Here is a 56,167-nt window from a genome sequence, read left to right as displayed (position 1 = left end):
CGCTTCGCATAAGACCGAAATTAGGCGACCGGTCGCCCCGCCTCAATCGAAACGTTGACGAAATTTCGCCATCGCTTTAGCGTTCCCGACAACGCCACGCGGTCGATGGCGACCCTCACGATGGAGACGACCATGGCAGGTGAATCGGAGCCGCGCTGGCGCAAGCGCACCGCACGCTTCGACGAGATCGCGGCGCTCGCCGGCGTCAGCACGACGACCGTCGATCGCGTGCTGAACGAGCGCGGCAGCGTCTCCGCGCAGGCGCGCGAACGCGTGGTGGCGGCCGCTCGCCAGCTCGGCGTGCCGCGCCAGCTGCCCGACACGCGGCACGGGCTGATCCACGTCGACGTGCTGCTGCCCGACACCGACGCGCCGTTCTTCCGACGATTGCAGCAGGCGCTGCAGCGTTCGCTGCAGATGCTCGACCGGCGCGTGGTCGTGCACCGGACGATCCTGCCCGCCGCGGATGACGAGCGTGCCGCGACGCTGATCGAACGGCCCGCGTACCGGCGCGCGGCGCTGATCGTCACCGCGCACGACACGGCCCGCATGCGAGATGCGCTGGCCGGCGCGATCGCGCGTGGCGAGACCGTCGTCACGATGGTCACCGATATCGGCGGCATCGAACGCGCACACTTCGCCGGCATCGACAACTACCGCGCGGGGCGCACGGCCGGCTACTACATCGGCCGCCTCGCGGCACGCCCCGGCCGCGTGCTGCTGCTCGGCGGGCGCATGGGCTACCGCGCGCACGCCGACCGGATGGCCGGCTGCCGCGATCAGCTCGCCGACGCGTTCGCCGCCGTGCGCTGCGACGACGCGCCGGTCGAGACGCTCGACCAGGACGACCGCTGCTATCGCGCGGTGACGAGGGCGCTGCAGGCGCACGACGACGTGGTCGCGATCTACAACAGTGGCGCCGGTTCGGCCGGCATCGAAGCGGCGCTGCGCAAGGCCGGCGCGCTCGGGCGCGTGGTGTGGATCGGCCACGAGATGATCGACCTGCACCGCACCTTCATCGAAGCCGGCGCGATGGATCTCGCGATCGACCAGGATCCGGACGGACAGGCGATTTCCGCGCTGCAGCACGTGCTGCATGCGTGCGGCATCGTCGAACAGTCGCCGCCGGACGACCCCGTCGAATTCCGCGTGTTCTGCCTGGCGAACGTAAGGACGAGCGCATACCTGCAGGCATGAATCGCGCCGTGCGACGCACCGTCTGCGCACGGCGAAAAAATCGACCGCGGCATTGGCGATTTTTCGTCAACGTTTGTCATGCGGCCCGCGCCGCGCATCCGTACATTGGACAGCCATCGATAGACGACAACGGACAGGAGACGATGGCTGAACCGATCCTCATCGGCGTGAACCTCGACGGCGTGCTCGAACACGACGGGCTGCCGCCGCCCACGCCCGCCGAGCGCTTCCGGAAGGTCGCCGCTGCCGGCGTGTTCGATTACATCGAAAAGAATCCGGCGCGCGGCGAGGACCTGTCGCCGTATTTCGCGCTGGTCGACCGCCACGCGCTGCCGATTCGCGTGATCGGCGGCATCTGGTGCGCGGGTCGCGACGAAGCGCATGTCGCCGAGATCGTCGCGGCGGGCGCACGCTTCGGCAGCACGGTGCTCAACGGCCAGCTGTTCGCGCATCACGCGGACGGCCATCGGCTGTCGGATCGCGAAGTCGCCGATTTCTACCTGCGCGCCTATGCATGGGGCGAGCCGGTCGGCTGCCTGCCGAGCCTCGAAGTGCACGTCGACATGTGGAGCGAGGATTTCGCGCGCGTGGCGCGCGTCGCGCGGCACGTCGAGCAGGCCGGCGCGCCGTTCCGGATCACGCTCGATCATTCGCATCTGCTGTTCAAGCTCGGCAACCGCGCCGAGCTCGACGCAGCGGGGCTGCGCGAACCGGTCGACGGCGGCCGCGCGATGCTCGACCCGGCGTCGCCCACCGCGATCTACGCGGACTGGATCGCGCGCGGCTGGGTCCGGCATGCGCATGCGCGCAGCGTGAGCCCGAACAACCCCGACAACCGCTGGATGCGCCGCGCGGATGGCAAGCCCGGCCGCGGCATCCAGTACCCGTTCGTCGCACCCGCGCCGGGCGCGTATCACGGCGAATGGCGCGTGGACGCGCTCGACACGTGGAAGGCCGCGCTGCGCCAATTGCTGCAGGCGCAGATGCAGGTTCACGCTCACGTGCAGCCGGCACGGCTCGAACAGATCAGTTGCGAGTTCATCCCGTTTCCCGACTACGGCGGCGGCGCACGCTATTCGATCTTCGACAACAACGTCGCGTGTGCGCAATGGCTGCGCGATACGTGGCACACACTCGCCGCGCGAGCCGGCACCGAATCCGAACCCTGCCCCACTCACGCCTCAAGGACAGAACGATGAAGCACGCCCTCCACTTTTCGCTGAACCGGATGAGCGCGCCGCGCTTGCCGCTCGACCGCTACGTCGCGCTGTGCCGGCGCCTCGGCGTCGACACGATCGAGATCCGCAACGATCTCGACGGCGTCGAGCTCGCCGACGGCACGCCGGCCGCCGCCGTCCGCGCGACGGCCGAAGCCGGCGGCGTGACGATCCTGACGATCAACGCGCTGCAGCGCTTCGATCAATGGAACGCCGAGCGCGCGGACGAGGCGACCGTGCTGGCCGACTACGCGGCGCGATGCGGCGCGCGTGCGCTGGTGCTGTGCCCGACCAACAGCCGCGCCGACACGCGCGGCGCGGACGCCCGCCACGCGGATCTCGTGACGGCGCTGCAGGCGTTGAAGCCGATCCTCGACACCCGCGGCCTGCTCGGCTTCATCGAGCCGCTCGGCTTCGAGGAATGCGCGCTGCGCCGCAAGTCGGACGCGGTGAAGGGCATCTACGCGGCAGCGGGCGAGCCGGTGTTCCGGCTCGTGCACGACACGTTCCACCATCACCTCGCCGGCGAGGACATCGTCTTCCCGAACCTGACGGGCCTCGTGCACATCTCGGGCGTCGAGGAGGCCGAGCTGCCGGTCGACCGGATGCGCGACGGCCACCGCGTGCTGGTCGGCGGCGCGGACCGGCTCGGCAACATCCGGCAACTGCGCGAACTGCTCGCGCGCGGCTACAGCGGTGCGCTGTCGTTCGAGCCGTTCGCGAGCGAGATCGCCGAAGCCGACGACATCGAAGACCGGTTGCGGGCGAGCATCGACTACGTGCGCGGCGAACTGGCGGATCGCTGAGCGCATCGGCAAGACGACACAATCCACGGGAGAACGGAATGATCGAATTCGCTTTGTTCGGCGCGGGCCGCATCGGCAAGATCCACGCGGCGAATCTCGCGCGCCAGCCGGGCGCGAAACTGAAATACGTGATCGACCGGCACGCGCCGTCGGCGCAAGCGCTCGCCGGCACGCACGGCGCGCAAGTCGCCGACATCGAGCGCGCGCTCGGCGACGCGTCGGTAAAGGCGGTCGTGATCGCGTCGAGCACCGACACGCACGCGGACCTCATCGTCGCCGCCGCGAACGCCGGCAAGGCGGTGTTCTGCGAGAAGCCGGTCGACCTCACCGTCGAACGCGCGCGTGCGTGCGCGAATGTCGTGCGGCGCGCCGGCGTGACCTGCATGATCGGCTTCCAGCGCCGCTTCGACCCGACCTTCGCGGCGCTGAAGGCGCGCGTCGAGCGCGGCGAGATCGGCGCGCCGGAAATGCTGGTCGTCACGAGCCGCGATCCGGGCGCGCCGCCGGTCGACTACATTCGCCGCTCGGGCGGCATTTTCAAGGACATGCTGATCCACGACTTCGACGTGTTCCGCTGGATCCTCGGCGACGAAGCGCAGACGCTGCATGCGACCGGCAGCTGCCTGACCGATCCGGCCGTGCACGACGCGGGCGACATCGATTCGACCGCGGTGACGATCCGCACGCGGCGCGGGTTGCTGTGCCAGATCAACACGTCGCGGCGTGCGGCCTACGGCTACGACCAGCGCTTCGAGCTGCTCGGCAGCCACGGAATGCTGCAGGCCGGCAACGTGCGGCCGACCGAGGTGAGCGCATGGCTCGCGGGCGGCATCGCGACGGACGTGCCGGAGCCGTTCTTCCTCGAACGCTACCGGCATGCGTACGCGGCCGAGATCGCGCACTTCGTCGACGCGTTGCGCGACGGCGCGCCGGTCAGGACGACGATCGACGACGGACTCGCCGCGCTCGAACTGGCCGAAGCCGCGATGGCGTCGTGGAAAACGGGGCGCGTGATCGCGCTGTGACGCCGTGAACGGCGGCGACCCGCGCAAACGGGTTGCCGCTGCCGCATGGCCGGCGGCACTCCGGCACGACCGGCCGCAACGGCACGGCCGCATCGGGCAAATGTGCCGCCACGTCGCGCGGCCGGCGCGTGAAAGCACGTATGATGGCGAATCGATCGGCGTCGCCGATATTCCGCGTTTTCATCACCATGCTCGATCACCTCATCTGCGACTGCGACGGCGTGCTCGTCGACAGCGAAGTCATCGCCGACCGCGTGCTGCTCGACACGCTGTCCGCCACGTTCCCGAACCTCGATTTCGAAGCCGCCGCGAAGTCGGCATTCGGCCAGCAGACGTCGCGTTTCCTCACCGGCATCGAAGCCCGCTTCGGGGTCGAAATGCCCGCCAACTTCATCGAGACCATCGAGCACAACATCGAAATCGCGCTCGCGCAATCGCTCGCGCCGATCAGCGGCGTGCGCGACGCGCTGCTGAAGGTCACGCTGCCGGCCGCCGTCGTGTCGAACAGCCGGCTCGTGCGCGTGCGCAGCTCGCTGAAGCGCGCGTCGCTCACCGAGATCTTCGGCGAGCGGGTATTCAGTTCCGAACAGGTCGCGCGGCCGAAGCCCTACCCCGACGTCTACCTGCACGCGGCGCAATCACTCGGCGTCGCGCCGGCGCGCTGCGTCGTCGTCGAGGACAGCATCTCGGGATTGAATGCCGCGCGGGCGGCCGGGATGAAGACGATCGCGTTCGTCGGCGCGAGCCACATCCCCGACAACTACGCGGACGCGCTGCGCGCGATGGGCATCACGCGGATCATGCGCAGGATGGACGAACTGCCGGCGCTCGTCGAAGCCGGCATGCGCGGCGAATTCGGCGACGTGCAGTCCTGATCGTCAGTCGGGCCGGATCGGGTCGATCCGGCCGCGCCACGGGCGCGCGAACGCGCCCGCCTTTCCTTCCACTCAGGCCGGCTCGCAGCAGCGTTCGCGCGCCGCCGCCAGCGCCTCGCGAAACGCGACGAGTTCCGCGATCGTCAGCATCGGCAGCCCGTGCCGTTGCGCGAAGCGCTCGACATCGTCGCCGCGCGTCATCGTACCGTCCGGATTCATCAGCTCGCACAGCACGCCGGCCGGCTTCAGGCCCGCGAGGATCGACAGGTCGACCGTGCCTTCGGTGTGACCGCGGCGCGCCAGCACGCCGCCCGGTTGCGCACGCAACGGAAACACGTGGCCGGGGCGCACGATGTCGTGCGGCTTCGCGCCGTCGGCGATCGCCGCGCGGATCGTCGTCACGCGATCGGCGGCCGACACGCCGGTATGCACGCCTTCGCGCGCCTCGATCGATACGGTGAACGCGGTGCCGTTGCGGCTTTCGTTGGTCTGCACCATCGGCGGCAGTTCGAGCGCGCGCACCGTGTCGTCGGTCAGGCACAGGCACACGATGCCGCTGCACTCGCGGATCAGCAGCGCCATCGTTTCGGGCGTGATGCGCTCGGCGGCGACGATCAGGTCGGCTTCGTTTTCGCGGTCGTGGTCGTCCTGCAGCACGACCGCGCGACCTGCGCGCATCGCGTCGAGCGCGGCGGCAATGCGCGGCGGCACCGGTTCGGCATCCAGCAACGGGAGATCGGCAAAGGCGTCGGCAGGCGCCGACGAAACGGACATCAAGGACATGTGAAACGCTCCTCGCAAATACGATTTGGGCGAAAAACGTTTCAGGGCATTGCAAACAGACAGAACGACAACCCGCTTCGCGTGCAGCGCGAAGCGGCCCTGACGGACATGACTATCTGCACATCTTCTCTCATCCGGACTGTGACCGTCGGCTCTGGCATTCGACCAGATCTGCTGACCCCGCGCGCATGCGCGGGCGCTCGCGGGCTCGCCGGCTTACGCCAGCCTACCGCCGGTGGGGAATTTCGCCCCGCCCTGAAGACGCACTGATTGCCGGACGGGAACACCCCGTCATCGGCGGGCCAAGCATACAACAGCCGCGCGCGACGCGCAGCGTAAAACCTTACTGACGACCCCGTCTAACGGCATCGTCCGAACGGCCGGCGGACGGAGCCACGATCCTGCGAAAAGCGCGGAGCGCAGCCGCGCCGCGCCGCCTGCGCGATCAGTTGACCGCCGCGTGCGCCGCGTCGGGCACGAGCCAGCGCGGCGGCACCTCCGGGCTCACCGTCACGCGGAACGCTCGCGCTTCGCTGTCGCCCGGGTTGCGCAGGCTGTACGGCTGGTCGGCATCGAACACGATCGCGTCGCCGGTCGCGAGCAACTGGCGGCGGTCGTGCACGCTCACTTCGAGCGTGCCTTCGCTGACGACGAGGTTGACCGTCGTGCCGGGCGCGCGGCGCGCGCCGGGCTCGGTATGCAGCGGCGCGATCCGCAGCTCGTGGAATTCGGCCGCGGCCGGCTCGCCTTCCGGATACAGCGCACGTGCCGAGAAACGGCCGTTCGAGCTGACGACGCGCGACGCGCGCTCGGCCGCCAGATGCTCGAAACCGTTCACCGCATGGCGCCGCAGGAACGCGGCGACCGACACCTTCAGCGCCGCGGCGATCTTGCACAGCACCTTGATCGACGGCACGCTGCGCGCGGATTCGATCTGCGCGAGCATCGCGCGCGACACGCCGGACAGCCGCGCGAGCGCATCGAGCGACAGTTGCCGCTCGGCGCGCAAGCGCGCGAGGTTCACGCCGACGACCTGTTCGAGGGCGTCGAGCGACGCGGCGCCGCGTCCGTCGGCGGCATTGCCGGACTCGAAGGAAGACACGTCGCGCACGAGCGCCAGGGATGAAGACATAGCATGGCCTCCGGGCCGCTGCGCGGCCCTGCGTAGGGGTAAGCCGGAATCGGAATCGGGTTGCGCCGGTCGTTGGCGCGTATCGAGACGCTATCACCCGGCCTGGTACGGGCAAACGAAGTTATCTTCACACCGTTATCAGCATCGCGGAGGAATGCGTTTCTCGCGAACCTTTTCCTGCCGCTATGGCGTCGCCGCGCGGCGCGCCGTGGCGACGCTCACGGTGCCGCGGGCGCCGCGCCGCGCGCCGGCCCGCGCGCATCGAGCCGCATCGCGAGCCACGTGACGACCAGCGCCGCGAACGTCACCGCGACCGCGACCCACGGCAGCGCATCGAGCGCGAAGCCGTGTTCCAGCGCGACGCCGCCGAGCCACGCCCCGCCCGCATTGCCGACGTTGAACGCGCCGATGTTCAGCGTCGACGCGAGATGCGGCGCGCTCGCGGCCTTCTCGACCACGCGCGCCTGCAGCGGCGGCACCGTCGCGAACGCGGCGATCCCCCAGACGAATACGGTGACGGCCGCCGCGACCGGCAGGTGGCTCGTCTTCGCGAACACGGCCATCACGGCCATCAGCGCGACGAGGATCGCGATCAGCGACGGCATCAGCGCGCGGTCGGCGAGCTTGCCGCCGATCGTGTTGCCGATCGTCAGCCCCGCGCCGAACAGCACGAGGATCAGCGCGACCGCGCGCGGCGAGTAGCCCGACACGGTCTCGAGAATCGGCGCGATGTACGTGAACACGACGAACACGCCGCCGAAGCCGAGCACGGTCATCAGCAGCGCGAGCCACACCTGCGGCTCCTTCAGCACGCGCACTTCGTGGCCGAGGCCGACCGGCCCGCTGTCGTGGCGGTTCGGCACCAGCGCGGCCACGCCGCCGAGCGCCAGCACGCCGAGCGCGGCGACGATCCAGAACGATGCACGCCAGCCGAGCAACTGGCCGACGAACGTGCCGAACGGCACGCCGAGCACGTTCGACAACGTGAGCCCGGTGAACATCAGCGCGATCGCGCTCGCGCGCTTGTCGGCCGGCACGAGCGACGCGGCGACCACCGCGCCGATGCCGAAGAACGACCCGTGCGCGAACGACGTGACGACGCGCGCGACCATCAGCATCGCGTAGCCGGACGCGGTCGCGCACAGCACGTTGCCGACGATGAAGATCGCCATCAGCAGTTGCAGCGCGGCCTTGCGCGGCATGCGGCTCGTCAGCACCGCGAGCAGCGGCGCGCCGACCGCGACGCCGAGCGCGTAGCCGGTGACGAGCAGGCCGGCCGACGGCAGCGACACGGCGAGGTCGTGCGCGACTTCGGGCAAGAGGCCCATGATGATGAATTCGGTGGTGCCGATGGCGAAGGCGCTGATCGCGAGCGCCAGGAGCGGAATGGGCATGACGTTCTCCGGAAGACGGCGGCTGCGGCGCCCGGTCGGTGCCGCACCGCACAAGAAAGCGGGATGTGCGCGCATTGTCCCGAAGACGCCTATATTTGATAATTGGCGTGGCATTTGAACCATTTTCAAATATTTCTGGAAAATCGCATGGACCGACTAGGCGACATCCGGCTGTTCGTCGAGGCTGCCGAACTCGGCAGCCTGTCCGCCGCCGGGCGCAAGCTGAACCTCACGCCAGCCGCCGCGAGCGCGCGGCTCGCGAAGCTCGAGGCAAAGATCGCGACGCGCCTGTTCGAACGCTCGACACGGCAATTGCGGCTCACCGACGAAGGCAAGCTGTACCTGAACTGCTGCCGCCAGGCGCTGCAGGCGCTCGACGACGCGGACGCGATGCTGCAGGAAGGCCGCAACGTCGTGAGCGGCAAGGTGCGGCTGTCGTCGACGTCCGATTTCGGCCGCCACCAGTTGCTCGACTGGCTCCACGAATTCACGACGCTGCATCCGGGCGTCACGTTCTCGCTGACGGCGTCCGATTCGTCGTCGAACCTGTGGCAGGACGAGATCGACCTCGCGATCCGCTTCGCCGCGCCGCCCGACGGCGCGCTGATCGCCCGCCGGCTCGCGACCAACCGGCGCGTGCTGTGCGCGGCGCCGTCGTTCGTCGAACGCCATGGCGTGCCGGCCGATCCGCACGATCTGGCCCGCTTTCCGTGCAACGTGATCACGATCGCGTCCGGCCCGATGAACACCTGGCACTTCACGCGCGGCGACGAAGTGCAGGTTCACACGGTGCCGGTGTCGACCGCATTCGAGACCAACGATGGCGGCCTCACCCGCGAATGGACACTGCGCGGCCACGGCATTGCGCTGAAGTCGCTGTGGGACATCGCCGACGACGTCCGCGCGGGCCGGCTGCGCGTGCTGCTGCCCGACTGGCGGCACCAGGACGCGCCGCTGCACGCGATCTATCACAGCAAGCGCTACATGGCGCCGCGCGTGCGCGTGCTGCTCGATTTTCTCGCCGAGCGCTTCGCGCGCGAGGAAGCCGCGCTCGACGACCTGCTGAACGCGTGCCGCTGACGGCCGCCGCGCCACCACTCCGGGGTCGGAACGTGAAAACCGGCGTCGCGCGCCCGCAACCGGCCGCCCGTCCGTCGTGGCATGAAAAGCTATAATGGAAGGCTTTCCCGACGGCCTTTCCTGTCCGATGCGCGCCATTCGCGTGCCGCGCACGGCCGTCCCGATTCACCCTTGACGACGCCCCCAGGTCAACCACTGCGAACGGCGAATCCCCATGACCAAGAAAGTTTACGTAAAGACCTTCGGCTGCCAGATGAACGAGTACGACTCGGACAAGATGGTGGACGTGCTCAATGCGGCCGAAGGCCTCGAAAAGACCGACACGCCGGAAGACGCGGACATCATCCTGTTCAACACCTGCTCGGTGCGCGAAAAGGCGCAGGAAAAGGTGTTTTCCGATCTCGGCCGCGTGCGCGAGCTGAAGGAAGCGAAGCCGGGCCTCTTGATCGGCGTCGGCGGCTGCGTCGCGAGCCAGGAAGGCGCGTCGATCGTGTCGCGCGCGCCGTACGTCGACCTCGTGTTCGGCCCGCAAACGCTGCACCGCCTGCCGCAGATGATCGACGCGCGCCGCGCGAGCGGCCGCGCGCAGGTCGACATCACGTTCCCCGAAATCGAGAAGTTCGATCACTTGCCGCCCGCGCGCGTCGAGGGACCGAGCGCGTTCGTGTCGATCATGGAAGGCTGCTCGAAATACTGCAGCTACTGCGTGGTGCCGTACACGCGCGGCGATGAAGTGTCGCGCCCGCTCGACGACGTGCTGACCGAAGTGGCCGGCCTCGCCGACCAGGGCGTGCGCGAAGTCACGCTGCTCGGCCAGAACGTGAACGCTTATCGTGGCGCACTGACCGCCGGCTCGTCCGACATCGCCGATTTCGCGACGCTGATCGAATACGTCGCCGACATCCCCGGCATCGAGCGGATCCGCTACACGACGTCGCACCCGAAGGAATTCACGCAGCGCCTGATCGACACGTACGCGAAGGTGCCGAAGCTCGTGAGCCACCTGCACCTGCCGGTGCAGCACGGCTCCGACCGCATCCTGATGGCGATGAAGCGCGGCTATACGGTGCTCGAATACAAGTCGGTGATCCGCAAGCTGCGCGCGATCCGCCCGGACCTGTCGCTGTCGACCGACATGATCGTCGGCTTCCCCGGCGAGACCGAGGACGATTTCGACAAGATGATGGCGCTCGTGCACGAGATGCGCTACGACACGAGCTTCTCGTTCATCTACAGCCCGCGCCCCGGCACGCCGGCCGCGAACCTCGCCGACGACACGCCGCGCGAAGTGAAGCTCAAACGCCTGCAACATCTGCAGGCGACGATCGAGGAGAACGTCGCGCGCATCAGCCAGTCGATGGTCGGGAAGGTCGAGCGGATCCTCGTCGAGGGCCCGTCGCGCAAGGACCCGAACGAGCTCGCGGGCCGCACCGAGAACAACCGTGTGGTGAATTTCCCGGCGCCGCTCGCGTCGCACCCGCGCCTGATCGGCCAGATGATCGACGTGAAGATCAACCATGCGTACCCGCACTCGCTGCGCGGCGAGCTCGTGCTCGTCAGCGACGACGCGAGCGCGGCCACCCACTGACCGACCGACGCCCGACAGGAGCCCGACGCTACTTTGAAGACCGTCCAAGCACTGGAATTCACCGCCCCGCGCGACGACAACGCGCGCCTCGCCAACCTCTGCGGCCCGCTCGACGAGAACCTGCGGCAGATCGAACAGGCGCTCGACGTCACGCTCGCGCGGCGCGGCCACCGGATCACGATCCGCGGGCGCGGCGCCAAGCTCGCGCTCGCCGCGCTCGAAAACTTCTACAACCGCGCGCGCGATCCGCTGTCGGTCGACGACATCCAGCTTGCGCTGGTCGAAGTGCGCCACACGGCCGGCAACGGCCGCCAGGACACGCTCGACGTGCGCTTTCGCGGCGACCCCGATCATCCGTTCGACGAGCCCGTCGCGCAGCTCGACGCCAGCGAACCGGAGGAAGAGCCGGGGCCGAAGCTCTACACGCGGCGCGCCGACCTGCGCGGCCGCACGCCCGCGCAGCGCGAATACCTGAAGCAGATCCTGCAGCACGACGTGACGTTCGGCATCGGGCCGGCCGGCACCGGCAAGACCTACCTCGCGGTCGCGTGCGCGGTCGACGCGCTCGAGCGCGACCAGGTCAAGCGGATCGTGCTGACGCGCCCGGCCGTCGAGGCCGGCGAGCGGCTCGGCTTCCTGCCGGGCGATCTCGCGCAGAAGGTCGACCCGTACCTGCGGCCGCTGTACGACGCGCTGTACGACCTGCTCGGCTTCGACAAGACGGCCAAGATGTTCGAGCGCCAGATGATCGAGATCGCGCCGCTCGCGTACATGCGCGGCCGCACGCTGAACCACGCGTTCATCATCCTCGACGAGGCGCAGAACACCACGCCCGAGCAGATGAAGATGTTCCTCACGCGGATCGGCTTCGGCTCGAAGGCGGTCGTGACCGGCGACACGAGCCAGGTCGACCTGCCGCGCGGCCACAAGAGCGGCCTCGTCGAGGCGCAGCAAGTGCTCGGCGGCGTGCGCGGCATCGCGCTTACGCGCTTCACGAGCGCGGACGTCGTGCGCCATCCGCTCGTCGCACGCATCGTCGAGGCGTACGACGAGTTCCACGCGCAGCACCAGGACGGCTGAGCGGCGGCGCCCGAGCGCTGCCCGGCCCGGCCCGCCAGACGGCGCGCCGGGCTTTCTTTTGCCCGGGCGCCGCCCGGTCCGAATTCGGGCGCGATCGGCCGTTTGGTGTATCCTCAACGCGTCCCAATCGCCGCACGCGTCATGAAATCCTCTCGTTCCCGCAAGTCCGGCCGCGCCCCGTCCGCCGCGTCCGAATCCCCCCGCCTTTCGCTGTTCGACGCGAAGGGCAAAGCCCGGACCGTCAACGCGCAAGGGCTGCGGATCGACTTCCCGGACGGCCGCAGCCTGATGTTCGACCTGTCGGGCAGCTCGGGCGACGCGGCCGTCGCGATCGTCGCGCAGCACAACGATCCGGCGATGCGCGCGAAGCTCGCGCTGCAGCCCGAGCACTACGACAGCGTGACGCTGCACGTCGGCGCCGAGTTCGCGCCGCGCGAGGACGACCCCGAAGACGAGCCGCGCGCGCTGGAATTCGACCTGTCCGTGCAGTACGGCGACGAGATCACGAGCGACGTGCGCAAGACGCTGCCGAAGCGCAAGCTGATCGCCGAATGGATCGAGCCGGCGCTGTTCGCGAGCGCGCAGCTCACCGTGCGCTTCGTCGGCGAGAACGAAGGCCGTACGCTGAACGCCGGCTACCGCCACAAGGACTATCCGACCAACGTGCTGACCTTCGCGTACGACGCGGCGCCCGACGGCACCGTGATCGGCGACCTCGTGCTGTGCTGCCCGGTCGTCGAGAAGGAAGCGCACGAGCAAGGCAAGCCGCTCGCGGCCCATTACGCGCACCTGCTGGTACACGGCGCGCTGCACGCGCAGGGCTACGACCACGAGACGAGCGACGAGGACGCGGCCGAAATGGAAGCGCTCGAAATCGACATCCTCGCGAAACTGGGTTTCCCGAACCCGTACCAGTAAGCCGTCCGCCCGATGCGCCACGCCGCGATGCTGCCGCCCGCCTACCCGCCGTCGATCGGCGAAGGACGCCTGCTGACGGAAGACGAGCTCGCGGCGTCGCTCGCGCAGACGATGCGCGACTGGGACGGCCGGCAGGATCTCTGGCTGTTCGGCTATGGCTCGCTGATCTGGAATCCCGGGCTGCCGACCGTCGCCGCCGTACGCGGCAAGGTGCACGGCTACCATCGCGGGCTCTACCTGTGGTCGCGCGTGAATCGCGGCACCCCCGAACGGCCGGGCCTCGTGCTCGCGCTCGATCGCGGCGGCTCGTGCTCGGGCATCGCATTCCGGCTCTCCGGCCCGACCGCGCAGCCGCATCTCGAGACATTGTGGAAGCGCGAAATGCCGATGGGCTCGTACCGGCCCGCGTGGCTGCCGTGCTCGCTCGAGACCGGCGAACGCGTGAACGCGCTCGCGTTCGTGATGCGCCGCGACGCACCGACCTATACGGGCAAGCTGACCGACCCCGTCGTCAAGGAAGTGTTCCGCTGCGCGGCCGGCCGCTACGGCACGACGCTCGACTACGTGAGCCGCACGGTGGACGCACTGCGCGCGAGCGGCATCCCCGACCGCGCGCTCGAAGGGTTGCTGGCGCGATGCCGATGATCCGGCACACCGCGCGGGCGGCCGCCATGCGACCCCGCGCCGCGCGCGCATCCACACGAGGACACGCCCGATGAAATCGTCACGCCGGTCGCGTTGCAGGATCGCCGTGCTGCTCGTCGCCGCGAGCGTCGCGCTGTCCGGCTGCGGCATACTCGGCTGCGGCGGCGCCGCGACCAACGGCGCGGCCGCCGGCGGCTGCTCGGCCGGCATGCGGTTCTGAACGGCGCGCGACGCGTGCGCCGCCTGCGACGGAATGCCGCCGTCGCCGGCCGTTGCCCGCGTCCGGCCGCGCCGCCCTGCCCGCCGCCATTTTTTTGCCGCCGCGCCCCGCCGACGCTTTCTGCGATAGGATGGACCCGACGACGACGTCGCGCCCGGCGCGGCCGTCCGCGAGCGGGGCCCGCGCGAGCCGTCCACCCTGGCCGTACGGCCGGGTGACACGGTCGCGTCGTGCCCTTGGTGTATCCTTGCCTACTCCGTGACCGCGCGCCCCGGCATGACCCGGGCGCACCACCATGAACGATTCGTATCCCAGTCGTAAGCCAACCGACAAACCGCAAGAAAAGCGCTCGCTGCTCGAGCGCCTGACCGACTTCATCTCGCCCGAGCCCGAATCCCGCGGCGAGTTGCTGGAAATCCTCCAGGACGCCCACGAACGCAACCTGATCGACGCGGATTCGCTGTCGATGATCGAAGGCGTGTTCCAGGTCTCCGATCTGTGCGCCCGCGACATCATGGTGCCGCGCGCGCAGATGGACGCGATCAACATCGCCGACAAGCCCGAGGATTTCATCCCGTTCGTCCTCGAAAAGGCGCACTCGCGCTACCCGGTGTACGAGGAGAACCGCGACAACGTGATCGGCGTGCTGCTCGCGAAGGATCTGCTGCGCTTCTATGCCGAGGAAGAATTCGACGTGCGCGGAATGCTGCGCCCGGCCGTGTTCATTCCGGAATCGAAGCGCCTGAACGTGCTGCTGCACGACTTCCGCGTGAACCGCAACCACCTGGCGATCGTCGTCGACGAATACGGCGGCGTCGCGGGCCTGATCACGATCGAGGACGTGCTCGAACAGATCGTCGGCGACATCGAGGACGAATACGACTTCGACGAGGAAGCCGGCAACATCATCTCGGGGCCGGACGGCCGCTACCGCGTGCGCGCGCTCACCGAGATCGAGCAGTTCAACGAGACGTTCGGCACCGATTTCCCCGACGACGAGGTCGACACGATCGGCGGCCTGATCACCCATCATTTCGGACGCGTGCCGCACCGCGGCGAGAAGCTGCAGCTCGGCAACCTCGTGTTCGAAATCCAGCGCGGCGATGCGCGCCAGGTTCACGTGCTGCTGGTGCGCCGCAACCCGCTCGCCAGCCGTCGCGCCGAAACCTCGCACGAAGACTGACCGCTCCGCGCCAGCCGCGCCTCCTTCAACCGCTCGCCCTCTTCCGCTTCACATGGACGATCCGATTCCGTCCCGCCCGGCTGGCGGCCTTCTCGCGCCGGCGCCCGGCCGCGCGCTGCCGCGCTGGCACTATCCGGCCGCGCTGCTCGCCGGCGCGGCCAATACGCTCAGCTTCGCGCCCACGCCGCACGGCAGCTGGCTGCAGCTCGTCGTATTCGTCTGGTTTTTCGCGCAGCTGACGCGCACGTCGAACTGGCGCGGCGCCGCGCTCACCGGCGGCGCGTTCGGCTTCGGCAACTTCATCAGCGGCGTCTGGTGGCTCTACATCAGCATGCACGTGTACGGCGAGATGGCCGCGCCGCTCGCGGGCGGCGCGCTCGTGCTGTTCGCGCTCTACCTGTCGCTGTACCCGGCGTTTTCGGCCGGGCTGTGGTCGTTCTGCGCGGGCCATGCATGGCATCGCCGCGAGGCCGACCCGCGGCCGTTCTCGCCGACCTGGCACGGCGCGTTTGCGTTCGCGAGCGCGTGGGCGCTCGGCGAATGGCTGCGCGGCACCGTGTTCACCGGCTTTCCGTGGCTCGGCAGCGGCTACCCGCAGGTCGACGGCCCGTTCGCGGGCTTCGCGCCGGTGGTGGGCGTGTACGGGATCGCGTGGGTGCTCGCGCTGTTCGCCGCACTCGTCGTGCAGGCGCTCGCCGCCGCGCGGCCGTCGCCGGTGCGTGACGGCGAAGCCGGCGCATCGGGCGGCAACGCCCGCGTGCGCATCGCCGCGCCGGCCGGCATCGCCGTCGCCCTCGTCGCGGCCGGCCTCGGGCTGTCGCAGGTCACGTGGACCGTGCCCGCGAACGCGCCGCTCACCGTGCGGCTGCTGCAGGGCAACGTGAAGCAGGACATCAAGTTCGAGCAGGAAGGCATCGACGCGGCGATCAAGATGTACACACAGATGATCGTCGAGAAACCGGCCGACCTGATCGTCACGCCCGAGACCGCGATCGCGGTGATGATCCAGGAATTGCCCGAGCCGTTCGCCGTCGCGATCCGAAAATTCAGCGACACGACCGGGTCGGCCGTGCTGTTCGGCGCGGTCGGCGCGTCGGTGACCGAGGACGGCCACTACGTCGACTACACGAACAGCCTGTACGGCGTGACGCCGAATTCGCGCGACATCTATCACTACGACAAGCACCACCTCGTGCCCTTCGGCGAATTCATTCCGTGGGGCTTCCGGTGGTTCGTCAACCTGATGAAGATGCCGCTCGGCGACTTCGCGCGCGGCGCGCCGGTGCAGAAGCCGTTCCTCGTGCACAACCAGCCGGTGATGGCCGATATCTGCTACGAGGATTTGTTCGGCGAGGAAATCGCCGCGACGATTCGCGACAACCCGCAGCCGCCCGGCGTGCTCGTCAACGTGACGAACCTCGCGTGGTTCGGCGACACGATCGCGCTCGACCAGCATCTGCAGATCGCGCGGATGCGCTCGCTCGAGACGGGCCGGCCGATGCTGCGTTCGACCAATACGGGGATGACGGCCGCGATCGACGCGCACGGGCGCGTGCTTGGCCAGCTGAAGCCGTTCACGATCGGCTCGCTCGACGTGCGGATCGAAGGGACGAGCGGCTTCACGCCGTACGTGACGAGCGGCAACAACATCGTGCTCGCGGTGTCGTTCGTGCTGCTCGCGTTCGGCTTCACGTTCGGGCCCGGGCTGCGCCGGCGCAACGGCCGGCAACCCGGCGGCGACGAAGCGGCGTGACGCGGCGGGCCGCCGTCGCGCCCGGCGGTCGCGCGTGACCGCGAACCGGCCGGCCGTTCAGGCCGGCCGGGACGATCGATCCGATTGCTCGGGCTGCGCGGCGAGGCTCCGCAGGTCGCGGCGCACCTCCTCCATCACCGGCGCCCACGCACCGAACGTCGGCTGCCGGTACAACGTCGCGGTCGGATACCACGGGCTGTCCCGGCGATCGAGCAGCCACGGCCAGTGCGGATTCACGTCGAGCAGCACCCACGTACGCGCGCCGAGTGCGCCGGCCAGGTGCGCGACCGACGTGCACACCGTGATCACGAGATCCAGCGCGCCGATGAACGCGGCCGTATCGTCGAAACTCGTCAATTCGGCCGTGTGGTCTTCGATCGTGAAACCGGCCGCGCGCGCGGCGGCGACATCCGCGTCCGCTCCCGGCTGCAGCGAATAGAACGTGACGCCGTCGATCCCGCGAAATGCATCGGTGTAGCGCTCGAGCCCGACGCGCCGGAACGGATTGCGCTGGTGGCCCGCACTGCCCGTCCACACGAGCCCGACCTTCAACCGGCCGTCGCCCGCGAGCCGCGCGCGCCATGCGTCTCGCGCGGCCGGCTCGGCCCGCAGGTACGGCACCGACGCGGCGAGCGTCGACGCCTCCATGCCGAGCATCAGCGGCAGGCCGATCAGCGGCACTTCGTAATCGAATGCCGGCAGCGCGTCGACGCCGCCGCCCGCGCCGAACACGTCCGCGTGCGCGCCGAGGCTGCGCTGCATCAGCGTGCCGAGCGCCGGAAACGTATTCCACGCGAGCCGGCCGCCCTCGCGATGCACGCGTTCGGCGAGCGGCGCGACGAAGCGACAGAACTGCAGCACGTCGCCGAGCCCCTGCTCGCCCCATACCAGCAGCGTCTTGCCGGCGAGCGGCTCGCCCTGCCAGCGCGAGCCAGGCAGCGCCGGCCGGCGGCCGCGCAATTCGCCGGCGCCGTCCCAGCGTGCCTCGTGGCCGCGCCAGCCGGCTGCGTAATTGCCGCGCACGAGCTGGATGATCGCGAGATTGAAGCGGAACGATGCGTCGTCGGGCGCCAGCTCGCACGCACGCGCCGCATGGCGCTCGGCGTCGTCCCAGCGCTGCGCCTCCTTCATCGCCATCGCGACGTTGTTCATCGCGAGCGCGTTGTCGGCCGCGAGATCGGCGAGCCGCGCGGCGCTCGCGAGCGCACCGTCGAGGTCCTGCATCGCGATTCGCGCGACGACGAGATTGATCCATGCCTGCACGTCCTGCGGATCGTGCTTCACGGCCGCGTCGAGCAGCGCGATCTCTTCCGCGCGCTCGCCGCCCGACAAGCGCAGCGCGATCGCGAGGTTGTTGCGCAGCGACGGCCAGCCGGCATCGATTGCTAGCGCCGCGCGGTACGGCGCGACCGCATCCGCGTGACGGCCGGCCATCTGCAGCGCGTAGCCGTGGTTGAAGTACGCGTCCGCGCCCGGCTGCGCGCGCGCCGCGCATTCGGCGAGCGCAATCGCGTCGTCCGTGCGCTGCCGCGCGACGAGCGTGGCCGTGAGCTGCGCGATCGCCGACGCATCGACCGCATGCAGATGCGTGGCGGCGGCAAGCCACAGTTCGTGCGCGGCATGCTCGCCGCGCGCCTGCGCGTCGGCGGCCTGTCCGAGCAGTGCGAGGAACGGCGGAAGCAGCGGAATCAGGATGTCGGTCGGTTCGTCCATGCGGTGAGCGTCGGCAAGCGGTGACGCGGCGCGCATCGCGCGCGCCGCAATACGCGCATCTTACCGCCCGCGCGAAGCGCCGCGGCATGCGCGTCGCGGCGGCCCGCACGCGGCTGCGCGACGCATGCGGGCGATGGATGCGCAGGCCGCCGGAAACAGGCCGGCGGTGCCCGCATCGGCCTTCCGGCCGCATCCGGTCGCCGATCCGGTAAAATTACGCGTTTCAGCACACTAACAAGCCGCGCCGCCGCGCGAGCCGACCCTCCGGGCCCGCCCGGAGCGCCGCCCGCAACGGAGCGCCAGCGCCACGAAGGCTCTTCATGCTTACGTTTCAGCAAATCATCCTGACGCTGCAGTCCTACTGGGACAAGCAGGGTTGCGCCCTGCTCCAGCCCATCGACATGGAAGTCGGCGCGGGCACGTCGCACGTCCACACGTTCCTGCGCGCGGTCGGCCCCGAGCCGTGGCGCGCCGCGTACGTGCAGCCGTCGCGCCGCCCGAAGGACGGCCGCTACGGCGAGAACCCGAACCGCCTGCAGCACTACTACCAGTACCAGGTCGTGCTCAAGCCGGCGCCGGAAAACATCCTCGACCTGTACCTCGGCTCGCTGGAAGCGCTCGGCTTCGACCTGAAGCAGAACGACGTGCGCTTCGTCGAGGACGACTGGGAAAACCCGACGCTCGGCGCGTGGGGCCTCGGCTGGGAGGTGTGGCTGAACGGGATGGAAGTCACGCAGTTCACGTATTTCCAGGAAGTCGGCGGCCTCGAATGCAAGCCGGTGCTCGGCGAGATCACGTACGGCCTCGAGCGCCTCGCGATGTACCTGCAGAAGGTCGAGAACGTGTACGACCTCGTGTGGACCGAGTGGGAAGAGCAAGGCCCGAACGGCCCCGAGCTGCGCCGCCTGTCGTATGGCGACGTGTACCACCAGAACGAGGTCGAGCAGTCGACCTACAACTTCGAGCACGCGAACGTCGACCTGCTGTTCACGTTCTTCAACAGCTACGAAGCGGAAGCGAAGAAGATGATCGACGCGCAGCTCGCGCTGCCCGCGTACGAGCTCGTGCTGAAGGCCGGTCACACGTTCAACCTGCTCGACGCGCGCGGCGCGATCTCGGTCACCGAGCGGGCCGCGTACATCGGCCGCATCCGCGCACTGTCGCGTCTCGTCGCGCAGGCTTACTACGACTCGCGCGAGAAGCTCGGCTTCCCGATGCTCGGCAACCCGCCGGGCGTGCCGGGCCTCACCACCGACGCCCAAGACGCCGCGCAGCCGGCGTGGGCGCCGCCGCTCAAGGTCGAACGCAAGATCGATCAGGTCTGACGAGACGAGATTTATTCCAGATATGACGCACAATCATCCCGCCCCCCTGCTCGTCGAACTGCTGACCGAAGAGCTGCCGCCGAAGGCCCTCGCGCGCCTCGGCGACGCATTCGCCGAAGGTATCGCACAACGCCTCGCCGCGCGCGACCTCATCGAAGGCGAACTCGTGTTCGAACGCTACGCGACGCCGCGCCGCCTCGCGGTCGTCGTGCAGAACGTGCGCGCCGTCGCACCCGACAGACAGGTCCGCGAAAAGGTCCTGCCCGTGTCGGTCGCGCTCGACGCCGAAGGCAAGCCGACGGCGCCGCTCGCGAAGAAGCTCGCGGCGCTCGGCCACCCGAACGCGTCGATCGCCGATCTCGAGCGCGCGCAGGACGGCAAGGCCGAAGCATTCTTCATCAACTACTCGGCGGCCGGCGCCACGCTCGCCGACGGCCTGCAGGCCGCGCTCGACGAAGCGCTCGCGAAGCTGCCGATCCCGAAATTCATGACGTACCAGCGCCCGGACGGCTCGGACGTGAAGTTCGTGCGCCCTGTGCATCGGCTGACGGTGCTGCACGACGATCGCGTCGTGCCCGTCACCGCGTTCGGCGTCGACGCCGGCGACACCACGCTCGGCCACCGCTTCCTGTCGGACGGCCTCGTCGCGATCCAGCATGCGCGCGCATACGCCGACACGCTGCGCGACAAGGGCCGCGTGATCGCGCACTTCGCCGATCGCCGCGAAACGATCCGCACGCAGCTGAACGAACATGCGAACGGCGACACGGTCGTGATGCCCGAGTCGCTGCTCGACGAAGTGACGTCGCTGGTCGAATGGCCGGTCGTCTACCCGTGCCGCTTCGAGGACGAATTCCTGCAGGTGCCGCAGGAATGCCTGATCCTCACGATGCAGACGAACCAGAAGTATTTCGCGCTGACCGACGTCGCGGGCAAGCTGCGCTCGCGCTTCCTGATCGTGTCGAACATCGACACGAAGACGCCGGGCGAGATCATCGAAGGCAACGAGCGCGTCGTGCGCCCGCGCCTCGCCGATGCGAAGTTCTTCTTCGAGCAGGACAAGAAGAAGCCGCTCGCCGAGCGCGTGCCGCAGCTCGCGAACGTCGTCTATCACAACAAGCTCGGTTCGGCGCTCGCACGCGTCGAGCGCCTCGAGGCGCTGGCGGGCGAGATCGCCCCGGCGATCGGCGCCGACACCGCGCACGCGAAGCGCGCCGCGCGCCTCGCGAAGGCCGACCTGCTGACCGACATGGTCGGCGAGTTTCCGGAGCTGCAGGGCACGATGGGCACGTACTACGCGCGCCACGACGGCGAAGCCGACGACGTCGCGCTCGCGTGCGCCGAGCACTACCAGCCGCGCTTCTCCGGCGACGCGCTGCCGACCACGCCGGTGTCGACCGCCGTCGCGCTCGCCGACAAGCTCGAAACGATCGTCGGCATCTGGGGCATCGGCCTCGCGCCGACCGGCGAGAAGGATCCGTTCGCGCTGCGCCGTCACGCGCTCGGCGTGCTGCGCCTGCTGCTCGAGAAGCAACTGCCGCTCGATCTCGTATCGCTGCTGCGCACGGCGCACGCACGCTTCGACGGCGTGCCGGGCGTCGCCGAATCGACCGACGCGATCTTCGCGTTCTTCATGGATCGCCTGCGCGGCCTGCTGCGCGAGCGCGGCTATTCGGCCGGCGAAATCGACGCGGTGCTGAGCCTGAACCCGACGCGCATCGACGACCTCGTCGCGCGCCTCGACGCGGTGCGCGAATTCACGCGCCTCGCGGAAGCCGAAGCGCTCGCGGCCGCGAACAAGCGGATCTCGAACATCCTGAAGAAATCGGAAGGCGGCGCGAACGGCGCGGTGCAGCCGACGCTGCTCGTCGAGGCGGCCGAGAAGGCGCTGCACGAACAGCTCGCGGCCGTCACGCCGCACGTGCAGTCGCAGCTCGAGGCGCGTGCGTACACGGGCGCGCTGTCGGCGCTCGCCGCGCTGCGCGTGCCGGTCGACACGTTCTTCAACGACGTGATGGTGAACGCGGAAGATCCGGCGCTGCGCGCGAACCGTCTCGCACTGCTGTCCGCGCTGCACCAGCAGATGAACTGCGTCGCCGACATCTCGAAGCTCGCCGCATAAGGGCCGCACGATGCCGACCAGCCCCAACCGAAAGCTCGTCGTCCTCGACCGGGACGGCGTGATCAACGTCGATTCGGATGCGTTCATCAAGACGCCCGACGAATGGATCGCGCTGCCCGGCAGCTTCGAGGCGATCGCCCGGCTCAACCACGCGGGCTATCGCGTGGTCGTCTCGACCAACCAGTCCGGTATCGGCCGCGGGCTGTTCGACATGGCCGCGTTGAACGAGATGCACCTGAAAATGCATCGCGCGGCGGCCGCGGTCGGCGCGCGCATCGACGCGGTATTCTTCTGCCCGCACACGGCCGAGGATCACTGCGACTGCCGCAAGCCGAAACCCGGCATGATGCAGATGATCGCCGAGCGCTTCGAGATCGATCCCGCTCACACGCCGGTCGTCGGCGATTCGCTGCGCGACCTGCAGGCCGGCGTCGCGGTCGGCTTCCAGCCGCATCTCGTGCTGACCGGCAAGGGCAAGAAAACGCTCGCCGCAGGCAATCTGCCGGACGGCACGAAAGTCCACGACGACCTGCGCGCGTTCGCGCTCGATTTTCTTTCACACGAACACGAGTGATGCGGCTGCCGCGCGCATCCTCCCCAACACCAGACTCACGCCGATGCGCTTCGTCCGCTCCCTGCTGCTGCTGATCTACTTCATCCTGTACACGGTGCCGTACGCCACCGCGTGCTTCATCGCGTTCCCGTTCATGCGCCCCGACGCGCGCTACTGGATGGCGGCCGGCTGGTGCAAGTCGACGCTGTGGGTCGTGCGCTGGCTGAACGGCATCCGCTATCGGATCGAAGGGTTCGAGAACCTGCCCGACGGCCCGGCCGTGCTGCTGTCGAAGCACCAGTCCGCGTGGGAGACGCTTGCGTTTCCGGCGCTGATGCCGAAGCCGCTGTGCTACGTGTTCAAGCGCGAGCTGCTGTACGTGCCGTTCTTCGGCTGGGCGCTCGGGCTGCTGCACATGGTCAACATCAACCGCAAGGAAGGCAAGAACGCGTTCAATTCGGTGATCCGCCAGGGCAAGAAGCGCCTGTCGGAAGGCGCATGGATGATCATGTTCCCCGAAGGCACGCGCACGCCGGTGGGCAAGCAGGGCAAGTACAAGACGGGCGGCGCGCGCTTCGCGATCGAAACCGGCACGCCGGTCGTGCCGATCGCGCACAATGCAGGTCGTGTGTGGCCGCGCAACTCGTTCACGAAATTCCCGGGCGTCGTCACGGTGTCGATCGGCAAGCCGATCCCCAGCGAAGGGCTGACGCCCGATGCATTGAACTCGCAGGTCGAAGCATGGATCGAAGCGGAAATGCGCCGCATCGATCCCGACGCGTATCGCCAGGCGGGCAACGCCGGCACGCGCGATGCCGCGCGCGCCTGACGCCCCGGATTGCAGCCGTTGCGTACGACAAAAAGAAGCGAACTGATGAAACAGCGTCCGCGGCCACGGCCTGCCGTCGTGGCCCTCGATCATCGCCAGATGGATCTGCCGCTCTTCGACGGGCCGGCCGCCGCGCCGTCGGCGCCTGCCGCCCCGCCGGCGCCGCCCGAAGCCGCCCCCGCCGCGCCGCTCGATCCGGGCCCGGCGCCCGATCGCTCGCGCGTGCGCACGTTCGCGCTCGACAGCCGCGTGCTCGAATACCGGCTGAAGCGCTCGGCGCGCCGCACGATCGGCTTCACGATCGACGGCAGCGGGCTGTCGATCACCGCGCCGCGCTGGGTCACGCTCGCCGACATCGAAGCGGCGATCGCCGAAAAGCAACGCTGGATCTTCGCGAAGCTCGCGGAATGGAAGACGCGCACCGAGCAGCGCGCGCTGCCGCAGATCGACTGGCGCGACGGCGCGCAACTGCCGTATCTCGGCAAGACTGTGACGATCGCGCTCGGCGCGGGCGCCGTCGCGTTCGATGCCGACGCGCTGCGGCTGTCGCTGCCGCTGCCCGTGCAGGCCGACATGCAGCAGATCAAGGATCGCGTGCAGGGCTGGCTGCAGGGCGAAGCGAAACGCATCTTCGGCGAACGCCTCGTGGTCTACGCGGAAAAGCTCGGCGTCACGTATTCGATGGTCGCGCTGTCGTCGGCCGCGACGCGTTGGGGCAGTTGCTCGAGCGACGGCAAGATCCGCCTGAACTGGCGGCTGATCCATTTCCCGATGTCGATCATCGACTACGTCGTCGCGCACGAGCTGTCGCACCTGCGCGAGATGAACCACAGCCCGGCCTTCTGGCAGACCGTCGAATCGATCTTCCCCGAGTTCCGCGAAGCGCGGCACACGCTCAAGCATCACCCGCCCGAGCTGCTGCCGTCGCTTTGACGCCGTCGGTCACGACGTAAACGCCAAACGGGCGATGCGGATCACGCCGCATCGCCCGTTTTCGTTGCCCGCGACGCGCCACGCGCCGCGAACCGCTCATCCGGCGTTCAGTGCGCCTTCTTCTGGATGAACTCGATCTTGTAGCCGTCCGGATCCTCGACGAACGCGATCACGGTCGTGCCGTGCTTCATCGGGCCTGCCTCGCGCGTGACCTTGCCGCCTTGCGCCTTGATCTTCTCGCAGGCCGCGTACGCATCGTCGACCGCCACCGCCAGATGGCCGAAGCCATTGCCGAGATCGTAGGACGGCGTCTCCCAGTTGTGGGTCAGCTCGATCACGGTGCCCGTGCTTTCGTCTTCGTAGCCGACGAACGCGAGCGTGAACTTGCCTTCCGGATAATCCTCGCGACGCAGCAGCTTCATGCCGAGCAATTCGGTGTAGAACTTGATCGAGCGGTCGAGATCGCCGACTCGCAGCATCGTATGCAGCAAACGCATGTGTTGTACTCCTGTGGGGACTTTCCAGAGCCGGAAATTCTACCGGAGTCGGGTGAAATTCGCCGGGGGCGCCTAGCCGGGGGCGCCTAGCCGGGGGCGCCTAGCCCGGAACGGCCCAACAAGCACGCGGCCGATGCCGCGTATCGGCTGCCTCGGCGCGAGCAAGCGCGCAACGACTGAAAGCGGCACGATCCGGCTCGCCCGGGCACCGCGTCGATCGGGTAACATCCTTCCACTTCGCACCAAAAGCGGGCATGCGCGCCGCCGCCCGACCGCGACCACCCACTTTTTCTTGCCGCCCCACTGCCGTGCGAAACCGTCGATTCGAGCGCGCCGGACGCGCCGCCCGCCTGACCTCCGTGCCGCAAGGCCCGACCAGCGAGGCGCGCCGATGACCGCGCTTGCCGCCGCCCGCGTGCGCCGCGCACTCGATACGCGCGCCGTCGGCCTGATGCTGCTGCTGTGCGCGATCTGGGGCTTCCAGCAGGTCGCGATCAAGAGCACGAACGCCGCGATCGCGCCGATGTTCCAGGCCGGGCTGCGCTCGGTGATCGCCGCGGTGCTGCTGTGGGGCTGGGCCCGCACGCGCGGCACGCCGCTGTTTCAGGCGGACGGCACATTCGGTGCGGGCCTCGCGGCCGGCGCGCTGTTCGCCGGAGAATTCATCTGCGTGTTCTTCGGGCTGACGCTGACGAGCGCGTCGCACATGGCGATCTTCCTGTACACGGCGCCGTGCTTCACCGCGCTCGGCCTGCACCTGTTCGCACCCGGCGAGCGGCTGCAGCGCACGCAATGGACCGGCGTCGGCCTCGCATTCGCCGGCATCGCGCTCGCGTTCGCGGACGGCTTCCTGAAGCCGCGCGCGCCCGGCGCATCGGTGCTGGCAGGGCTCGCCGGCGACGCGCTCGGGATCCTCGGCGGCGCGATGTGGGCCGCGACGACGGTCGTCGTGCGCTCGACGGCGCTTGCGCGGGCCAGCGCGAGCAAGACGCTGTTCTACCAGCTCGCGGTATCGGCGGTCGTGCTGGTCGCGCTCGCCGCGCTGTTCGGCCAGATGTCATTCGCGCGGATCACGCCGGTCGCGCTCGCAAGCCTCGCGTATCAGTCGGTGATCGTCGCGTTCGTCAGCTACCTGTCGTGGTTCTGGCTGCTGACGCGCTACAGCGCGTCGCGGCTGTCCGTGTTCACGTTCCTGTCGCCGCTGTTCGGCGTCGCGTTCGGCGTGCTGCTGCTCGGCGAATCGGTCGGCTGGCGCTTCATGTCCGCGGCCGCGCTCGTGCTGACCGGCATCGCGCTCGTCAACGCGCCGCCGCGCCGGCGGATGTGACGACCGGCGCAAATACACGCGGGCAACAAAAAAGCTGCCCGTCGGGCAGCTCTCTTCGATACAGCGGGTGGGCAGCTCGCGCCACGCACGTCATCCGGCCTTGCGCACCGCCGCCAGCGCCTGCGCCACGCCGACATATTCGGCCACGCTCACGTCCTCCGCGCGGCGCGCGAGATCGAAGCCGAGCGCATCGAAATCGATCGTCTCGCGATAGTCGCCCAGCGTGTTACGCAGCATCTTGCGGCGCTGCGAGAACGCGGCGGTGACGATTTCGCCGAGCAGCGCCGGATCGACGTCCGGCAGTTCGTGCGGCTCGTACGGAATCATCCGGACGATCGCCGAATCGACCTTCGGCGGCGGCTGGAACGATTCCGGCGGCACGTCGAGCATTTTTTCCATCACGTAGCGGTACTGCAGCATCACCGACAGCCGCGAAAACGCCTTCGTGCCCGGCTCCGCGACCATCCGCTCGACGACCTCGTTCTGCAGCATGAAATGCTGGTCGATCACCGCATCGGCGAACGTCATCAGGTGAAACAGCAGCGGGCTGGAGATGTTGTACGGCAGATTGCCGACGATCCGCAGCGACGGCTTGTCGCCGGGCATCGCGAGCGAGCGGAAGTCGAACGCGAGCGCGTCGCCCGCGTGCAGCTCCAGCAGCGCGCCGAAGCGTTGCTGCAGGCGCCCGATCAGATCGCGGTCGAGCTCGACCGCGTGCAGCGGCGACTCCGGCGTCGCGAGCCGCTCGATCAGCGGCCCGGTCAGCGCGCCGAGCCCGGGGCCGATCTCGACCATCCGCTGGCCGCGTGCAGGGCCGATCGTCGCGACGATCGAGTCGATCACGCCGTGATCGACGAGGAAGTTCTGCCCGAAGCGCTTGCGCGCGAAATGGCCTTGGTGCTGTCTGCTGTTCGACATCGACTGAGTAAAACGAAAAATACGACGAATGGGGTAAACCGGCAGCGTCAGGCTGCGCGGCGATGGCGCGCCATCGTGACGGCCGTATCGAGCGCGGCGATCATGCTGCCCGGATCCGCGCGGCCCGTGCCGGCCAGATCGAGCGCGGTGCCGTGATCGACCGACGTGCGGATGATCGGCAGCCCGAGCGTCACGTTGATGCCCTCGCCGAACGTCGCGTACTTCAGCACGGGCAGACCCTGGTCATGGAACATCGCGAGCACGCAATCGGCATCGGCCAGATGGCGCGGCTGGAACAGCGTGTCGGCCGGATACGGGCCGCGTGCGTCGATGTGTTGCGCGTTCGCGCGGGCCAGCGCCGGCGAGATCACGTCGATCTCCTCGCGGCCGAGATAACCGTTCTCGCCCGCGTGCGGGTTCAGGCCCGTCACGAGAATGCGCGGCGCGGCGAGACCGAAATCGCGCCGCAGGTCGCGATCGATGATCGCGAGCGTCTCGACGAGCCCGTCGATCGTCAGCGCGGCCGATACGTCCTTCAGCGGCAGGTGCGTGGTCGCGAGCGCGACGCGCAGCGGCCGGTGGCCGGTGCCGGCCAGCATCATCACGACGCGCGGCGTGTGCGTGCGTTCGGCCAGGTATTCGGTATGGCCGGTGAACCGCACGCCCGCGTCGTTGATCGTGCTCTTCTGCAGCGGCGCGGTCACGATCGCGTCGTACCGGCCGGCCAGCGCACCGTCGATCGCCGCGTCGAGCAGCCCGAGCACGTAGCGGCCGTTCGCCGCGTCCAGCTTGCCCGCCTGCGCGGGCGCCGCCAGTGCGTGATGCGCGACCGACACCGGCGCGCCGCCGGCCAGTGTGGCCGCGTCGATGCCGACCGCGGCCGCACGCGCGTCGAGCAGTGCGGCATCGCCGAGCACGGTGAAATGCGCATCGGGCCAGCGCTGCGCGGCGTCACGCAGCGCCTGCACGGTCAGCTCCGGGCCAACCCCCGCGGGTTCGCCGGTCGTGATCGCGATCTGCAGCGCGGGCGTGGTCATCCGAGGCTCGCTCAGTTCGCCGGGCCGACGCCGCCGATCTTGTACTGCACGTACGACGAATCGCGCAACTCGCGCAGCCAGTCGGCATACGCCTGCTCGGCCTTGCGCTGGCCGATCGCCTGACGGGCGATGTCCATCTGCTGCTGCACCGACCCTTCCGCCTCGCGGCGGTTCAGCACCTGGATCAGGTGATAGCCGTATTCGGTACGGATCGGCTGGCTGATCTGGCCGTCCTGGAGGTTGTTCATCGCGCGCTCGAATTCCGGCACGGTCTCGCCCGGGCTGATCCAGCCGAGATCGCCGCCCTGCGACGCGGAACCGTCCTGCGAGTAGGTGCGCGCGAATTTCGCGAAATCGCCGCCGGCCTCGACCTGCTTGCGGATGTCGACCAGTTGCTGGCGCGCCTGGCCTTCCGACTTGCCTTCGCCGACGCGCAGCAGGATGTGGCGCACGTGCGTCTGGACGATCTTCGGCGCCGCGGCGCTCGCGCCCTGGCTTTGGCGGCGATCGACGAGGCGCACGATTTCGAAGCCGTCCGGCACGCGGATCAGCGTCGGGTTGACCTCGCCCGGGCGCAGCTTCGACGCGGCGTCGACGACGTCGGGCGGCAGCGCGCTCGGCGCCTTGAAGCCGAGATCGCCGCCCTTCTTCGCGTCGTTCGCTTCGGAGTTGTTCTTCGCGAGGCGCTCGAAATCGGCGCCCGACTTCGCCTGCTGCAGCAGCGCTTCGGCCTTCTTCTGCGCGGCTTCGATGTCAGCCTGCGGCGCGTTGGTGGGCGCCTTGATGAAGATGTGCTGGAAGCGCAGGTCCTGCTGCTGCGATGCGTTCGGCCCGCGCTGGCTCGCGATGTAGTTCGCGACCTCGGCGTCCGACACCGTGATCTTGCCGTCGACCTCGCGCTCGCGCAGCTTCGACAGCATCAGCTCGGTGCGCGCGTCGCTCGTGAAGATGCTCCAGGGCACGCCCTGCGCCTCGAGGCGCGCGCGGTACTGGTCGAGCGTCATCCCGTTCGCCTGCGCGAGACGCTGCAGCGTGGCCTGCACGGTCGCGTCGTCGATGCGGATCCCGTCGTCCTTGGCCTTCTGCACCTGGATACGTTCGAGCACCATCTGGTTCAGCACCTGCGCGCGCAGCTGGTCGGCCGGCGGCACCGGCGCGTTCTGCTGCTGCAGGCGGCGTGCGATCAGGCCGGCGCGCTGGTCGAGTTCGCGGCCCGTGATCACGTCGTTGTTGACCACGGCGACGACTTCGTCGGCGAGCTGCGCACCTTGCGAACCGAGTGCCTGCGCCGCGGCCGGCGCGGCGGCGAGCAGCGCGGCGGACGCGGCGAGGCTGGACACGACTGCCGCGAAACGAAGGGTTTTCTTCATTGCCACTGAAACTCCATTGAAATCGTGCTGACCGGTGCAGACATGCCGGCGTTACTCGTAGTTGCTGAAGCGGGACATCGGCGGCGGCGGCGGCGGCAACGGCGTGTAGCCTGGCACCCCGGCGCGGAATGCGGACACGAGGCCGTTGTCGATGGTCGACAAGCCCTTGAGCGTCAGCTGCATCATGAAGCGCGTCGACGAGTTCTGCTGTCCCGACGAATTGATGCCGTTCGCGGCCCGCTGCACCCCGACCCCGAGCGCCCAGCAATCCGCGTCGTATTGTAAGCCGACCAGACCGTCGACCACGCGATCTCCGGCGAAGTCGTAGTTGAACCGGCCGATCGCATACAGGCGGCGCGTGAGCGGCCACTGCGCGGACACCAGGAACTGGTTGATCGGCTGGTTGTCGAGCGTGGTATTCGTGCGCGTATAGCGATAGCCGACGTTGATCACGCGGCGCTCGCCCGGGCTGTAACCGAAACCGATACTCGACTTCACGAGCTGGTTGTTGTTCTGGTTGTACTGGAACGCCGTTTCCGACATGAAGCCCGAGCCGAGCTTCAGCGCGGCGCCGACGATCAGGTCCGAGTGGCGGGCCAGCACGGCGCTCTGCCCCGGGTTCAGCGTGACGCGCTGATCGGCGAAGTAGTACTGCTGCGCGATCACGAACCGCGCGCGCTCGTCGCCGGTGCGCGGATCGATGAAGCGCGACGTCAGGCCGGCCGTGATCCGGTTCGCATCGGCGATCCGGTCGTTACCGACGAACGTGTTCGGCTGGTAGATCTCCGCGAGGCCGAAGTCCGATTCCGCGGTGTCGAACAGCGGCGCGTTCGACTGATCGCGATACGGCGTGTACACGTAGTACAGGCGCGGCTCGAGGGTCTGGATGAAGTCCTGGCCGAACAGGCGCACCGAACGGTCGAAGATCAGGCCCGAATCGAAGCTCACGGTCGGGATCGACTCGGTGAAGCGCTTCGGGCTGTTCGGCGTGGCGGACGACAGGTAGTTCAGGTCGTACGACGCCAGGTGGTACTGGACCTTCGGCACCGCGAAGTAGCCGGGACCGTACACGCCATACGAAATGTACGGGTTGAAGACCACCCGGTCGCCCTGGGTCGCATCGGCGGTCGTGATGCGGAACCGCGAATAGTCGGCTTCCGCGCCGAAGTCGAACCCGCCGACGTTGTACTTCGTGTACTTCACGTTCAACTGCGGCTCGCGGCTGTACGGCGCGATCGACGGCGGCAGCGTCTGCCAGTGCTGGTAGCGCGCGAGCACCGACCACGGGCCGTTGTTGTACGTGAGGCCGGCTTCCTGCTGGTACAGCGTCTGCGTGCCGTTGATGAACTGGTTCGCCGACCCGAGGTCTTCGGGATACGTGTTGTCCGAAACCTTGTTGAAGTAGACGTAGCCGCCGAAGCCGCCGCCGAAGTTCTGCTGGTGCTGCCAGTAGATCGCGTAGCGGTTGCGATGCGCGAGCCGGTCGTCCGGCAGGTAATTGGCCGTAAACGTGCCCGAATACGACGGCGACAGATAGCGGAACGTCGCTTCGGTCATCACGCCGCGCCGCGAGATGATGCGCGGCGTGAGCGTCAGGTCGCGGTTCGGCGCGATGTTGAAGTAGTACGGCAGCGACAGCTCGAAGCCGTTGTTCGAGTTCACCGAGAACGTCGGCGGCAGCAGGCCGCTGCGCCGCTCGCCCGACAGCGGGAACGTCATCCACGGGCTCGCGAAGATCGGCACGCCCTGGAAGAACAGCACGCCGTTGCGCGCGGTGCCCTCGTCGGCGCCCGTATCGAAGTCGAAGCGGCTGCCCTTGATGTACCACGCGGGGTTCGTCGAGCACTGGCACGCGGTGTACGTACCGTTGACGAACACCGAGCGCTCGTTGTCGACCATGTCGACGCGCTCCGCGCTGCCCGACCCGCCCGTCACGTTGAAGTGATACTTCGGCGCGGTCATGAAGCCCTGGTTCGCCTCGATCTTCAGGTGCGCCTCGGGGCCGGCGAACGACGTGCCGCCATTGACCACCTTGACCTGGCCGTACGCATCGGCCATGTCGGTATCCTGATCGTAGTGGATCGCGTCGGCCTTCACGACGGCGTCGCCGCGCCGCAGCTCGGCCGAACCCTTCGCGGCGAGGTCCTGCTCGGCGGTGCCGCTCGTATGGTCGGCAATGACGAAGGCGGCCGGCTTCGCGCCGTCCTTCAGCGGATGATCCTCGAGCTGGGGCGCGAGACGCAGATCCCACGGCGAGTCGAGCGGCTGCGGCTGCGCAGCCGCGCCCGACAGCTGCGCGTACGACACGGCCGGCACGAGGCCGGGCACGGCCAGGAGCGCGAGCGCGAGCCGCCGTTTGCGCGGCGCCCCGTCACCGGGGAAAACATTCGGGAATAGCGGTTTGGGCGGCATCTATCGTTTGGCGAATCGCCCCTTGTCAACCGCGCCAGCACGGCACCTTCACGCGCGGCGGGCCGCGCCGTCGAGCCGCGACTGCGGCTCTTCGCAAACCGGGGAGGCGATCGGGCGGACGGCGCGACAGGCCGCGGGCCTGCACGGCGGAAGCTGACGCGGGGCGCGTCAAAAAAGTCGTGGGGTATTATATGGCAAGACGTTCCCCCCTCCGCCGAGTTTCATGACGCCCCCATCCGCCGCATCCCAGCCCGACGCCCGCCTCGACGCGCTCACCGCGTGGCTGCACCCGCTCGCCGAGCGCTACGCGCTCGATCTGTCGACCCTCGCGCCCGCGTCGTCGGACGCCAGTTTCCGCCGCTATTTCCGCGTCGCGTCGGCCACGCGCCCCGGCGGCACGCTGATCGCGGTCGACGCGCCGCCGCCCGAGAAGTGCCGCGAGTTCGTCCAGGTTGCGCAGCTGCTCTCCGGGGCCGGCGATCACGTGCCGGACGTGCTGGCCCACGATTTCGACGCGGGCTTCATGCTCGTGACCGATCTCGGCCGCACGTCGTACATCTCGGTGCTCGATCCGGCCGATCCGGGCGCGGCCCGTCCGCTGATGCGTGACGCCCTCGACGCGCTGATCCGCTTCCAGCTCGCGTCGACACCCGACGTGCTGCCGCCGTTCGACGAAGCGTTCCTGCGCCGCGAAATGGAGCTGCTGCCCGAATGGTTCGTCGGCCGCCACCTCGGCAAGCCGATCACCGACGCGATGCGCGGCACGCTAGACCGCACGTTCGCGCTGCTGGTCGCGAGCGCGCACGCGCAGCCGCAAGGCTTCATGCTGCGCGACTTCATGCCGCGCAACCTGATGGTCTGCGAGCCGAACCCGGGCGTGCTCGACTTCCAGGACGCCGTCTACGGGCCGCTGACGTACGACGTCGTGTCGCTGCTGCGCGACGCGTTCATCAGTTGGGACGAGGAGTTCGAGCTCGACTGCTTCGCGTACTACTGGGAAAAGGCGAAGAAGACCGGCCTGCCGGTCGACGCGGATTTCGGCGAGTTCTACCGCCAGCTCGAATGGATGGGGCTGCAGCGCCACATCAAGATCCTCGGCCTGTTCGCGCGCATCAACTACCGCGACGGCAAGCCGCACTACCTGAACGACCTGCCGCGCTTCCTCGCGTATGCACGCAAGGTCGCGCTGCGCTATCGCCCGCTCGTGCCGTTCGCGAAGCTGCTCGACGAGCTCGAGGGCAACGCGCCGGCCGACGTCGGCTATACGTTCTGACCGTTCTCGCACCCAGTCGACCATGAGCACACCCCTGACCACGGCGATGATCTTCGCCGCCGGACGCGGCGAACGGATGCGTCCGCTGACCGACGCCCGCCCGAAGCCGCTGCTCGAAGCCGGCGGCAAGCCGCTGATCGTGTGGCAGATCGAGGCGCTCGCGCGGGCGGGCATCGACACGATCGTGATCAACCACGCGTGGCTCGGCGAGCAGATCGAGGCCGCGCTCGGCGACGGGTCGCGCTGGGGCGTGCGGCTCGCGTATTCGGCCGAGGGCGACGCACTCGAAACCGCCGGCGGCATCGCGCAGGCGCTGCCGCTGCTGGAGCGCGACGGGCAGCCAGCCGTGTTCGCGGCCGTCAGCGGCGACGTGTACTGCGCGTTCGACTACCGGACGCTTGCGCCGCGCGCCGCCCGGATGGCCGCGCTCGACACGCCGGCGATGCACCTCGTGATGGTGCCGAACCCGCCGTTCCATCCGGCCGGCGACTTCGCGCTCGGCGACGACGGCCGTCTCGCGCTCGACGGCGCCGAGCGCTTCACGTTCGGCAACATCGGCCTGTACGACACGCGGATGTTCCGCGACCTCGCACCCGGCACGCGGCGCGCGCTGACGCCGTACTATCGCGCGACGATCGAAGCCGGCCGCGCGACCGGCGAACTGTACGAAGGGATCTGGGAGAACGTCGGTACGCCCGCGCAGCTCGGCGAACTCGACGCACGGCTGCGCGCCGCCGCGGGCTGATCGGACGACGGGCGGCGACGCCCCCGTCGCGCCGCCCTTGCGCTGCGCGCCACGGCACGCGGCACGCCGCCAGGCCGCCACGCCCCGTTACGCGGCCTCGGCCTCTTCCCCGCCCGCCGCCGCGCGCTGCTGCTGCAACGCCCACATCTGCGCATACAGCCCGTCCGCGCGCACGAGTTCGTCGTGCGTGCCGCGCTCGACGATCCGCCCGTGGTCCATCACGAGGATCTGCTGCGCGTGCACGACCGTCGACAGACGGTGCGCGATCACGAGCGTCGTGCGATGCCGCGCGATCTGATCGAGCTCGTGCTGGATCGCGCGTTCCGAGCGGGAATCGAGCGCCGACGTCGCTTCGTCGAACAGCAGCACCGGCGGGTCCTTCAACAGCGTGCGCGCGATCGCGACGCGCTGCTTCTCGCCGCCCGACAGCTTCAGCCCGCGCTCGCCGACCGGCGTGTCATAGCCCTTCGGCAACCCTTCGATGAAATCGTGGATGTGCGCGGCGCGCGCGGCCGCGACCACCTCGTCGCGCGTCGCCGTCGGCCGACCGTACGCGATGTTGTAGTAGATCGAGTCGTTGAACAGCACGGTGTCCTGCGGCACGATCCCGATCGACGCGCGCAGCGATTCCTGCGTGACGTCGCGAATGTCCTGCCCGTCGATCCGGATCGCGCCGCCCGCCTGCCGGTCGAGATCGTAGAAGCGGAACAGCAGCCGCGACAGCGTCGATTTCCCCGACCCGCTGTGGCCGACCACCGCGGTCGTCGTGCCGGCCTCGATCGTGAACGTCACATCGTGCAGGATCTGCCGCGACGGCTCGTACGCGAAGTTCACGTGCTCGAAGCGCACCTGCGCGCCGGCCACCGCGAGCGGCGGCGCATCGGGCCGGTCGGCCACTTCCTTCGGCGCCGACAGCAACCCGAACATCCGGTCCATGTCGGTCAGGCTCTGCTTCAGCTCGCGATAGACGACGCCGAGGAAATTCAGCGGAATGTACAGCTGCAGCATGAACGTGTTGATCAGCACGAGATCGCCGAGCGTCAGCTTGCCCGCGAGCACGCCCTGCGTCGCGCGCCACAGGATGAACACGAGCCCCGTGCCGATGATCGCCTGCTGGCCGAAGTTCAGCACCGACAGCGAGTTCTGCGAGCGGATCGCGGCCTTCCGGTAGCGCTTCAGGTTCTCGTCGTAGCGCTGCGCTTCCCACGCCTCGTTGCCGAAGTACTTCACCGTCTCGTAGTTGATCAGCGAATCGATCGCCCGCGAGTTCGCGCGCGAATCGAGCTCGTTCATCGTGCGGCGAAAATGCGTGCGCCAGTTGGTGACCTTCACGGTGAACACGATGTACGTGACCAGCGCCGCGAACGTCACGTACGCGTAGTAGGCCTCGTACTTGACCACGAAGAAGCCGAGCACGAGCCCGACCTCGACGAGCGTCGGCAGGATGCTGTACAGCGAATACGAAATCAGTTGCTGGATGCCGCGCGTGCCGCGCTCGATGTCGCGCGACATGCCGCCCGTCTGGCGCTCGAGATGAAACCGCAGCGACAGCCCGTGCAGATGCCGGAACACCTGCAGCGCGAGCTGGCGCACCGCGCTCTCGGTGACCTTCGAGAACAGGATTTCGCGCAGCTCGGTGAACAGCGACGTCGACAGCCGCACGAGCGCATACGCGACGACCAGCAGCCCGACGCCGCCCGCGAGCACGATGCCGGCCGACTGCTCGGCACGGCCGAGCGCGGTGAGCTGCTGCACGGCGGACAGGTGATCGACGATGCGCTTCATCACGACCGGCACGCCGAGGTTCGCGACCTTCGCCCCGATCAGGCAGCCGAGCGCGAGCGCGACGCGCCATTTGTAGGTGGTCAGGTACGGCAGCAGCGACCGGATGGTCTGCCAGTCGTTGCGAGGCCCGGTCGAAGCCGGCGCGGGCTCGCCGGAAGCGGGAAATCGGCGCATGGGGAAAGGTCCTGCGGCAATGCGGGACGCGCGTATCGGCGGCCGGCTCGCGCGCTTTCTCGTACAATTTGCGAACGTTGTATTGTCGCAGAAGCCGCTTCGCGCCGCTGCCGGCGGCCTCGCCGGCCAGCCTGCGCGCGGCGGCTCGTTTATTACAGGATGAAAGCCCCCGCCATGACCGATTCGACCCTCGAACTCCCGCAGAAGCAGCCCGCGCTGCGCGTCGTCCCGCAACCGCACGATGCGAACGTTCACGGCGACGTGTTCGGCGGCTGGATCATGTCGCAGGTCGACATCGCCGGCTCGATTCCCGCGAGCCAGCGCGCGAACGGCCGCGTCGCGACGGTCGCGGTCAATTCGTTCGTGTTCAAGCAGCCGGTATTCGTCGGCGATCTGCTGAGCTTCTACGCCACCATCATGCGCACCGGCAACACGTCGATCACGGTCGACGTCGAGGTGTACGCGCAGCGCATGCGCCTGATGGGCGAAGTCGTGAAAGTCACCGAAGCGACGCTCACCTACGTCGCGACCGGCCCGGACCGCAAGCCGCGGCAACTGCCGCCGCTCTGACGGCGGGCAAGCGCTGCGGTGCGGCAGGCGGTCGTCAGTGCGTGGCCGTCAGCCCGAACTCCCGCATCGCGGGCACGAAATCGTGATTCAGCGTCGGCTTGCGCGACAGCTTGACCAGCACGTAGCGCTGGAACGGCGCGAGCCGCTGCCACTGCGCGAGCGCGGGTGCCGGCAGTCCGGCCAGCGCGCTCTGCTGTACCAGCGACTCCGGTACCGCGTCGACGGCGCGCCAGGCCGGCTGCTCGTCCGGCTGGAACCATGACGGCTCCAGATCGGCGTGCGTGCGCAGCATTTCGAACAGCGCGTGATCGAAGTTGGGCTCGATCGCGGTGTCGTCGTCGGCCGGAAAGCGCGCGAGCAGCTTGCGATCCTCGAGCGGCAGCAGTTGCCACTGGTCGAGCGAAATCCGCAGGCCGAAGCGATCGAGATTGAAACGCACGATCATCGGGATGTACGTGAAGTTTTCCGACGAATCGTGTTCGAAGTTGAAGAGCAACGGAGCGTCGCTGAGTCCCATGGTCGTTACCTGACGTGGCGGATGCCGGCGCGGCCGGCTTGCCTGAGGTATTTTAGAACCTCTGCGCGCGGGCGGCGGCACGATCGTCGCCGGCCGCCCTTCGAATCAACGGGAGTGCTCGTGAATCCGACCCAATCAGACGCACCGCGCGACGCATTGCGCGACGAACCGCGCGGCGCGATCGAGCTGCCCGTGCGCCGCACGCGCGGCGGCGCGGTCGAGACCGCGCACGACTTCGTCGGCCAGGAATGGCCGGTCGCACTCGTCTTCAACGGCATCTCGCATGCGGTGATGATGTGTACGCCATGCGACCTCGAAGCGTTCGCGGTCGGCTTCGCGATCTCGGAAGGGATCGTCGCGCGCGGCAGCGACATCAAGGACATCGAGGTGATCCTGCACGCCGACGCGCCGCTGCCGCATGCGGAAGTCCATCTGGAAGTCGTCCAGCAGGCGTTCGCCGCGCTGAAGGACCGGCGCCGCGCGCTCGCGGGGCGCACGGGCTGTGGCGTCTGCGGCATCGAGAGCATCGACCTGCTCGACCTCGCGCCCGAACGCGTGCCCGATACCGGTTTTCTCGCGCGCCTCGCGCCCGACGCGCTGGCGCGCGCCGCGCATGCGTTACCGTCGCATCAGGCGCTGACGAAACTGACCGGCGGCCTGCATGCGGCCGCGTGGTGCGATGCAACAGGCGCGATCCGCACGGCATTCGAGGACGTCGGCCGCCACAACGCGCTCGACAAGCTGATCGGCTCGCTCGTGCTGGCGCGCGCCGATACCACCGACGGCTTCGTGTTCCTGTCGAGCCGCGCGAGCTACGAGCTCGTGCGCAAGGCCGCGCGGGTCGGCATCCCGCTGGTCGCGACCATCTCCGCGCCGTCGTCGCTCGCGATCGACATCGCGAAGGCGGCCGGCTTGCGGCTCGTCAGCTTCTGCCGCGAAACGGGCCACGTCGACTACGGCACGGCCTGATCGCTCTCCCAACCGCGCACCGGCGAGCCACCGCCGGCGCGACCCGTTCCGTCAGTCGAACTGACGGAAATCCGGCTTGCGCTTCTCGAAGAACGCCGTCATCGCCTCGCGGGCCTCCGGCGCGCGCAGCATCTCGGCGAAATGGCGCGCTTCCTCGGCCATCCGCGCGGGCGTCGCCACGCCGCCCGTCTCCTTGAGCAGCGCCTTCGTCACACGCAGCGATGCCGCCGGCAGCGCCGCCAGCTTCGCCGCCTGCTTCGCCGCGAACGCGTCGAGCTCGGCCGCCGGCAGCACGCGGTTGACGATACCGATCCGGTGCGCTTCCAGCGCGTCGAACGCCTCGCCCAGCAGCAGCTTCTCGGCGGCGACCTGATGGCCGGCCAGGCGCGGCAGCAGTGCGCTGGACGCGGCTTCCGGGCACAGCCCGAGCTGCACGAACGGCAGCGAGAACGTCGCGGTGTCGGCCGCATAGACCAGATCGCAGTGCAGCAGCATCGTCACGCCGACCCCGACCGCGATGCCGGGCACCGCCGCCACGACCGGCTTGCTCGCGCTGCTGATCCGCGCCAGAAACTGGAACACCGATGCGGTGTCGTCCTTCGGCGGCGACTTCAGGAAATCCTCGAGATCGTTGCCCGCGCTGAAATTACCGTCGCTGCCGCGCAGCAGGATCACGCGCGTCGCCTTGTCTTCCTGCGCGTCGGCGAGCGCATCGGCCATCGTCTGGTACATCGCCGCCGTCAGCGCGTTCTTCTTCGCCGGGCGCGCGATCGTGATCGTCATCACGCCGTCGGCGCGTTCCACTTGAATGTCGGCCACAACCGTCTCCTTTGACTGTCTCTACCGGAATGAAAAAAACGGTGCGCGAGCTCGTGGCCCGCGCACCGTCGTCGCTTGTCGTCGCGTCCCGCTTACAGGCGTTCGATGATGCCCGCGGCGCCCATGCCGGTGCCGACGCACATCGTGACCATCCCGTACTTCAGGTTGCGGCGGCGCAGGCCGTGCACGACGGTCGCCGCGCGGATCGCGCCGGTCGCGCCGAGCGGGTGGCCCAGTGCGATCGCGCCGCCCATCGGGTTGACCTTCGACGGATCGAGGCCGAGATCGCGCATCACCGCCAGCGACTGCGCGGCGAACGCCTCGTTCAGCTCGATCCAGTCGAGATCGTCCTGCTTCAGGCCGGCGGCCTTCAGCGCGGCCGGAATCGCTTCCTTCGGGCCGATCCCCATGATTTCCGGCGGCACGCCGCGCACCGCGAAGCTCACGAAGCGCGCGAGCGGCGTCAGGTTGAACTCCTTCAGCACCTTCTCCGACACGACGAGCAGCGCGCCCGCGCCGTCCGACGTCTGCGAGCTGTTGCCGGCCGTGACCGAGCCCTTGTTCGCGAACACCGTGCGCAGCTTCGCGAGGCCTTCGAGCGACGTATCCGCGCGCGGACCTTCGTCGAGCTTGATCTCGCGCGTCTTCACGTCGACCTCGCCGGTCGCGAGGTTCGGGAACCGCTCGGTGAGCGTGTACGCAGCGATTTCGTCGCCGAATTCGCCGGCCTGCTGCGCGGCGAGCGCCTTGCGGTGCGATTCGACCGAGAACGCGTCCTGGTCGTCGCGGCTCACCTTCCACTGCTCGGCGACGCGCTCGGCCGTCAGGCCCATCCCGTACGCGATGCCGAAGTCTTCGCTGCGATCGAAGATGTGTGGCGACATCGACGGCTTGTTGCCCATCATCGGCACCATGCTCATCGATTCGCAGCCGCCCGCGAAAATCGCGTCCGATTCGCCGACGCGGATGCGGTCGGCCGCCATCGCGAGCGCGGTGATGCCCGACGCGCAGAAGCGGTTGACCGTCACGCCGCCGACCGTCTGCGGCAGGCCCGCGAGCAGCGCGCCCATGCGCGCGACGTTCAGCCCCTGCTCGGCTTCCGGAATCGCGCAGCCGATGATCGCGTCCTCGATCACCTTCGTGTCGAGACCGGGCACCTGCGCGACCGCCGACCTGATCGCGTGAACCAGCAGCTCGTCGGGGCGCGTGTTCTTGAAGACACCGCGCGGGGCCTTGCCGATCGGGGTGCGGCTGGCGGCGACGATGTATGCGTCTTGCAGTTGTTTGCTCATTTCAGACTCCTTGTCTGCTCGCTCAGTTACGCACCGGCTTGCCGGTCTGCAACATGCCCATGATCCGTTCCTGCGTCTTCTGCGTGCCGAGCAGCTCGACGAACGCGCGGCGCTCGAGCGCGAGCAGCCATTCCTCGTCGACGAGGCTGCCGGCTTCGACGTCGCCGCCGCACACGGCTTCGGCGATGCGGCTCGCGATCAGGTAGTCGTGGTCGCTGATGAAGCGGCCGTCACGCATGTTGACGAGCGATGCCTTGATCGTCGCGATCGCCGAGCGGCCTGCGACCGGCACGTCCTTCGCGCGCAGCGGTGCGCGGTAGCCGGTTGCGGCCAGCGCGCGCGCTTCCTTCTTCGCGGTGTCGAGCAGTTCGAACACGTTGAAGACGATCGTGTCGGACGGTTTCACGTAGCCCATCGCACGGGCATCGTGCGCGGACGCCGACACCTTCGCCATCGCCGCGTTCTCGAACGACTTCGTGACGAACTTCAGGATGTCGGTGGTCGCGTTCGCGGCCGTTGCGGCATCCGCTGCGCGCAGCGCGGCTTCCTTCAGGCCGCCGCCCGCCGGCACGAGGCCGACGCCCACTTCGACGAGACCGATGTAGCTCTCGACGTGCACGACGCGCTTCGCGCTGTGCAGCATCAGCTCGCACCCGCCGCCGAGCGCGATGCCCGACACGGCTGCGACGACCGGCACGTTCGCATACTTCACGCGCAGCATGCCTTCCTGGAACTTCTTCACGAACGGCTCGATGCCCTTCGCGCCGCCCATCATGAACGCGGGCATCGCCTCTTCGAGGTTCGCGCCGGCCGAGAACGGGCCGCCCGGCGTGCCGAGCTTCAGCGACGTCGGCTGCCAGATCACCACGCCCTTGTAGTCCTTCTCCGCGAGTTCGATCGCCTGCACGAGGCCGTCGATCACGCTCGGTCCGATCGTGTTCATCTTCGACTTGAACGACACGATCACGACGTCGTCTTCACCCGCACGGTCGTCGACCCAGGCACGCACGGCATCGGTCTCGAACAGCGTCTTGCCGTACGTCTTCGGATCGGCACCGGCTTCGCCGAGCAGCGGCGCGCGGAATACCTGCTTCTCGTAGACCGCGAGGTCCGAACGCGGCACGAAGCGCTTCGCTGCCGGCGCCCACGAGCCTTCGGCCGTGTGCACGCCACCCTTTTCCGCAACCGCGCCTTCGAGCACCCACGACGGCAGCGGCACGTTCGCGAGCGCCTTGCCGGCCGCGATGTCTTCCTGCACCCACTCGGCGACCTGCTTCCAGCCGGCGGCCTGCCAGCCTTCGAACGGGCCTTCGTTCCAGCCGAAGCCCCAGCGGATCGCGAGGTCGACGTCGCGCGCGTTGTCGGCGATCGATTCGAGATGCACGCCGATGTAGTGGAACACGTCGCGGAAGATCGACCACAGGAACTGCGCGTGCGGATGATCCGTTTCACGCAGCAGCTTCAGGCGTTCCGCCGGCGGACGCTTCAGGATGCGGCCGACGGTTTCGTCCGCCTTCGCGCCCGAATCCACGTAGGTGCCCGTCTTCGCGTCGAGCACCTTGATCGCCTTGCCTTCCTTCTTGTAGAACCCGCCGCCCGTCTTCTGGCCGAGCGCGCCCTGCTTCACCAGTTCGGCGAGCACGGCAGGCGTCTGGTAGACCGGGAAGAACGGATCGTCGGCGAGGTTGTCCTGCATCGTCTTGATCACGTGCGCCATCGTGTCGAGGCCGACCACGTCCGCGGTGCGGAACGTCGCCGACTTCGCGCGGCCGAGGCGGCTGCCCGTCAGGTCGTCGACTTCGTCGAAGCGCAGGCCGAACTTCGCGGCCTCGGTGATCACCGCGAGGATCGAGAAGATGCCGACGCGGTTCGCGATGAAGTTCGGCGTGTCCTTCGCGCGCACGACGCCCTTGCCGACGACGCTCGTCAGGAAGGTCTCGAGCTGGTCGAGGATTTCCGGACGCGTGTGCGCGGTCGGGATCAGCTCGACGAGGTGCATGTAGCGCGGCGGGTTGAAGAAGTGCACGCCGCAGAAACGCGCCTTCAGCTCGTCCGAGAAACCTTCGGACAGCTTCGTGATCGACAGGCCCGACGTGTTGGTCGCGAAGATCGCGTTCGGCGCGATGTGCGGCGCGACCTTCTTGTACAGGTCGTGCTTCCAGTCCATCCGCTCGGCGATCGCCTCGATCACGACGTCGCATTCGGCGAGCTTCGCGATGTCGTCTTCGTAGTTCGCCGCTTCGAGGTATTTCGCGTCGTCCTTCACGCCGAACGGCGCGGGCGACAGCTTCTTCAGGTTCTCGATCGCCTTCAGCGCGATCGCGTTTTTCGGGCCTTCCTTGGCCGGCAGGTCGAACAGCAGCACCGGCACGCGCGCGTTGACGAGGTGCGCGGCGATCTGCGCGCCCATCACGCCGGCGCCCAGCACGGCGACCTTGCGAATCAGGAAATTGCTCACGGGATGTCTCCGGATAGTGTCGTGCAGCGCGGAATGTGAGGGCTGCACGGCGAAGTGAGTACCAGGAACCGTTGCGTTCGGGCGACGCGCGGCGCGCACCGCCCGGACTCGCGTCAGAACAGCGATTCGTCGACTTCCATCATCGTCTTCGAACCGGCGCGCGCGGCGCGGATCGTCGCCGCCGTCTCGGGCAGGAGGCGCGCGAAGTAGAAGCGGGCCGTCGCGAGCTTCGACTTGTAGAACGGATCGCCCGACGCTTCCTTGTCGAGCGCGAGACGCGCCATGCGCGCCCAGAAGTACGAGAACACCAGATGGCCGACGGTACGCAGGTACGGCACGGCGGCCGCGCCGACTTCGTCCGGGTTCTGCATCGCCTTCATGCCGATTTCCATCGTCAGCTTCTGTACCTTGTCGCCGATGTCGGCGAGCGGGTTGATGAACTCGGCCATCTCGGGCTTCACGCCTTCGGCTTCCGCGAATTCGGTCACGAGCTTGCCGAACTTCTTCAGCTTCGCGCCCATGTCGCCGAGCACCTTGCGGCCCAGCAGGTCGAGCGACTGGATCGAGTTCGTGCCTTCGTAGATCATGTTGATCCGCGCGTCGCGCACGTACTGCTCCATGCCCCATTCGGAGATGAAGCCGTGGCCGCCGTAGATCTGCATCGCGTGATTCGTGCACTCGAACGCGTTGTCGGTCAGGAACGCCTTGATGATCGGCGTGAGCAGCGCGACGAGGTCGGCCGCTTCCTTGCGCACGGCTTCGTCGGCGTGCGACAGTTCCTTGTCGATCTGCAGCGCGGACCAGTACGTGAATGCACGCGCGCCTTCCGCGTACGCCTTCTGCGTGAGCAGCATGCGGCGCACGTCCGGGTGCACGATGATCGGATCGGCCGGCTTGTCCGGTGCCTTCGGGCCCGTGAGCGAACGCATCTGCAGGCGTTCCTTCGCGTACGTCAGCGAGTTCTGGTACGCGACTTCCGTGAGGCCGAGGCCCTGCATGCCGACGCCGAGGCGCGCGGCATTCATCATCACGAACATCGCGTTCAAGCCCTTGTTCGGCTCGCCGACCATCCAGCCCTTCGCGCCGTCAAGGTTCATCACGCACGTCGAGTTGCCGTGGATGCCCATCTTGTGTTCGATCGACCCGCACTTGATGCCGTTGCGCTCGCCCGGCTCGCCCGACGCGTCCGGAACGAACTTCGGCACGATGAACAGCGAGATCCCCTTCGTGCCTTGCGGCGCGTCCGGCAGGCGCGCGAGCACGAGGTGGACGATGTTCTTCGACATGTCGTGCTCGCCGCTCGAGATGAAGATCTTCGTGCCGCTGATCGAGTACGAGCCGTCGCCGTTCGGTTCGGCCTTGGTGCGCAGGATGCCGAGGTCGGTGCCGCAGTGCGGCTCGGTCAGGCACATCGTGCCCGTCCATTCGCCCGACACGAGCTTCGGCAGGTATTGCTGCTGCAGTTCCGGCGCGCCGTGTGCGTGCAGGCATTCGTACGCGCCGTGCGACAGGCCCGGATACATCGTCCATGCCTGGTTCGCCGAGTTCAGCATTTCGTAGAGCGCGTTGTTCACGAACGCGGGCAGCCCCTGGCCGCCGTAGTCCGGATCGCAGCCGAGCGCCGGCCAGCCGGCCTCGACGTACTGCCGATACGCTTCCTTGAAGCCGGTCGGGGTCTTCACGACGCCGTCGCCTTCATACGTGCAGCCTTCGCGGTCGCCGACCTGGTTCAGCGGGAACAGTACCTCGGAGCAGAACTTGCCCGCTTCCTCGAGGACCTGGTTGATCGTGTCGGCGTCGAGGTCCGCATGCTTGGGCATTTGCTTGACTTCGGCTTCGACGTTCAGAAGCTCGTGCAACACGAATTGCATGTCGCGCAGCGGCGCGGCGTACTGTCCCATGACTCTCTCCAAAGGTGGGCAACGGCTCGAGCTCCTGGCGGGCGGGTCACGCGCCGCTAACGGCTCTCGCTCTGATACGAAACAATCGTCTTTTCCAGCGCGGCCCACGTAAGGCGCACGGCGTCCGGCGAATGCAGGAAGCGTGCGTCGTGATGCAGGCCGAGCGTGAAGCTGTACAACTCGAAGAGCATCAGTTCCGGATCCGTATCCGCGCGCAGATGCCCTTCTTCCATCGCCTGCGAAATGGCGCGCAGCAACGCGGCACGCCAGGCGGTCACGCTCGCGATCAACTGCTCGCGCACGGGGCTGTCCGGCCGGTCGTCGTACTCCACTGCGCCGCTGATGTAGATGCACCCGGTCGTCACCTCCTGGATGCGCTTCTCGATCCAGCGCGCCAGCATCGCCCGAAGACGCGGCAGACCGCGCGACTCGCGCAGGCTCGGAAAGAACACCTCGTTCTCGAAACGATGGTGGTACTCGCGGACGACCTCCACCTGAAGGTCTTCGCGCGATCCGAAGTGCGCGAACACGCCGCTCTTGCTCATCTGCATGCGCTCGGCCAGCAGGCCGATCGTCAGCCCCTCCAGCCCGTCACGGCTGGCGAGGTCCAAAGCAGCTTCGAGTATCGCGGCACGCGTCTGTTCGCCTTTTCGCATAGCTATTTCTGTAACCGTTCGGGGGTTCGAATAAAATCGAACGGCCGTACTATTATTGAGTGCGGCCGCTCGCGAAACAAGGAAATTATTAGAAACCGGTGTCTAACCGAGCCGCTATTTTGCGCGATTCCGGCGGGACCGGAGCGGCTTTTCCGCACGAACGTGCGGACAGATTTTTTGAAGCGAATACTTAGTCTGCGTCAGTCGTAACCGCCGACCGTCAGCGCCTTCATCACGAGGCGGTACGTGTTGTACGCCAGCCAGTTCAGCAGCCGCTCGACGCGCGGGCGCGCGGCGTAGTGCGCGGCGTCGACTTCCCGGCCTTCGGCGAACGCGGTGGCGATCGCGTCGCGCAACTGGTTCGTCACTGCATCGTAGCGCACCAGCACGACGTTCGCTTCATTGTTCAGCATCAGGCTCAGCGCGTCCAGATTCGACGAGCCGACCGTCGCCCAGTTGTCGTCGATCACGGCGACCTTGCCGTGCAGGATCGTCTTGTCGTATTCGGCGACGCGCACGCCTGCGCGCAACAGCGCGTGATACAGGAACGGTACGGCCGTATCGAGCGCCGTGAATTCCTTGCGGCCGATCAGCACCTGCACGTCGACGCCGCGGCGGGCCGCGCCCGTCAGCGCGCGGCGCAGCTTGCGGCCCGGCATGAAGTACGGATTCGCGAGCAGGATCCGCTGGCGCGCCTGGCCGATCGCCGCGAGGTAGGCTTTCTCGATCGCACGGCGATTCACGACGTTGTCGCGCGCGACGAACGCGACGCTCGGCTCGGTCACGACCCGGAGCGCGCCGGCCTTGATCCACCGGTGGCTGCGCATCCAGCGCCGGAACATGTCCGGGAACGCTTCGCCGCCATGCAGCCCGGCCGCGTACTGCGCATACGGCTTGTGGCCGAACCGGATCCGGTGCCACTGCAGCTCGAACGCGGCGCGCACGTCGGACACCGCGGGCCCGGCCATCTCGACCGCGAAATCCCAGCGCGGGAACGGCAGCGTCGCGCTGCCCTGCGTGTAGTCGTCGACGATGTTGATGCCGCCGCAGAACGCGACCGCGTGATCGATCACCGCGAGCTTGCGGTGCGTGCGCGAGAAGCCGAAGCGGCCGAACAGGAAGCGGTTGTAGATGCAGTGCTCGACGCCGGCCTCGGCCCATGTGTCGAACAGCGGCAGGCGGGCGGTGCCGATGCCGTCGGTGATCACGCGCACGCGCACGCCGCGCTGCGCCGCGCGGATCAGCGCGTCCGACACCGGGCGGCCGGCCTCGTCGTCGCAGAAGATGTAGGTTTCGAGCATCACCTGCTCGCGGGCGGCGTCGATCCGATCGATCAGCGCGTGGAAGAATTCACCGCCGGTTTCGCACAGCCGCACGGTGTTGCCGGCCGTAAACGCGAGCCGCGACGCGGAGCCGCGCTCCTGCAGGAACATCTGCCGCAATTGCGCGAAGCGCTTGCGGGTCTCCGCATTCATGCGGACGAACCGTGCGGCGCACGCATGAGGGCCACGCGCGCGGGCAATTGCAGGATCGCCTCGGCGTTCGACGGCGAGAAGCAGCGCGCGGCCGCCTCGCGGAACGGCAGCCACGCATGGTCGACATGCTCGCGCGGCGACAGCGTCACGTCGACGCGATGCGGCACGCACAGGCCGAACCAGTGCTCGACGTTGCGCGTGACGCCCGGCGCATAGCGATGCAGGTATTGCGGATAGATCGTGTATTCGATCCGGTGATGCCAGTCGACGAGCGCGGTGGCCGACACGTCCGGCGTGCCGACCGCGATGCCGGTTTCCTCGGCCACCTCGCGCGCGGCGGTGAGCGCGAGCGGCTCGTCGAGCGCGTCCTTCGAGCCGGTGACCGATTGCCAGAAATCGGGCTGGTCGGCACGCTTGATCACGAGCACGTCGAGTTCGGGCGTGTAGATCACGACGAGAACGGATTCGGGGATTTTCGGCGGCTTCGTCATCTTGGTTTCATGCGGCACAGGGCCGTGCGCGGGGCCTGTGCCCGAACGTGCGGCAAGTGCTGCGACTGTACCGCAAAAAACGAAAAAGGCGCACCACGGCGCCTTTTCGTTGGATGTCGCGCGCGCGTCGCCGCGCGCACGACCGGGTGCGAAAACGCGTTACGCCTTCGGCTGCTCCGGCTGACGCAGACGGATGTGCAGCTCGCGCAGCTGACGCTCGTCGACCGGGCTCGGCGCCTGCGTGAGCAGATCCTGCGCACGCTGGGTCTTCGGGAATGCGATCACGTCGCGGATCGAATCGGCGCCGGCCATCATCGTGACGATGCGGTCGAGACCGAATGCGATACCGCCGTGCGGCGGCGCGCCGTACTGCAGCGCGTCCAGCAGGAAGCCGAACTTCAGTTGCGCCTCTTCCGCGCCGATCTTCAGTGCGCGGAACACCTTGCTCTGCACTTCCTCGCGGTGGATACGCACCGAGCCGCCGCCGATTTCCCAGCCGTTCAGCACCATGTCGTACGCCTTCGCGAGGCAGCGGCCCGGGTCGGTCTCGAGATACTCGAGGTGCTCGTCCTTCGGGCTCGTGAACGGGTGGTGCGCGGCGACGTAGCGCGCGTCTTCGTCGTCGTATTCGAACATCGGGAAGTCGACGACCCACAGCGGCTTCCAGCCGGCCTGGACGAGGCCGTTCGCCTTGCCGAATTCCGAATGGCCGATCTTCAGGCGCAGCGCGCCGAGGCTGTCGTTGACGACCTTCGCGCGATCGGCCGCGAAGAAGATGATGTCGCCGTCTTCAGCGCCGGTACGCTCGAGGATCGCCACGATCGACGCGTCGTGCAGGTTCTTCACGATCGGGCTTTGCAGGCCGTCGCGGCCCTTCGCCTTCTCGTTGACCTTGATCCAGGCGAGGCCCTTCGCGCCGTAGATGCGCACGAATTCCGTGTAGCCGTCGATGTCGCCGCGCGACAGCTCGCCGCCCTTCGGCACGCGCAGCGCCGCGACGCGGCCGTCCTTCGCGTTGGCCGGCGTGCTGAACACCTTGAAGTCGACGTCCTTCATCGCGTCGGTCAGCTCGGTGAATTCGAGCTGCACGCGCAGGTCCGGCTTGTCCGAACCGAAACGCGCCATCGCTTCCGAGTACGGCATCACCGGGAATGTCGCGTCGAGTTCGACGTCGATCGTCGTCTTGAAGATGTGACGGATCATGTCTTCGAACAGGTCGCGGATTTCCTGCTCGCCGAGAAACGACGTTTCGCAGTCGATCTGCGTGAATTCCGGCTGACGGTCGGCGCGGAGATCCTCGTCGCGGAAGCACTTGGTGATCTGGTAGTAACGGTCGAAGTTCGCGACCATCAGCAGCTGCTTGAACAGTTGCGGCGACTGCGGCAGCGCGAAGAACTGGCCCGCGTTCACGCGCGACGGCACGAGGTAGTCGCGCGCGCCTTCCGGCGTGCTCTTCGTCAGCATCGGCGTTTCGATGTCGATGAAGCCCTGCTCGTCGAGATACTTGCGCGCCTCGATCGCGACGCGGTAGCGCAGGCGCAGGTTGTGCTGCATCTGCGGGCGGCGCAGGTCGAGCACGCGGTGCGTGAGGCGCGTCGTTTCCGACAGGTTGTCGTCGTCGAGCTGGAACGGCGGCGTGACCGACGCGTTCAGCACGTTCAGTTCGTGGCACAGCACTTCGATCTTGCCGCTCTTCAGGCCGGCGTTGACCGTGCCTTCCGGACGGTTGCGCACGAGGCCCTTGATCTGCACGCAGAACTCGTTGCGCACGCCTTCGGCGGTCGCGAACATTTCCGCGCGATCCGGGTCGCACACCACCTGCACGAGGCCTTCACGATCGCGCAGGTCGATGAAGATCACACCGCCGTGATCGCGGCGGCGCTGCACCCAGCCGCACAGCGACACGGTTTGGCCCAGCAGGTGTTCGGTCACGAGACCGCAGTATTCAGTACGCATCGACATGATGTTTGCTTTCGTTCGGTTTGATCAACGGGCGCCGCAACGCGCGGCCCGGGCGATGATTCTTTACTTACAGCGGCGGCTCGACGGGACGACGGGCGGGCGCCGGAGCCGGCGCCGAAGGCGCCACGACGCCCATCGAGACGATGTACTTGAGCGCGGCATCGACCGACATGTCGAGTTCGATGACTTCGCTCTTCGGCAACATCAGGAAGAAGCCCGACGTCGGGTTCGGCGTCGTGGGCACGTACACGCTCACGTACTCTTCCGTCAGATGGTTGACCACGTCGCCGCCGGGCGTGCCGGTCAGAAACGCGATCGTATACGAGCCGCGGCGCGGGTATTCGATCAGCAGCGCCTTGCGGAATGCGTTGCCGCTACTCGACAGCAGCGTGTCCGATACCTGCTTGACGCTCGTGTAGATCGGCCCGACGACCGGGATGTGACGCACGACCGCGTTCCACCACGTGACGAGCTTCTGGCCGATGAAGTTCTGCGTGGCCAGCCCGACGACGAAGATGAACGCGAGCGTCAGCACCGCGCCGATCCCCGGCAGATGGAAGCCGAGCATCCGCTCGGGCTGCCACGATTCGGGCAGCAGGAGCAGCGTCTGGTCCATCGTGCCGATGATGAGGCCGAGCACCCACAGCGTGATCGCGAGCGGGACGAGAACCAGCAAGCCGGTCAGGAACACCGTTTTCAGGGTCGTCTTTTTCATCATCTGCCGTCAATGAACCGCGCCGGAAGCGCGGGTTGGTCGCGACCCGGCCGGGCCGCGACGATCAAGTGCCGGCGGCGGGCGTCGCAGCCGGTGCCGGCGCGGCGCTCGTCGTCGTGGTGCTGCCCGCACTGCCCGAACTGCTCGTCGCAGCCGGCGCGGCCGCGGCCGGTGCGGCTTCCGCCGCGGGTGCCGCCGGCGCCGCGTCGCCCGACGCGGTCGCCGGTGCGCTGGCGCCGCCCGAGCCGCCGCGAAAATCGGTGACATACCACCCCGAGCCCTTCAGCTGGAAACCGGCGGCGGTCACCTGTTTGCGAAAAGCATCCTTCCCGCATTCAGGGCATTGCGACAGCGGCGCGTCGCTCATCTTCTGGAGCACGTCCTTCGCGAAACCGCACGCTTCGCATCGATAGGCGTAGATCGGCATGATATTTTTCCCGCAGAAACTGGAAACGGCTTGCAAAACCTTGAATTATAGCCGAAACCCCGGCCCGCTCCGGCAACGGCCGCGACGCCCGCGCATCAGCGGCGACGCCACGTGAGCCAGCGCTCGTGCCCGTCGAACACGGCCAGCGAATCGGTCACGGGCAAATCCTCGATCAGCTCGAAGTGCGGCGCGAGCAGCGCGTCGAGTTCGGCTCGCTCGATCCCGAACGGCGGCCCTTTCGGTTTCGCCACCACGAAGAAATAACCGGCCAGCAATCCGCCCGCGGGCAGCAGCTCGGCCATCCGCGCCGCATAGCTCGCACGCAGGCTCGGCGGCAGCGCGCACAGGAACGCGCGCTCGTACACCCACTGCACATCGAACGGCGGCTGGTACTGGAAAAAATCGGCCTGTTCGACGACGTCCGCATGCGCGCCGAGCTGCGCCTTCGCCGCAGCGACCGCCTGCGCGGCGAAATCGATCGCGCGCACCGGCCAGCCGGCCTGCGCGAGCCATCCGGCCTCCTGCGCACTGCCGCAGCCCGGGATCAGCACCGCACACGGGTCGCGCCGCTGCGCGAACGCGCGAAACCCGTCCGGCACACCGCCGAATTCCCACGGCGTCACGCCTCGCTCGAAGCGCTCGTCCCAGAACGACGCGCTGCCGGGGTCGCGCGTCGCGAAATCGGCGGCGCTCGACGCGGACGGCTGTTTCGGTTCGGACATCGCGTGGCTCCTTTCGGTCAGGCGCCGTACGCGAGCGCGAGCAGCACGCGCGCGACGAGCGCCCCGACGCCGACGGCCAGGCCGAAGATCAGCAACGCCTGCAGCAGCCGGTTCGTCCGTTTCTGCTCGACGAGGACCTGACGCATCAGCTCCTCGCTCGCGGCGCGCGGCGCGTCGTGGCGCGCGGCCATCGCATGATGGATCAGGCGCGGCAGTTGCGGCAGCGTCTTGCTCCACTGCGGCGCCTCGACCTTGAACCGCTCGTACCAGCCGCGCAGGCCGATCTGCTCGGTCATCCAGCGCTCGAGATACGGCTTCGCGGTCTTCCACAGGTCGAGTTCGGGGTCGAGCGAGCGGCCGAGCCCCTCGACGTTCAGCATCGTCTTCTGCAGCAGCACGAGCTGCGGCTGGATCTCGACGTTGAAGCGGCGCGACGTCGAGAACAGGCGCATCAGCACCTGGCCGAGCGAGATGTCCTTCAGCGCGCGATCGAAATACGGTTCGCACACCGCGCGGATCGCGCTTTCGAGCTCCTCGACGCGCGTCTCGGGCGGCACCCAGCCCGATTCGAGGTGCAGCGTCGCGACGCGGTGGTAGTCGCGCTTGAAGAACGCGAGGAAGTTCTGCGCGAGGTAGTTCTTGTCGAAATCGGACAGCGCGCCGACGATCCCGAAATCGAGCGCGATATAGCGGCCGAACGTGTTCGGGTCGAGGCTCACCTGGATGTTGCCGGGGTGCATGTCCGCATGGAAGAAGCCGTCGCGGAACACCTGCGTGAAGAAGATCTCGACGCCTTCGCGCGCGAGCTTCTTGATGTCAACGCCGGCCGAGCGCAGCGTCTCGACCTGGCTGATCGGCACGCCGGTCATGCGCTCCATCACGAGCACCTGCGACGTCGAGAAATCCCAGAACATCTCGGGCACGAGCAGCAGGTCGAGGCCCGCGAAGTTGCGGCGCAGCTGGCTGCCGTTCGCGGCCTCGCGCATCAGGTCGAGCTCGTCGTGCAGGTACTTGTCGAATTCGGCGACGACCTCGCGCGGCTTCAGGCGCCGGCCGTCGGCCCACATGCGTTCGGTCCACGTCGCGATGTCGCGCATCAGCGCGAGGTCGGAATCGATCACCGGCAGCATGTTCGGCCGCAGCACCTTGACGGCGACGGCCTTGCCCGCGTGCACGCCCTGCTTCAGCTTCGCGAAATGCACCTGCGCGATCGATGCGCTCGCGATCGGCTCGCGCTCGAATTCGTCGAACAGCTCGTCGACCGGCGCGCCGAGCGACTTCTCGATGATCGCGATCGCGACGGCCGAATCGAACGGCGGCACCTGATCCTGCAGCTTCGCGAGTTCGTTCGCGAAATCGACCGACAGCAGGTCGCGGCGCGTCGACAACACCTGGCCGAACTTCACGAAGATCGGGCCGAGGCTTTCGAGCGCGTGGCGCAGCCGCACGGCGGGCGGATCGGAGTAACGGCGACCGATCGTCGTGATCCGCAGCAGCAGCTTCACGCGCCGGTCGTCGATCCGGGACAGCATCACTTCGTCGAGACCAAAGCGGATGACGGTGTAGACAATCTTGATGAAACGGAAAATGCGCATGCCCTGCGGCCCTCAGTGCGCGCCGCGCGGGCTGGAACCCGTGCGCGCGCCGATTTTTTGTTCGAGTCGCTCGACCCGCTTTTCGACCCGCGCGAGCGCATCGCGTGCGCGCGCCAGTTCGGCGTCGAAGCCGCCGAGCGACGCACGCCGGACGACTTGCGGGTTCTCGTCGAGCCAGTATTCGGCGACGGAGTCGAGCACGTTGCGTCCGGTGCGGCGCGCGCGCGCGCCGGCATCGCGCACGACCGTCGCGATCCGGTACGCCGCCGCGTCGCCGACCAGCTTCGCGAGATCTTCTTCCGGTTCCCAGCGCAGATGCTCGGCCAGTTTCGCGATCTGCGTCGCGAATTCCGCGTCGCCCTCGATCTTCACGTGCTTCATCACGGCCGCCTGGCCGCCCTGCAGGAACGCGGCGACCGTATCGCCGGCGAGCGCGATCGACACGTCGACCTGTTGCGCATCGTGTGCGTCGACAGCCGACAGATAGCCGTCGGGCTGCACCAGCAGCGTGAGCGTGACGGGAGGCACGTCGATCCGGGCAGTCTTGCCCGCATAGGGAATCAGGCGGTCGCGCGCCCACGATTCGCGCGCGAGCAGGTGATTGACGGCAGCAGCAAAAGGCTTGGCGGCAAAGGTCATCGGGCTGGGAAAGAAAAAACCCGCGCAGGCCGGGCGCCCACGCGGGTTTCTATTGTAACGTCGGATCGATGGCAGACCGTGCCTGACCGTACACCCGGGCGGCAAGCGGTCGCAGTGCGGCGGCCGTCGCCCGGGTGCCCGGCGGCGCGGGCCGCCGGCCACGCTCAGTGCGTGTTGATCTGCTGGATACCCGCGAGCAGCCAGCCCTGGCTGCCCGACTTCGACAGGTTCCACACCTCGTCGAACGGCGCGGCCGACGTATTCGCCGATTCGCGGATCAGGCCGTGGAAGCGCACGCTCGCCGACTGCTCGATGCCGCGATCCTCGATCGCGATCAGTTCCGCGTCGAGCTGCACGACGTCGGTCTGGTTCGCGTCGTTGCCGCGCGAATCGAGGTCGATCTTGATCTCGGCGAACATTTCGGGCGTCGTGAACTCGCGGATGTCGGCCAGGTTGCCCTGGTCCCACGCGGCCTGCAGGCGCACGAAATAGACTTTCGCGCTGCGCAGGAACGCTTCGGTGTCGAAGCCGGCCGGCACTTGAAGCGGCGCAGCCGCCATCGCGCCTGCCGCGCCGGCGGCCGCCGCACCGCCGCCGAACACGCCCTGCGCTTCATTGGCATAGCTGCTGCCGCTGCCCGCGTAGTTGCCGCCGGTGTTGCCCTGCTGGAACGAGGGGCTTTGCGAATAGCCGCCCGACGACGACGATGCGCCGCCGACCGAATACGCCGGCTCCTGCGGGCGACGGCGGTTCATGAACTTGCGGACCAGCCAGATGCCGACCATCGCGAGCAACGCGATCACGATGACGTTCGCCATCATGCTCGCGAACGCGCCACCGAGGCCGAAGTGCGACAGCAGCGCCGCGATGCCGAGACCGGCCGCGAGACCGGCGATCGGCCCGAGCCAGCGCGAGCGGTTGGGCTGCGCGGCCGGCGTGGGCGCGGCCGGGTTCGTACGCTGCGCCTGCGACGGCGCGGCCTGCTGCATCGGCTGCTGCGCGGGCGGCGTGGCCTGGCGCTGCGTGACGGTGGAGCTCTGGCGGCCGATGCTGCGCCCGCCGCCCATGCGCTTCGCTTCTGCGTCGAGCGATGCGAACGTGCCGGCCGTGAGCAGGCCGACCATCAGCAGCGTGCCGACCCGTCGAGCCCACGGCTTCGACGGCTTGCTACGGTTGAACAACGAACGCGATTCAGACATCAGCTTCTCCGAATGTAAGACGAATGTAGGGAAAGAACCCCTTAGTACTTGGTCCCTAGGTGTAAAGCTACCACGCCACCTGACAAATTGTAATATTTGACGGCATCGAGGCCCGCTTGTTCCATCATCGTCTTCAGCGTGTCCTGATCGGGGTGCATCCGGATAGATTCAGCAAGATACCGATAACTTTCAGCATCTTTCGCGAACTTGTCGCCAAGCCACGGTAATACTTTGAAAGAATACAGGTCGTACGCTTTTTTCAGCGGATCCCAGACTTTCGAGAATTCCAGGACCATCACGCGGCCGCCGGGCTTCGTCACGCGGCGCATCTCGGCGAGCGCGGCATCCTTGTGCGTCATGTTGCGCAGCCCGAACGCGACCGTGACCACGTCGAAGTAGTTGTCCGGAAACGGAATTTTCTCGGCGTCGCACAGCAGCGACGGCGTCACGACGCCCTTGTCGAGCAGCCGGTCGCGGCCGACGCGCAGCATCGATTCGTTGATGTCGGTATGCCAGACCTCGCCCGTCGGCCCGGCCGCCTTCGCGAACGACTTGGTCAAGTCGCCGGTGCCGGCCGCGATGTCGAGCACCTTGAAGCCGGGGCGCACGTTCGCCTGCGCGATCGTGAACGCCTTCCACGCGCGGTGCATGCCCGCCGACATCAGGTCGTTCATCAGATCGTAGTTGCTCGCGACCGAATGAAACACGCCCGCCACTTTCTTCGCTTTTTCGTTTTCCTCGACGCTTTCGAAGCCGAAGTGGGTTTTGCTCATCGCGTTGATCCTCAGTAAATGGCAAGACGGCGCCGAGCGGGCGCCGTCGATTTCAGTGGCAGTGGCCGTGCGGCGCTGCGGCTGCCGGCATCGGGGCGTCGCGCTCGACGCCCGCCGCCTTCAGTTTGTCGAAATAGTCGCGCCACAGCGCGTCCTGCTGCGTCGCCAGTTCGTACAGCAGGTCCCACGAGTAGATGCCGGTCGAATGGCCGTCGGAGAACGTCGGCTGCAGCGCGTAGTTGCCGACGCCCTCGAGCGCGGTGATCGTCACTTCGCGCTTGCCGGTCTGCAACGTCTCCTGGCCGGGCCCGTGGCCGCGCACCTCGGCCGACGGCGAATAGACGCGCATCAGCTCGAACGGAATCCGGTAACTCTCGCCGTTCGGGTACTGCAATTCGAGCACGCGCGACACCGCGTGCACGACGACGCCGGACGGAATCGGCGTCGTGGAAGTCAAACCGCTCATGCTTGCCTCGAATCGGTCATGCGTTGAATTTCCTCGCGCACCGCATTGTGCAGCAGCGAGGCCTGCGCCGCGCGCGAGCGCAGCAGCGCCTCGGACACGCTGCGCTGGCGCGGCGCCCACACGGGCTGCGGGAAATGGGCATCGTTGGAAAAGCGCGGAATCACGTGCCAGTGCACGTGCGGCACCATGTTGCCGAGGCTCGCGAGATTCACCTTGTTCGGCTGCATCACGCGGCGCACGGCCCGCTCGACCGCGTAGACCACGCGCATCAGATGTGCCCGCTCGGGCTCGCCGAGATCGGAGAACTCGGCCACGTGCGCACCCCAGATCACCCGGCAGAAGCCCGGGTAGTCGTGCTCGCCGGTGGCCAGCACGACACGCAGCGCATCGTCCTGCCAGAGCACCTCGCCGCCGTCTTCACGGCAAAACACGCATTCCATCGTCGCTCCCATGTGGACGGGCGCCGGCACATCAGCGCCGGCGCCCGCTCTCATCCTAGTCCCGCCGGGCGGTCGTCATGCCCGCATTAGACCAGCACGCGCTCGATCCCGCCATGGTTGGCCCGTGCGACATAATCGGCCATCCAGTTCTCGCCGAGCACCTGGCGCGCGA

51 protein-coding genes and 1 riboswitch are annotated in these 56,167 nt (G+C 68.0%); of the genes, 23 read left to right on the top strand and 28 right to left on the bottom strand.

Going from position 1 to position 56,167, the window contains the following annotated elements; all coding sequences use genetic code 11:
* Positions 1-132: 132 nt before the first annotated feature.
* From J8I33_RS25045 to J8I33_RS25025, 5 genes are all read left to right on the top strand, one after another.
* On the top strand, positions 133-1,197 hold the full coding sequence (locus J8I33_RS25045) for a LacI family DNA-binding transcriptional regulator (RefSeq protein ID WP_209939359.1): 1,065 nt from the start codon (positions 133-135) through the stop codon (positions 1,195-1,197).
* Between the two features lie 143 nt (positions 1,198-1,340).
* Positions 1,341-2,396 carry a xylose isomerase gene (locus tag J8I33_RS25040; protein ID WP_209939358.1) on the top strand — a complete coding sequence of 352 codons (1,056 nt, stop codon included), beginning with the start codon at positions 1,341-1,343 and terminating at the stop codon, positions 2,394-2,396.
* Entirely contained in the window at positions 2,393-3,220 is an 828-nt protein-coding gene (locus J8I33_RS25035) for a TIM barrel protein (protein ID WP_209939357.1), read from the top strand. The genes J8I33_RS25040 and J8I33_RS25035 overlap by 4 nt, the downstream gene beginning before the upstream one ends.
* Before the next feature lie 38 nt (positions 3,221-3,258).
* On the top strand, positions 3,259-4,245 hold the full coding sequence (gene iolG, locus J8I33_RS25030) for an inositol 2-dehydrogenase (RefSeq protein WP_209939356.1): 987 nt from the start codon (positions 3,259-3,261) through the stop codon (positions 4,243-4,245).
* A gap of 188 nt (positions 4,246-4,433) precedes the next feature.
* Complete coding sequence (locus J8I33_RS25025) at positions 4,434-5,120, top strand: HAD-IA family hydrolase (protein WP_209939355.1); 687 nt, start codon at positions 4,434-4,436, stop codon at positions 5,118-5,120.
* 72 nt (positions 5,121-5,192) lie between these two features.
* Here J8I33_RS25025 and ribB read toward each other — a convergent pair whose 3' ends face one another.
* From ribB to J8I33_RS25010, 3 genes are all read right to left on the bottom strand, one after another.
* The gene (gene ribB / locus J8I33_RS25020; protein ID WP_050014629.1) at positions 5,193-5,903 is read right to left on the bottom strand and encodes a 3,4-dihydroxy-2-butanone-4-phosphate synthase; all 711 of its coding nucleotides are present in this window, start codon (positions 5,901-5,903) and stop codon (positions 5,193-5,195) included.
* 118 nt (positions 5,904-6,021) lie between these two features.
* Positions 6,022-6,170, bottom strand: a riboswitch (FMN riboswitch).
* Positions 6,171-6,348: 178 nt separating this feature from the next.
* A complete protein-coding gene (locus J8I33_RS25015) occupies positions 6,349-7,035 on the bottom strand; it encodes an XRE family transcriptional regulator (protein WP_050014630.1) in 687 nt (228 codons plus the stop codon).
* A 218-nt stretch (positions 7,036-7,253) separates the two neighbouring features.
* Complete coding sequence (locus J8I33_RS25010; RefSeq protein WP_209939354.1) at positions 7,254-8,429, bottom strand: MFS transporter; 1,176 nt, start codon at positions 8,427-8,429, stop codon at positions 7,254-7,256.
* A gap of 147 nt (positions 8,430-8,576) precedes the next feature.
* Between J8I33_RS25010 and J8I33_RS25005 the strand changes: the two genes are divergently transcribed.
* The 8 genes from J8I33_RS25005 to lnt all read left to right on the top strand — a co-directional run bounded on the left by J8I33_RS25005 (position 8,577) and on the right by lnt (position 16,896).
* A complete protein-coding gene (locus tag J8I33_RS25005) occupies positions 8,577-9,509 on the top strand; it encodes a LysR family transcriptional regulator (protein WP_050014635.1) in 933 nt (310 codons plus the stop codon).
* Between the two features lie 214 nt (positions 9,510-9,723).
* Positions 9,724-11,097 (top strand): tRNA (N6-isopentenyl adenosine(37)-C2)-methylthiotransferase MiaB, encoded by a 1,374-nt coding sequence (gene miaB, locus J8I33_RS25000; protein WP_050014637.1) that lies wholly within the window; start codon positions 9,724-9,726, stop codon positions 11,095-11,097.
* A 33-nt stretch (positions 11,098-11,130) separates the two neighbouring features.
* Positions 11,131-12,177, top strand: coding sequence for a PhoH family protein (locus J8I33_RS24995; protein WP_050014641.1), 1,047 nt, complete (start codon positions 11,131-11,133; stop codon positions 12,175-12,177).
* A gap of 141 nt (positions 12,178-12,318) precedes the next feature.
* The gene (gene ybeY, locus J8I33_RS24990) at positions 12,319-13,095 is read left to right on the top strand and encodes an rRNA maturation RNase YbeY (protein ID WP_050014643.1); all 777 of its coding nucleotides are present in this window, start codon (positions 12,319-12,321) and stop codon (positions 13,093-13,095) included.
* Between the two features lie 12 nt (positions 13,096-13,107).
* Positions 13,108-13,740, top strand: a complete 633-nt coding sequence (locus tag J8I33_RS24985; protein ID WP_050014645.1) for a gamma-glutamylcyclotransferase — start codon at positions 13,108-13,110, stop codon at positions 13,738-13,740.
* A 70-nt stretch (positions 13,741-13,810) separates the two neighbouring features.
* A complete protein-coding gene (locus tag J8I33_RS24980; RefSeq protein ID WP_162838123.1) occupies positions 13,811-13,960 on the top strand; it encodes a hypothetical protein in 150 nt (49 codons plus the stop codon).
* Between the two features lie 295 nt (positions 13,961-14,255).
* Positions 14,256-15,143 carry a transporter associated domain-containing protein gene (locus J8I33_RS24975; RefSeq protein WP_021160150.1) on the top strand — a complete coding sequence of 296 codons (888 nt, stop codon included), beginning with the start codon at positions 14,256-14,258 and terminating at the stop codon, positions 15,141-15,143.
* Positions 15,144-15,195: 52 nt separating this feature from the next.
* Complete coding sequence (gene lnt, locus J8I33_RS24970) at positions 15,196-16,896, top strand: apolipoprotein N-acyltransferase (RefSeq protein ID WP_209939353.1); 1,701 nt, start codon at positions 15,196-15,198, stop codon at positions 16,894-16,896.
* A gap of 57 nt (positions 16,897-16,953) precedes the next feature.
* On the opposite strand, the gene J8I33_RS24965 is transcribed toward lnt, so the two are convergent.
* Positions 16,954-18,609, bottom strand: coding sequence for a hypothetical protein (locus J8I33_RS24965; RefSeq protein WP_209939352.1), 1,656 nt, complete (start codon positions 18,607-18,609; stop codon positions 16,954-16,956).
* A 320-nt stretch (positions 18,610-18,929) separates the two neighbouring features.
* Between J8I33_RS24965 and glyQ the strand changes: the two genes are divergently transcribed.
* Genes glyQ through J8I33_RS24940 form a run of 5 tightly spaced genes read left to right on the top strand, consistent with a single transcriptional unit; the run spans position 18,930 to position 24,371 of the window.
* Positions 18,930-19,934 carry a glycine--tRNA ligase subunit alpha gene (gene glyQ / locus J8I33_RS24960; protein WP_006488593.1) on the top strand — a complete coding sequence of 335 codons (1,005 nt, stop codon included), beginning with the start codon at positions 18,930-18,932 and terminating at the stop codon, positions 19,932-19,934.
* Positions 19,935-19,956: 22 nt separating this feature from the next.
* Complete coding sequence (gene glyS / locus J8I33_RS24955) at positions 19,957-22,056, top strand: glycine--tRNA ligase subunit beta (protein WP_209939351.1); 2,100 nt, start codon at positions 19,957-19,959, stop codon at positions 22,054-22,056.
* A gap of 10 nt (positions 22,057-22,066) precedes the next feature.
* Positions 22,067-22,630: a D-glycero-beta-D-manno-heptose 1,7-bisphosphate 7-phosphatase gene (gene gmhB / locus J8I33_RS24950; RefSeq protein WP_050014654.1), complete on the top strand. Its 564-nt coding sequence runs from the start codon at positions 22,067-22,069 to the stop codon at positions 22,628-22,630.
* Positions 22,631-22,673: 43 nt separating this feature from the next.
* Positions 22,674-23,438, top strand: coding sequence for a lysophospholipid acyltransferase family protein (locus J8I33_RS24945; protein WP_050014656.1), 765 nt, complete (start codon positions 22,674-22,676; stop codon positions 23,436-23,438).
* A 45-nt stretch (positions 23,439-23,483) separates the two neighbouring features.
* Entirely contained in the window at positions 23,484-24,371 is an 888-nt protein-coding gene (locus J8I33_RS24940) for a SprT family zinc-dependent metalloprotease (protein WP_050014658.1), read from the top strand.
* A 107-nt stretch (positions 24,372-24,478) separates the two neighbouring features.
* Here J8I33_RS24940 and gloA read toward each other — a convergent pair whose 3' ends face one another.
* Entirely contained in the window at positions 24,479-24,868 is a 390-nt protein-coding gene (gene gloA / locus J8I33_RS24935; protein WP_050014660.1) for a lactoylglutathione lyase, read from the bottom strand.
* A gap of 391 nt (positions 24,869-25,259) precedes the next feature.
* Here gloA and J8I33_RS24930 point away from each other — a divergent pair, with 391 nt between their 5' ends.
* The gene (locus J8I33_RS24930) at positions 25,260-26,195 is read left to right on the top strand and encodes a DMT family transporter (RefSeq protein ID WP_209939350.1); all 936 of its coding nucleotides are present in this window, start codon (positions 25,260-25,262) and stop codon (positions 26,193-26,195) included.
* Between the two features lie 90 nt (positions 26,196-26,285).
* On the opposite strand, the gene rsmA is transcribed toward J8I33_RS24930, so the two are convergent.
* The 4 genes from rsmA to J8I33_RS24910 are packed head-to-tail and all read right to left on the bottom strand — an operon-like array spanning position 26,286 to position 31,932.
* Entirely contained in the window at positions 26,286-27,113 is an 828-nt protein-coding gene (rsmA, locus tag J8I33_RS24925; protein WP_089488802.1) for a 16S rRNA (adenine(1518)-N(6)/adenine(1519)-N(6))-dimethyltransferase RsmA, read from the bottom strand.
* Between the two features lie 47 nt (positions 27,114-27,160).
* A complete protein-coding gene (pdxA, locus tag J8I33_RS24920; RefSeq protein WP_209927992.1) occupies positions 27,161-28,150 on the bottom strand; it encodes a 4-hydroxythreonine-4-phosphate dehydrogenase PdxA in 990 nt (329 codons plus the stop codon).
* 11 nt (positions 28,151-28,161) lie between these two features.
* The gene (locus J8I33_RS24915) at positions 28,162-29,520 is read right to left on the bottom strand and encodes a peptidylprolyl isomerase (protein WP_124556501.1); all 1,359 of its coding nucleotides are present in this window, start codon (positions 29,518-29,520) and stop codon (positions 28,162-28,164) included.
* 51 nt (positions 29,521-29,571) lie between these two features.
* On the bottom strand, positions 29,572-31,932 hold the full coding sequence (locus J8I33_RS24910; protein WP_050014668.1) for an LPS-assembly protein LptD: 2,361 nt from the start codon (positions 31,930-31,932) through the stop codon (positions 29,572-29,574).
* 223 nt (positions 31,933-32,155) lie between these two features.
* Here J8I33_RS24910 and J8I33_RS24905 point away from each other — a divergent pair, with 223 nt between their 5' ends.
* The gene (locus J8I33_RS24905; protein ID WP_209939349.1) at positions 32,156-33,205 is read left to right on the top strand and encodes a phosphotransferase; all 1,050 of its coding nucleotides are present in this window, start codon (positions 32,156-32,158) and stop codon (positions 33,203-33,205) included.
* Positions 33,206-33,227: 22 nt separating this feature from the next.
* Positions 33,228-33,950 (top strand): N-acetylmuramate alpha-1-phosphate uridylyltransferase MurU, encoded by a 723-nt coding sequence (gene murU / locus J8I33_RS24900; protein ID WP_209939348.1) that lies wholly within the window; start codon positions 33,228-33,230, stop codon positions 33,948-33,950.
* A gap of 87 nt (positions 33,951-34,037) precedes the next feature.
* On the opposite strand, the gene J8I33_RS24895 is transcribed toward murU, so the two are convergent.
* Positions 34,038-35,909 carry an ABC transporter ATP-binding protein/permease gene (locus J8I33_RS24895; protein WP_124556498.1) on the bottom strand — a complete coding sequence of 624 codons (1,872 nt, stop codon included), beginning with the start codon at positions 35,907-35,909 and terminating at the stop codon, positions 34,038-34,040.
* Between the two features lie 174 nt (positions 35,910-36,083).
* Here J8I33_RS24895 and J8I33_RS24890 point away from each other — a divergent pair, with 174 nt between their 5' ends.
* Positions 36,084-36,479 carry an acyl-CoA thioesterase gene (locus J8I33_RS24890; RefSeq protein ID WP_006485741.1) on the top strand — a complete coding sequence of 132 codons (396 nt, stop codon included), beginning with the start codon at positions 36,084-36,086 and terminating at the stop codon, positions 36,477-36,479.
* A 34-nt stretch (positions 36,480-36,513) separates the two neighbouring features.
* Here the strand turns inward: J8I33_RS24890 and J8I33_RS24885 are convergent, their stop codons facing one another.
* The gene (locus J8I33_RS24885) at positions 36,514-36,996 is read right to left on the bottom strand and encodes a nitrate reductase associated protein (protein ID WP_050014677.1); all 483 of its coding nucleotides are present in this window, start codon (positions 36,994-36,996) and stop codon (positions 36,514-36,516) included.
* A 114-nt stretch (positions 36,997-37,110) separates the two neighbouring features.
* Here J8I33_RS24885 and fdhD point away from each other — a divergent pair, with 114 nt between their 5' ends.
* Positions 37,111-37,965, top strand: coding sequence for a formate dehydrogenase accessory sulfurtransferase FdhD (gene fdhD / locus J8I33_RS24880; RefSeq protein ID WP_209939347.1), 855 nt, complete (start codon positions 37,111-37,113; stop codon positions 37,963-37,965).
* A gap of 51 nt (positions 37,966-38,016) precedes the next feature.
* Here the strand turns inward: fdhD and J8I33_RS24875 are convergent, their stop codons facing one another.
* From J8I33_RS24875 to J8I33_RS24795, 17 genes are all read right to left on the bottom strand, one after another.
* Positions 38,017-38,784, bottom strand: a complete 768-nt coding sequence (locus J8I33_RS24875) for an enoyl-CoA hydratase (protein ID WP_050014678.1) — start codon at positions 38,782-38,784, stop codon at positions 38,017-38,019.
* A gap of 92 nt (positions 38,785-38,876) precedes the next feature.
* Positions 38,877-40,076 (bottom strand): acetyl-CoA C-acyltransferase, encoded by a 1,200-nt coding sequence (locus J8I33_RS24870; protein ID WP_050014680.1) that lies wholly within the window; start codon positions 40,074-40,076, stop codon positions 38,877-38,879.
* Positions 40,077-40,098: 22 nt separating this feature from the next.
* Entirely contained in the window at positions 40,099-42,534 is a 2,436-nt protein-coding gene (locus J8I33_RS24865; protein WP_209939346.1) for a 3-hydroxyacyl-CoA dehydrogenase/enoyl-CoA hydratase family protein, read from the bottom strand.
* A 113-nt stretch (positions 42,535-42,647) separates the two neighbouring features.
* A complete protein-coding gene (locus tag J8I33_RS24860) occupies positions 42,648-44,435 on the bottom strand; it encodes an acyl-CoA dehydrogenase C-terminal domain-containing protein (RefSeq protein ID WP_124631517.1) in 1,788 nt (595 codons plus the stop codon).
* A gap of 56 nt (positions 44,436-44,491) precedes the next feature.
* A complete protein-coding gene (locus J8I33_RS24855) occupies positions 44,492-45,091 on the bottom strand; it encodes a TetR/AcrR family transcriptional regulator (protein WP_006477846.1) in 600 nt (199 codons plus the stop codon).
* A 200-nt stretch (positions 45,092-45,291) separates the two neighbouring features.
* Complete coding sequence (gene clsB, locus J8I33_RS24850) at positions 45,292-46,566, bottom strand: cardiolipin synthase ClsB (RefSeq protein WP_209939345.1); 1,275 nt, start codon at positions 46,564-46,566, stop codon at positions 45,292-45,294.
* Positions 46,563-47,057: a dihydroneopterin triphosphate diphosphatase gene (gene nudB / locus J8I33_RS24845; RefSeq protein WP_209939344.1), complete on the bottom strand. Its 495-nt coding sequence runs from the start codon at positions 47,055-47,057 to the stop codon at positions 46,563-46,565. Before nudB ends, clsB begins: the two co-directional genes overlap by 4 nt.
* Before the next feature lie 159 nt (positions 47,058-47,216).
* Positions 47,217-49,019 (bottom strand): aspartate--tRNA ligase, encoded by a 1,803-nt coding sequence (gene aspS / locus J8I33_RS24840; RefSeq protein ID WP_209939343.1) that lies wholly within the window; start codon positions 49,017-49,019, stop codon positions 47,217-47,219.
* Positions 49,020-49,086: 67 nt separating this feature from the next.
* Entirely contained in the window at positions 49,087-49,737 is a 651-nt protein-coding gene (locus tag J8I33_RS24835; protein WP_006477842.1) for a DUF502 domain-containing protein, read from the bottom strand.
* Positions 49,738-49,798: 61 nt separating this feature from the next.
* Complete coding sequence (locus J8I33_RS24830) at positions 49,799-50,161, bottom strand: FmdB family zinc ribbon protein (RefSeq protein WP_124638765.1); 363 nt, start codon at positions 50,159-50,161, stop codon at positions 49,799-49,801.
* A 95-nt stretch (positions 50,162-50,256) separates the two neighbouring features.
* A complete protein-coding gene (locus tag J8I33_RS24825; RefSeq protein WP_050014695.1) occupies positions 50,257-50,883 on the bottom strand; it encodes an SAM-dependent methyltransferase in 627 nt (208 codons plus the stop codon).
* A gap of 17 nt (positions 50,884-50,900) precedes the next feature.
* Complete coding sequence (ubiB, locus tag J8I33_RS24820; protein WP_050014696.1) at positions 50,901-52,478, bottom strand: ubiquinone biosynthesis regulatory protein kinase UbiB; 1,578 nt, start codon at positions 52,476-52,478, stop codon at positions 50,901-50,903.
* Between the two features lie 12 nt (positions 52,479-52,490).
* Positions 52,491-53,117 (bottom strand): SCP2 sterol-binding domain-containing protein, encoded by a 627-nt coding sequence (locus tag J8I33_RS24815; RefSeq protein ID WP_027806086.1) that lies wholly within the window; start codon positions 53,115-53,117, stop codon positions 52,491-52,493.
* 164 nt (positions 53,118-53,281) lie between these two features.
* The gene (locus J8I33_RS24810; protein ID WP_209939342.1) at positions 53,282-54,316 is read right to left on the bottom strand and encodes a TIM44-like domain-containing protein; all 1,035 of its coding nucleotides are present in this window, start codon (positions 54,314-54,316) and stop codon (positions 53,282-53,284) included.
* A gap of 41 nt (positions 54,317-54,357) precedes the next feature.
* Positions 54,358-55,089 carry a bifunctional demethylmenaquinone methyltransferase/2-methoxy-6-polyprenyl-1,4-benzoquinol methylase UbiE gene (gene ubiE / locus J8I33_RS24805; RefSeq protein ID WP_006477837.1) on the bottom strand — a complete coding sequence of 244 codons (732 nt, stop codon included), beginning with the start codon at positions 55,087-55,089 and terminating at the stop codon, positions 54,358-54,360.
* A gap of 52 nt (positions 55,090-55,141) precedes the next feature.
* On the bottom strand, positions 55,142-55,555 hold the full coding sequence (locus J8I33_RS24800; RefSeq protein WP_050014701.1) for a DUF971 domain-containing protein: 414 nt from the start codon (positions 55,553-55,555) through the stop codon (positions 55,142-55,144).
* Complete coding sequence (locus J8I33_RS24795; protein WP_011546191.1) at positions 55,552-55,995, bottom strand: HIT family protein; 444 nt, start codon at positions 55,993-55,995, stop codon at positions 55,552-55,554. The genes J8I33_RS24800 and J8I33_RS24795 overlap by 4 nt, the downstream gene beginning before the upstream one ends.
* Between the last annotated feature and the right edge of the window lie 172 nt (positions 55,996-56,167).

The organism is Burkholderia sp. AcTa6-5, assembly GCF_017815075.1.
GTDB classification, from domain to species: Bacteria; Pseudomonadota; Gammaproteobacteria; order Burkholderiales; family Burkholderiaceae; genus Burkholderia; species Burkholderia sola.
The sequence above is the reverse complement of the archived record's forward strand: the minus strand, read 5'-3'. Positions and strand labels throughout refer to the sequence as shown.

What these genes read in the sequence shown, in the direction of transcription:
- J8I33_RS25015 (WP_050014630.1), bottom strand. Translation starts at nt 7,035, where the DNA reads ATGTCTTCATCCCTGGCGCTCGTGCGCGACGTGTCTTCCTTCGAGTCC.
- J8I33_RS24930 (WP_209939350.1), top strand. Translation starts at nt 25,260, where the DNA reads ATGACCGCGCTTGCCGCCGCCCGCGTGCGCCGCGCACTCGATACGCGC.
- J8I33_RS24830 (WP_124638765.1), bottom strand. Translation starts at nt 50,161, where the DNA reads ATGCCGATCTACGCCTATCGATGCGAAGCGTGCGGTTTCGCGAAGGAC.
- J8I33_RS24965 (WP_209939352.1), bottom strand. Translation starts at nt 18,609, where the DNA reads ATGGACGAACCGACCGACATCCTGATTCCGCTGCTTCCGCCGTTCCTC.
- J8I33_RS24945 (WP_050014656.1), top strand. Translation starts at nt 22,674, where the DNA reads ATGCGCTTCGTCCGCTCCCTGCTGCTGCTGATCTACTTCATCCTGTAC.
- lnt (WP_209939353.1), top strand. Translation starts at nt 15,196, where the DNA reads ATGGACGATCCGATTCCGTCCCGCCCGGCTGGCGGCCTTCTCGCGCCG.
- J8I33_RS25010 (WP_209939354.1), bottom strand. Translation starts at nt 8,429, where the DNA reads ATGCCCATTCCGCTCCTGGCGCTCGCGATCAGCGCCTTCGCCATCGGC.
- J8I33_RS24835 (WP_006477842.1), bottom strand. Translation starts at nt 49,737, where the DNA reads ATGATGAAAAAGACGACCCTGAAAACGGTGTTCCTGACCGGCTTGCTG.
- J8I33_RS24910 (WP_050014668.1), bottom strand. Translation starts at nt 31,932, where the DNA reads ATGCCGCCCAAACCGCTATTCCCGAATGTTTTCCCCGGTGACGGGGCG.
- J8I33_RS24895 (WP_124556498.1), bottom strand. Translation starts at nt 35,909, where the DNA reads ATGCGCCGATTTCCCGCTTCCGGCGAGCCCGCGCCGGCTTCGACCGGG.
- J8I33_RS24890 (WP_006485741.1), top strand. Translation starts at nt 36,084, where the DNA reads ATGACCGATTCGACCCTCGAACTCCCGCAGAAGCAGCCCGCGCTGCGC.
- ubiE (WP_006477837.1), bottom strand. Translation starts at nt 55,089, where the DNA reads ATGAGCAAAACCCACTTCGGCTTCGAAAGCGTCGAGGAAAACGAAAAA.
- J8I33_RS25025 (WP_209939355.1), top strand. Translation starts at nt 4,434, where the DNA reads ATGCTCGATCACCTCATCTGCGACTGCGACGGCGTGCTCGTCGACAGC.
- J8I33_RS25045 (WP_209939359.1), top strand. Translation starts at nt 133, where the DNA reads ATGGCAGGTGAATCGGAGCCGCGCTGGCGCAAGCGCACCGCACGCTTC.
- iolG (WP_209939356.1), top strand. Translation starts at nt 3,259, where the DNA reads ATGATCGAATTCGCTTTGTTCGGCGCGGGCCGCATCGGCAAGATCCAC.
- J8I33_RS24855 (WP_006477846.1), bottom strand. Translation starts at nt 45,091, where the DNA reads ATGCGAAAAGGCGAACAGACGCGTGCCGCGATACTCGAAGCTGCTTTG.
- J8I33_RS24815 (WP_027806086.1), bottom strand. Translation starts at nt 53,117, where the DNA reads ATGACCTTTGCCGCCAAGCCTTTTGCTGCTGCCGTCAATCACCTGCTC.
- glyS (WP_209939351.1), top strand. Translation starts at nt 19,957, where the DNA reads ATGACGCACAATCATCCCGCCCCCCTGCTCGTCGAACTGCTGACCGAA.
- ubiB (WP_050014696.1), bottom strand. Translation starts at nt 52,478, where the DNA reads ATGCGCATTTTCCGTTTCATCAAGATTGTCTACACCGTCATCCGCTTT.
- glyQ (WP_006488593.1), top strand. Translation starts at nt 18,930, where the DNA reads ATGCTTACGTTTCAGCAAATCATCCTGACGCTGCAGTCCTACTGGGAC.
- miaB (WP_050014637.1), top strand. Translation starts at nt 9,724, where the DNA reads ATGACCAAGAAAGTTTACGTAAAGACCTTCGGCTGCCAGATGAACGAG.
- J8I33_RS24885 (WP_050014677.1), bottom strand. Translation starts at nt 36,996, where the DNA reads ATGGGACTCAGCGACGCTCCGTTGCTCTTCAACTTCGAACACGATTCG.
- J8I33_RS24905 (WP_209939349.1), top strand. Translation starts at nt 32,156, where the DNA reads ATGACGCCCCCATCCGCCGCATCCCAGCCCGACGCCCGCCTCGACGCG.
- J8I33_RS24985 (WP_050014645.1), top strand. Translation starts at nt 13,108, where the DNA reads ATGCGCCACGCCGCGATGCTGCCGCCCGCCTACCCGCCGTCGATCGGC.
- J8I33_RS24860 (WP_124631517.1), bottom strand. Translation starts at nt 44,435, where the DNA reads ATGGGACAGTACGCCGCGCCGCTGCGCGACATGCAATTCGTGTTGCAC.
- aspS (WP_209939343.1), bottom strand. Translation starts at nt 49,019, where the DNA reads ATGTCGATGCGTACTGAATACTGCGGTCTCGTGACCGAACACCTGCTG.
- ybeY (WP_050014643.1), top strand. Translation starts at nt 12,319, where the DNA reads ATGAAATCCTCTCGTTCCCGCAAGTCCGGCCGCGCCCCGTCCGCCGCG.
- J8I33_RS24800 (WP_050014701.1), bottom strand. Translation starts at nt 55,555, where the DNA reads ATGAGCGGTTTGACTTCCACGACGCCGATTCCGTCCGGCGTCGTCGTG.
- pdxA (WP_209927992.1), bottom strand. Translation starts at nt 28,150, where the DNA reads ATGACCACGCCCGCGCTGCAGATCGCGATCACGACCGGCGAACCCGCG.
- gmhB (WP_050014654.1), top strand. Translation starts at nt 22,067, where the DNA reads ATGCCGACCAGCCCCAACCGAAAGCTCGTCGTCCTCGACCGGGACGGC.
- gloA (WP_050014660.1), bottom strand. Translation starts at nt 24,868, where the DNA reads ATGCGTTTGCTGCATACGATGCTGCGAGTCGGCGATCTCGACCGCTCG.
- murU (WP_209939348.1), top strand. Translation starts at nt 33,228, where the DNA reads ATGAGCACACCCCTGACCACGGCGATGATCTTCGCCGCCGGACGCGGC.
- J8I33_RS24825 (WP_050014695.1), bottom strand. Translation starts at nt 50,883, where the DNA reads ATGTCCGAACCGAAACAGCCGTCCGCGTCGAGCGCCGCCGATTTCGCG.
- J8I33_RS24975 (WP_021160150.1), top strand. Translation starts at nt 14,256, where the DNA reads ATGAACGATTCGTATCCCAGTCGTAAGCCAACCGACAAACCGCAAGAA.
- J8I33_RS24810 (WP_209939342.1), bottom strand. Translation starts at nt 54,316, where the DNA reads ATGTCTGAATCGCGTTCGTTGTTCAACCGTAGCAAGCCGTCGAAGCCG.
- J8I33_RS25005 (WP_050014635.1), top strand. Translation starts at nt 8,577, where the DNA reads ATGGACCGACTAGGCGACATCCGGCTGTTCGTCGAGGCTGCCGAACTC.
- rsmA (WP_089488802.1), bottom strand. Translation starts at nt 27,113, where the DNA reads ATGTCGAACAGCAGACAGCACCAAGGCCATTTCGCGCGCAAGCGCTTC.
- clsB (WP_209939345.1), bottom strand. Translation starts at nt 46,566, where the DNA reads ATGAATGCGGAGACCCGCAAGCGCTTCGCGCAATTGCGGCAGATGTTC.
- nudB (WP_209939344.1), bottom strand. Translation starts at nt 47,057, where the DNA reads ATGACGAAGCCGCCGAAAATCCCCGAATCCGTTCTCGTCGTGATCTAC.
- J8I33_RS24870 (WP_050014680.1), bottom strand. Translation starts at nt 40,076, where the DNA reads ATGAGCAAACAACTGCAAGACGCATACATCGTCGCCGCCAGCCGCACC.
- J8I33_RS24795 (WP_011546191.1), bottom strand. Translation starts at nt 55,995, where the DNA reads ATGGAATGCGTGTTTTGCCGTGAAGACGGCGGCGAGGTGCTCTGGCAG.
- J8I33_RS25035 (WP_209939357.1), top strand. Translation starts at nt 2,393, where the DNA reads ATGAAGCACGCCCTCCACTTTTCGCTGAACCGGATGAGCGCGCCGCGC.
- ribB (WP_050014629.1), bottom strand. Translation starts at nt 5,903, where the DNA reads ATGTCCTTGATGTCCGTTTCGTCGGCGCCTGCCGACGCCTTTGCCGAT.
- J8I33_RS24915 (WP_124556501.1), bottom strand. Translation starts at nt 29,520, where the DNA reads ATGAAGAAAACCCTTCGTTTCGCGGCAGTCGTGTCCAGCCTCGCCGCG.
- J8I33_RS24980 (WP_162838123.1), top strand. Translation starts at nt 13,811, where the DNA reads ATGAAATCGTCACGCCGGTCGCGTTGCAGGATCGCCGTGCTGCTCGTC.
- J8I33_RS25040 (WP_209939358.1), top strand. Translation starts at nt 1,341, where the DNA reads ATGGCTGAACCGATCCTCATCGGCGTGAACCTCGACGGCGTGCTCGAA.
- J8I33_RS24940 (WP_050014658.1), top strand. Translation starts at nt 23,484, where the DNA reads ATGAAACAGCGTCCGCGGCCACGGCCTGCCGTCGTGGCCCTCGATCAT.